A 57,671-nucleotide genomic window follows, 5' to 3' on the forward strand; every position below is an offset into this window, starting at 1 on the left:
TATCTGCAGAAAAAAGGCTATGAAGTAACGGTTTTGGATAAGGGCGATATAACCGATAACTGTTCTTTCGGTAATGCAGGGATGATTGTGCCGAGCCATTTTGTGCCTTTGGCCGCGCCCGGTATGATTAAGCAGGGTATCCGCTGGATGTTTAACAGCAAGAGCCCGTTTTATGTACGTCCTTCGTTAAACGCAAATCTTATTGGCTGGGGCTTGAAGTTTATGAAAAATGCCACCGCAAAACATGTAAGCCAATCGGCCGAACCTTTGCGCGATCTGTCTTTGCTGAGCAAAAAACTGTACGAAGATTTAGCTACCGCACCGGGCTTTGATTTCGAGCTGGCCAACAAAGGGATTTTGGCTTTTTACAAAACAGAGAAAGCAGGCGAAGAAGAAGCGCACCTGGCCGAAAGGGCAACCGAACTTGGTTTGGATATGGCTGTGCTAACACCCGCCCAGTGCAAGGCCCTACAGCCTGATTTGGCTTTGGATGTTCTGGGCGCTGTACATTACCGTTGCGATGCACACCTCTATCCAACAAAGCTGATGAATGCTCTGCTAAAGTACTTAACCGATAACGGTGTGAAGATAGAGCGGGGCAAGGAGGTTGATCGAATGGAGGCCGCTGGTAACCGCATTACCAAGGTTTATACCGGAAACCAGGCCTGGGAAGCAGATCAATATGTACTGGCTACAGGATCGTGGTCGCCGGCGGTAGCTAAAATGGCCGATATCAACATCTCCTTAATGCCGGGTAAAGGTTATTCATTTATGGAGCCAGAACCACAGCACCGCCTAACTGTGCCTGCCTTATTGTGCGAGGCAAGGGTGGCCATTACGCCAATGAACGGCAGTATCAGGTACGGTGGCACCATGGAGCTTGATAAAATCAATACCAGGATCAATATGCAAAGGGTAAAGGGGATTGTAGAATCTGTGCCCGCTTATTTTCCCGATTTAAAACCAGCACTGCCAGCAGAGAAAGATATTTGGTATGGCTTCAGGCCTTCATCTCCTGATGGTTTGCCTTACATTGGTAGGAGTAAAAAAAGAGAAAATTTAGTTATTGCTACCGGCCATGGTATGATGGGACTAAGTTTAGGTCCTGCAACGGGTTTGTTGGTTAGCCAGATTATTGCCGGCGAAACCAGCGATTTAAAACTGGCCCCTTATTCGGTAGAACGGTAGCCAGCAGTAAACTTCAATTAACGATATTTCATCCCAAATTACTTTAAAGCCAAGTTTTACACTTGGCTTTTTGCGTGTTTAAGCACTTGCAAAATCTGCTCTTGTAACTGTACTTGCTCAAAATACAATATCATTTAGTGGTTAAATGTTCGATCACAGTAAGTTAACTAAGTTTTCAGTAGTTGGCAGAGTCCTGTTTTAAGGCTAAATTCCGTCATATTTTATCAAATTGTAGCAAGATTTTAACCTTATTTAGCTTTTATTGGTTTTTAAAAGTTAATATCCTTACATTCATTTCATAATCAACAAACCTAAACCAACCAACCAACTACATGAAAGTACTACCATTTACCATGCTTGTGCCCGACGACAAGAGTGTAATATCGGAGCATATTGAATCGCCACATTTTTATCAGTATCTGCACCGACATGATGAATGGCAGATCACCTATGTAGAAAAAGGCGAGGGGACATTGATAGCAGGAAACGATATGCACGCGTTCAGATCGGGCGATATTTTCGTAATCGGTGCAAAGCTTCCCCACCTGTTTAAAAGCAACCCGGAATATTTTTCTCCCGATTCGTCCAGGAAAATAAAAGCCTGCTCTATCTATTTCAACCCGAATGGTATATTAGCTGCGCTGTTCAGCCTTCCTGAAATGAAAATGGCCAGCTCTTTTTTGGCCAAGAACAAACATGGCTTCAAAGTTCCGGCCAGGTATGCTAAAGATATCGTATCTAAACTATTTGATGTTCACCATGCTTCCGGTGTAGATGTGCTGTTCAAATTTTTAAAGCTGATTAATGGTTTACAGGATTTAAATGATGATGTAGAAGCATTGTGTTCAGATATGTACTCTTCTAACGTAACAGAAAACGAAGGGATGCGCCTGAGTAAAATTATCAACTTCATTACCGAAAACTACAACAACCAAATCTCATTGGAAGATGTGGCCAATGCGGCATTTATGACCCCGCAGGCTTTCTGTAGGTATTTCAAAAAACATACCGGCCATACTTTCGTATCCTTTTTAAACGAAGTAAGGATTAACGATGCCTGTAAAAGCCTTATCTCTGGCGAAAAAGCCGATTGCATTTCGGGTGTAGCCTATAAAGCCGGTTTTAACAGCATAACCAATTTTAACCGGGTATTTAAAAGCATAATCGGCCAATCGCCACGCGCTTATATCGATACGTATAACAATGTAAGTAGGGTGAGTTACGTGGGCGCTTAAACAGCCGACATCCAATTTATTGATCAAAAAAGCTAGCCATTTTTTCAAATGGAGGCATAACCTATTACCCAATTTTAAATCATATCAAATGCAGAACAAGCGCCATTTTTTTGCCCTATTATTAGTTTTAAGCCTGTTTCTCCGTACAATCGCCTCTGCCCAAACACCAAATGAAAGCTTATACGAGCAAACCAGCGAAATGGGAACGCTGATTACGGGATACCAAAAGGATATTGATGCCATTAACGATTTTTATTACCCTTACTCCACAGGTGGTTATTACAATTATCCGCTCGCAACTTTTAAAAGTCCCGATCAGCGGAAACGCCTGCAGGATATTAATAACGATTATTTGAATAAACTTAAACAGGCCAAGTTTGAAGGCTTTAGTATTTACGGAAAGGTAGATTATATCCTGCTTAAAAAACAGATTGAAGCGTCGGTTTGGCTGCTTAACAAAGAGGAAAAGGACTATAACGCCATAGCCAAATACTTTCCTTTCGCCGAGCCTATTTATGCATTGGAAAGATTAAGGCGCAGAGGCACCTACGAGGAAGGATCTTCACTGGCTGCCAAAATGAACCAAACCGCTAAACTGATTGATACTTTAACCGCAAATTTTAAAAGCGCAGAAAATCTGAATGCCGATCAGTCAAAAATGGCTGCTGCGGTAACCAATAGCCTAAAACAACGTTTAAAAGGCTTTTATCAGTTCTACATGAACTATGACCCGGGCTTTACCTGGTGGGCACCAAAACCTTACGAAAAACTCGATCTGGCGCTAAGCAATTATGCGAAAGTTTTTAACAATAACCGTGATGCACAGCCAAAAAAAGCGGTAGATAAATCGGGCATTAAGGGCAACCCGATCGGACGTGAAGAGTTGATCAGGCAGTTAAATGCCGAACTGATCCCTTACACTCCAGAACAGCTGATCCAGCTCGCCGAAAAAGAATTTAAGTATTGCGATGAAGAGCTTTTAAAAGCTTCGGCAGCCATGGGGTTTGGAACGGACTGGAAAAAAGCACAGGAAAAAATTAAAAACAGTTATGTTCCATTGGGTAAACAGGCCGAGCTGATTGTGAAATTACAGGATGATGCCTTAAGCTTTATTAAAGCCAACGATCTGATCAGCATTCCGCCTTTGGCAGAAGAAACCTGGGGCATGGTGATGATGTCAGCAGAACGCCAGCTCGTTAACCCGTTTTTTACCGGTGGCCGCGAAATCAGCATTTCTTATCCAACCAATACCATGGAAGAAGACGATAAGTTAATGAGCATGCGTGGCAACAATCCTTATTTTTCGAGGGGAACTGTTCAGCACGAGCTTTTACCTGGTCACCATTACCAATATTTTATCAACAACCGCTATAAAAGTTACCGAGAGCCTTTTAAAACACCATTCAGTGTAGAAGGCTGGCCATTGTACTGGGAACTTTTGCTTTACGATAAAGGCTTTGCCAAAACCCCAGAAGAAAAAATGGGGATGCTTTTCTGGCGCATGCACCGCTGTGCACGTATTCTGTTCTCGTTAAACTACCATTTGGGTAAATGGACTCCACAGCAGTGTATCGATTTTCTGGTAGATAGGGTTGGCCATGAACGTGCCAATGCCGAAGGCGAAGTACGCAGGTCTTTCCAGGGCGATTACAGTCCGCTTTACCAAGTGGCTTACCTCACCGGAGGGCTTCAGCTTTTTGCCCTGAAAAAAGAACTGGTTGATAGTGGCAAAATGAGCTTCAAAGCTTTTCACGATGCTGTGATCAAAGAAAACCTCATTCCGGTAGAAATGATCCGCGCAACCTTGACCAACCAGACACTTACACGCGATTTTACTACTACCTGGCATTTTTACGATCAACTTAAGTAACAACCTTTCCGAACCACCAACCAAGCAGATAAATTATGAAAGAAGAAACCACACAATTTAAACCTTCACTTAAATTGATGGATGCCACTATGCTCGTAGCCGGAAGTATGATCGGCTCGGGTATTTTTATTGTTAGTGCCGATATTACACGCAACGTAGGCAGTTCGGGCTGGCTGTTGGCCGTTTGGCTGATAACCGGTTTTATGACCCTCACAGCTGCATTGAGCTATGGCGAACTGAGTGCCATGTTTCCAAAAGCAGGAGGGCAGTACATTTACCTAAAAGAAGCATATAACCCTTTAATCAGCTTTTTATATGGCTGGAGTTTTTTTACAGTAATCCAAACCGCTACCATTGCTGCCGTAGGTGTGGCCTTTGCCAAATTTACGGCTTATTTAATACCATCACTCAGCGAAAGCCTCGTAGCCATCGATCTGGGTTTCTTAACCATATCTCCAGCACAACTATTGGCCATTGGCGTTATTATATTGCTCACCTATATCAACAACCGGGGTGTAAATGGTGGTAAAGTTATCCAAACTACCTTTACCGTGGCCAAGCTGCTCAGTTTATTCGGCTTAATTATGTTCGGGCTGTTTTTTATGGATAAAGGCATATGGAAAACCAATTGGGAAAACATGTGGCAGCTCGGCCCTTTATCTATTGATGGGAGCGTAGCCTCTTACACCACACTGGCTGCTTTTGGTGCCATAGCTGCCGCCATGGTAGGTTCTATTTTCAGCAGCGATTCGTGGCATAACGTAACATTTATCGCCGGTGAGATTAAAAATCCATCGCGCAATATTGGCTTAAGTTTGGCACTGGGTACCATTATCGTAACCGTATTGTATATCCTTACCAATATTATGTATACTGGTGTATTATCCCTGCACGATATTGCCTATGCCGATAAAGACCGTGTGGCCGTATCAGCCGCCAACCATATTTTTGGTACGGCAGGTACTGTTATTATTGCTTTAATGATCATGGTATCAACCTTTGGCTGCAACAACGGTTTAATTATGGCCGGCGCCAGGGTATACTATTCGATGGCTAAAGATGGACTTTTCTTTAAAAAAGTAGGTACCTTAAATAAAAACGCTGTTCCAGGTTTTGGCCTGTGGATTCAGTGCGTTTTTGCATGCCTGTGGTGCATCAGTGGAAAATATGGCGATCTGTTGGATATGATTTCCTTTGTAGTGGTGATGTTTTATATGCTCACCATTTTCGGGATTTTTATCCTCCGTAAAAAAAGGCCAGATGCCCCACGTCCTTACAAAGCCTTTGGTTATCCGGTATTGCCTATCATTTACATTGTTATGGGGCTTGCCTTCTGTGTATTGCTGATTATTTTCAAACCCAAATTTACCTGGCCAGGTTTCATTATTACCCTAATCGGTATACCGGTTTACTACCTCATAAAAGGAAATATTGCCAAACAGGATAGTAAGCTTAAAGAAGCGGTGGATGCTTGAGGTTAAAATATTCATGTTATCCATCAATATCTAAAACAAATCTGCTAAAGCGTACCAGTATATTTACAATAAAAAAATCGGTGATGATGATTTATTCTGTGGCTAAAAAATCAATAGCCTTTGCCTTATTAAGCTTTACTTTTATTCGGGCCTCAGCCCAGCAGCCCGCACTGCATCCTTATGAACCAAGTGCGGCCGATATGGTAAATGCCTACCAATTATCCAATAAACTGGATACTGCCTTGCGTAACATTCCGACCAATAACGATATTGTGCCTTTTTGGAAAAAAGATGGAAGCGCATTCTGGTACAAAAAGAACCTTCCCAACCGCACCTGGGAATATTATTATGTTGATGCTGCCACAGGAAAAAAGAAAACCGCTTTTGATCAGGAGAAACTTGCCCAAAATATAGAAAAGCTTACCGGCAAAAAAACAAACCCCTCAAAATTGCAATTTGCCGAGCTTTATTTTGCCGATCAGGGCAATACCGCTACACTTAAAATGCAGGATAAATGGTACCAGTTAAACCTGGGCGATTATAGCCTAACCGATACAAAAGACACAGCAATTTATCGTTACAATGCCAAGAGGCCATTGCAGCAGCGGAGATCGCGCTGGCAACGGAACCGCGAATCCAGAAAATCGCCTGATGGAAAAACCGAAATCCTGATCCGCGGGGGTAACCTGTTCATTGTTGATGTGGCTACCAAAGCCGAAAGCCAGTTAAGCACTGATGGCAGCGCCGATAAGCCCTATGGCGATTTCGCATGGTCGCCAGATAGCAAGAGTATTGTTGCTTACAAAACCGACCCGAAAGAAATTAAAAAAGTGCATTATGTGTTAAGCTCGGTGCCAGGTACAACACGCGGCGAGTTAAGATCGAGGGAATACGCACAGCCTGGTGATGATTTTACGGCTTATCAACCTTATGTTTTTAATGTGGCCGCTAAAACCGCAACCAAGGTAGATGCAGATCCTATCGACTTTTTTGGTCCGCCAGAACTGCATTGGCGCAACGGCAATAACCGTTATTATACCTACGAGAAAGTAGATCGCGGCCATCAGCGTTTCAGGGTAATTGAAGTAGATGTGCTAACCGGGAAAACCAAAAACATTATCGACGAAAAGACCAAAACTTTTATCTACGAAAGCCGCATTTATACCCGTTACCTGCCAAAAACAAATGAAATGTTATGGACCAGCGAACAGGATGGATGGCAGCACCTTTATCTGGTAAATACGCTGACCGGAAAACAATCATTAATAACCAAAGGCAACTGGGTACTGCGGGATGTTGACAGTGTTGATGTGGTAAAACGCCAGGTTTGGTTTAAAGCAAGTGGAATGAATGTCGGCGAAGACCCTTACTTTATCCATTATTACCGGATTGGTTTCGATGGTAAAGGACTGGTAAACCTTACACCCGAAAAAGGTAACCATAACCTCAGCTTTTCTCCCGACCGCAAGTATTATATCGATACCTATTCGCTGGTTAATGTACCACCCGTTACCGAATTAAGGTTAACTGCAAATGCACACAAGGTAAATGAGCTCGAACGCGGTAAGGTTGATGCCTACTTGGCCACTGGTGTTAAACTGCCCGAGGTTTTTGTGGCGAAAGGCAGGGATGGTGTAACCGATATTTGGGGAATAGTATGTTTCCCGTCTAATATGGATGCAAACAAAACCTATCCAATTATAGAGAATATTTACGCAGGTCCGCAGGATAGTTTTGTGCCTAAAAACTTTCTTCCGGCCAGTGAGATGCAGAGTATGGCCGAGCTTGGTTTTATTGTGGTACAGATAGATGGCATGGGAACTGCAAACCGATCAAAAGCCTTTCATGATGTTTGTTGGCAAAATTTGGCAGATGCAGGTTTGCCAGATCGTATCCTGTGGTTAAAGGCAATGGCAGCCAAATATCCAAATGCCGATATTAGCCGTGTGGGTATTTATGGAACATCGGCCGGCGGACAAAACTCTACAGGAGCTCTATTGTTTCATCCTGAATTTTATAAAGCCGCCGTTTCGGCTTGCGGTTGCCACGATAACCGGATTGATAAACAATGGTGGAATGAACAATGGATGGGTTATCCCGTTGGAAAACATTATGATGAACAATCAAATATCACCAATGCCGCCAAATTACAGGGCAATTTATTTTTAATTGTTGGTGAAGCCGATGAAAATGTACCACCAGAATCTACCTATCGCCTTGCAGACGCATTAATTAAAGCCAATAAAGATTTTGATATTTTGAGCATCCCCGGAATGGGCCATAGCGATGGCGGTATTTACGGACGCAGGCGCAAACGCGATTTCTTCGTAAAACACCTACTAAACGCCGAACCACCAAACCCAAATGTTTCGAAGTAGCGGTGGTTTTAAGTTCATTGGTTATTAGTTATTAGTAGGTTAATTGATTAACTGTTTAATCGGTAGCAAAACGCCAAGCAGGATTATTGCTTTATTAGTGCAGTATATCTTAATGTTCTTAATTCCTTAATGGTGTTTGGTTCATTAGTCATTAGTGCAGTACGACTTAATGTTCTTAATTCCTTAATGGTGTTTGGTTCATTAGTCATTAGTGCAATATGTCTTAATGTTCTTAATCTTTTAATGGTGTTTGGTTCATTGATCATTAGTCATTAGTGCAGTACGACTTAATGTTCTTAATCTCTTAATGGTGTTTGGTTCATTAGTCATTAGTGCAATATGTCTTAATGTTCTTAATCTTTTAATGGTGTTTGGTTCATTAGTCATTAGTACAGTATGTCTTAATGTTCTTAATTCCTTAATGGTGATTAGTTTCATTTTATAACCTCCAACTTATAACACATTTAGAAATGGTTAATTTAATTATGCTTCGTTTGTTGATTAGGAAAAGGATTCATTCTTTCATTCAAAACTCAATCCTTCAATCCGTAAGCGCTTTAGTTTTATGCTTATTAGCCAATATTCCTAATCTTTCTGCACAAACCCATCAGCAAGCGGGTAATGGCAATCCGATTATTCCCGGTTATTTTGCCGATCCAACGGTAAAGAAATTTGGCGATACCTATTACATTTATGCCACAACCGATGGCAACGGTGGAGGTTTCGGACCCTCGCAGGTTTGGGTATCTAAAGATTTTGTAAACTGGAGCCTGCAAGATATGAACTGGCCCACCACCCACCATTACTGGGCGCCAGATGTAACACAGGGTGCCGATGGAAAATATTACCTCTATTATTGCCAGCCCGTAGAAATTTTTGGAGCTTCTGCCCATACACCTGTTGGTCCGTGGACATCGCTTCTGCCTAAAGGTAAGCCCATTGTACCTAATTTTTTAGTGCCCAATGTAATTACGCTCGATGGACAGACTTTTAAAGATGATGATGGCAAATATTACATGTATTGGGGTACCTGGGGCATTTATCCCAATCACGGTTGTGGTGTTGGACTGCTCAATCCAGATATGAAATCTTTTGCGCAGCTTGCCCAGATTCCCAATACCGTGGCTAAAGATTTTTTCGAAGCCCCCTTTATGTTTAAGCGCAAAGGAATTTATTATTTAACCTATTCATCAGGCTATTGCGAAGATGGTTCATACCGCGTACAATATGCCACCAGTAAAACCGGACCAATGGGGCCTTTTGTATTTGGAAAAAACAACCCCATTCTGGCTACCAATAACGATGGAACCGTACACGGACCGGGGCACGAATCTGTTTTACAGCAGGGCGATGATTTTTATATGATTTATCACCGCCACAATAATCCACATTCAGGAGGAGGCTATCACCGCCAGATTGCTGCCGATAAAATAACCTTTGATGAAGAAGGAAATATTGAAAAAATAACACCTTCGCACAATGGCGTAGGTTTTTTGGGTAAAAACGTTAATCCCCATGCAAATTTAGCCCTTGGTACTAAGGTAAAAGCATCTTCTTTTTACAGCAGTGATTTTAAGCCTGATTTTGCTGTCGACGATAATAACGGAACACTTTGGAAAGCCAAAAACAATATTGGTCCGGCCACTTTAGAAATAGATTTAGGCAGTGTAAAAGCGGTTAAAAGCATACACACCCAGTTCGAATACGCAACCTGGTACTACCAATATCTTATCGATTACTCGGCAGATGGTAAAATATGGAAAACATATGCCGATAGAAGCAAAAACACACAGCATGGTAGTCCAATGGTCGATTTTGCTTTCGTAAATGCACGGTATCTGCGCTTAAAAATTTTAGAAACCGAGTATCCCGGATTAAATAAAGGCGTGTGGAACATCAAGGTTTTTGATAATGCCGAATATAGGCCTATCACTGCTACTACGATCAAGAAAGCAGAAAATCTGCAGCGCTACCATCCTCAGGGCCTATTAGTTAACCTCGATGCGTCCAAATTTAAAACAGGAGAAACCGTTCGCCAGTGGCAAAATTTAGGTAAACTAAAAGGTAGTTTTACCGCCTTTGGGCATAATGCTGTAGCAAGTATTCTCGCAGGTAAAAAAGCCTTGGTGTTTGATGGCGAAAACGGGATGAAATCTGATTTTATGGCACCACTATCCTTAAAAGGCAATAGCAGTTTTACTGTGGCCATGTGGGTGTACAACCCCGATATTGCTCCAGAAGAACCGGTTATCGCTTGGACGGCCAGAGGAGGGGTAGACCTCACCAATGCAGCTATTGGTTATGGTTCACATCCCAAATGGGGAGCTGCCTCTCATTGGGGCTGGCCAGATATGGCTTATAAAAAACTGCCCGAAGCAGCTAAGTGGCACCACATTGCCATTACTTTCGATGGTACAATGGAAAAGTTATTTGTTGATGGTAAATTAGACCGCGAAGACCGGAAAATGCTTTTTATCAATAATTTGAGTAATTTTTTCCTTGGTAGTAATACCGACAAAAGTGCCGGTTTCTCTGGCGCCATCAGTAGTTTAAAGTTATACGACATCCCCTTAACCGAAGCCGGAATTATCCGTGAAACCCATTCAGATACTAAAATAAATGAGCTGGTTTACTTAAATGCAGCAGCCTTAACAGAAGGAAAGTTAAGCGATTGGAAAAATGAAGGAACAGCATTGGGAAGTTTAATTACAACAGCTGTAAAGCCAGTTGTGGGCATTGTATCCAATCACATGGGCGTAACATTGCAAAAAGATAACCGGCTACATTTTAATCAGAAGGCAAAATCAAATATTGATTTTAATAAGCCTTTTTCAATGGCCTTACAAGCCTATGCCGATCAAAACGCATCATTCATGATTAATATGGGTGGCAAATTGGGTGCATTAAACATCAATGGAAAGGGTAGATGGTGCAATGTGCTGGCCGTTTTTAACGGAAAGCAATTAAGTTTATACCTCGATGGCCTGCTTCAACACCAAACCGATAGAATAAAAACTGCTGGAGGTGAATTTTACCTCGAAAGTAAAAACTCAGACTTAACCATAGCCGGTTTTTACCTGTATAACTATGCTTTTAATGCAACAGGGGCCGAGAAACAGTACAAAAATTGGAAGCTAACTTTACCACCATTCGAACCAAAGGCAGCTTTCGATGAAAAGCCCCTGGCGCTTTCGCCAAATATGATAAGCATGCAGGCCTTCCCCGTTAAACTGCCAGGTAGCAACATGGAGTATCAGTTTACCGAAATCGCCACCGGCCAAAACAGCGGTTGGATAAAGTCGGACAGATATACCGATTTCACTGTAGCTGCAAACAACAGTTACGGATATACGGTACGTGTACGCGATCATTTTGGGAATGTGAGTTTGGCATCTGCTCCCGAAAAGGTAAATACAGCCGTAAATCTATTTGTTATTAAAAACGATACCTCAGGTTTAACTTTCGATAAAGAGAAGCAAAGTATAGTAAGTAGTTTTTGGGATGGATTGATGGGGAAGGCAGATCAGGTGGCTAAAAAAGACGGAACACTAACATTGGTCTCTACCAAAAGCGCTTGGGACGGTTCGGAAAATATGGGTCCGTTTCTGTACAAAACAATAACAGGTAATTTTATAGCCGAAGTGATGGTGGACGACCTTAGCGGTTTAAAAGAAAAAAAGGCAAACGGCGCAAACGATGTTGGGCTGATGGTTAAAGGATTGAGCAACCAAACCGGTTTAGTTCAAAACAGTGTAATGCTTGGCTGGAATATTGGCAACATCACCACCAATTTGGATAGCCGTGGACGGAAGCAATTGAACAACGCATCGGGCTGGAACTTTTATAAATATCTGCAGATACAGCGGAAAGGAAATGTATTTTACCTGCGCGGCAGTAAGGATGCGAAGTATTGGCAGGAGTTGCCCGGTAGCCCCATGTTAAGATCAGATTGGGAGAACAAACCCGTGCAGGTTGGTCCATATCAGGCAACTTATGGCGAAAATAGCGGCTATGGATCTTTCAACGGTTTTAAAATTATACAGGTTAAGTAAGGCTGTTTCATTTAACCTTTACGTACTATCAAAAAACCGATTCAAATTGCTATTTTGTTGCGCTGAAACAATTTTGTTTTTGCTCATTTTTTATCATGCATAAAATCAAGGCTTCACTTATCCTTTCTTTTGTTTTATTGTGCGCTTTCTCTGCCAAGGCTGCCAAACAGGATTTTTATCAGATCAAGGTTTATCATTTAAAAAATACCACACAGGAAAAAATTGTAGATAATTATTTGCAGCAGGCTTACCTACCGGCCCTGCACCGCTGCGGAATTGCTTCGGTTGGGGTATTTAAACCAATTGTTACCGATCAAACCAGTACTGCCGATAACCTTATTTATGTGTTCATTCCGTTTAAATCGTTAAGCGGGGTTTTAGAACTGGATAAAAAACTGGCTAAAGATGCACAGTATCAAAATGATGGTAAAGCATATCTCGATGCACTTTATATCGATGCACCTTACGAGCGGTTAGAAAGCATTATATTAAAAGCTTTTGAAAATGCCCCTAATTTTTCGCTGCCCAAATTGAAATCGCCCATGGCCAAACGGGTTTACGAACTGAGAAGTTACGAAGCGCCCACCGAAAAGTATTTTCAGAATAAAGTACAGATGTTCAACAAAGGAGATGAAATAGGACTGTTTAAAAGGTTAAACTTTAATGCCGTATTTTATGGTGAAGTAATTGCAGGCAGCCGTATGCCCAACCTCATGTATTTAACCACTTTTGAGGATAGGGCCGACAGAGATGCACACTGGAAAGCTTTTTCGGCTGATGATTATTGGAAAAAACTTTCAGCAATGCCCGAGTATCAGCATAATGTTTCTAAAAACGATACCAGGTTCGTTTATCCAACCGATTATTCGGACATTTAACCGTTTATAACACACTATTTTCTTTTTCTGCTTAAGCAATAAATAACCATTTGATATTGGTACCTATTTGCATATAAGCCATTTTGTGCCTGCCTAAAATATTTATGGCGTAACAATTAAAACACACAAACGATTGCGCTGTTTTTGTGTGGCAAAACCTTCCGTTTCTTTTGCCCTGTTTGTTTAACTTTATGCAATAGCAAAGCTTATCAGCCTGCTTATTTGTAAACACATAACCAAATCAAACCTTTAATGGCCCCGCATTCCTTTTTCAAAAACTTTAACACTACACCAAAAAACAAACCTAAAAATGGTGCTTTTGCACTTGCCTTTTTGGCACTTGCCTTCCCCTCGTTTATTTCTGCTTTGCCAGCAAAGGCAGATCAAAAAACTTATGCCGTAAAACAGCTAAAAAAGGAAGGCATAAAGGTTATCAGTGCAAAAAAAATCAATACCACCACAATAGAACTACTGCTTTCTGATGGAGATCGCTTAACCTTCGATTTTTATGGTGAAAATATTTTCCGCCTCTTTCAGGATCCTACAGGTGGGTTTATCCGCGATCCGGAAGCAAAACCAGAAGCTAAAATCCTGGTCGAAAACCCACGCAGACCAGTATCAAAACTCAACCTGAAAGACGAAAACAACCAGTTATTCATTTCTACAGATAAGATTACCGTTCTTATTGATAAAAATACCACCTTAATTAAAATTATCAACCTGGCTAAGCAAACGGTTGCCGTAGAAGAAATGGCTCCAATCCAGTTCGAAAAGGGAAAAATAACCTTAACCCTGAAAGAGAACCCACAAGAATATTTTTATGGTGGCGGTGTACAGAACGGACGCTTTTCGCATAAAGGAAAGGCCATTTCCATCGAAAATCAAAACAGCTGGACAGATGGGGGAGTAGCTTCTCCTACACCTTATTATTGGTCTACAGGTGGTTATGCCATGCTGTGGCATACCTTTAGCAAAGGCAGTTACAATTTTGGTGCAAAAGAAAAAGGCTTGGTAAAACTGTCACACGAAACCGATTATTTAGATGCCTTTTTTATGGTAAATGACGGTGCCGTAGCATTGTTGAACGATTTTTATCAGCTTACCGGAAATCCTGTGCTGCTGCCTAAATTTGGTTTTTACCAAGGACATTTAAATGCCTATAACCGCGATTTTTGGAAAGAAGACGAAAAAGGAACGCGCTTTGAAGATGGCAAATTTTATAAAGAAAGCCAGAAAGATAATGGCGGCATAAAAGAATCGCTTAATGGCGAAAAAAACAATTACCAATTTTCGGCACGTGCAGTAATAGACCGTTATAAACAGCACGATATGCCTTTGGGCTGGGTATTGCCCAATGATGGTTACGGCGCAGGTTATGGCCAAACGGAAACTTTAGACGGAAATATCCAGAATTTAAAAAGCTTTGGCGATTATGCCCGCAAAAACGGCGTAGAAATTGGTTTGTGGACCCAATCCGATCTTCACCCCAAGCCTGGTGTAAGTGCTTTATTACAGCGCGATATTATTAAAGAAGCCAGAGATGCCGGGGTTCGGGTGTTAAAAACCGATGTGGCCTGGGTAGGCGCAGGTTATTCTTTTGGTTTAAACGGCGTTGCCGATGTGGCCCAGATTATGCCTTACTACGGAAATAATAGCAGACCATTTATTATTTCATTAGATGGTTGGGCAGGTACACAGCGTTATGCCGGCATTTGGTCGGGCGACCAGACCGGCGGCGTTTGGGAGTACATCCGTTTCCATATCCCAACTTACATCGGTTCAGGCTTATCCGGTCAGCCTAATATTACCTCGGATATGGACGGTATTTTTGGCGGTAAAAACTTAGCAGTTAACGCCAGAGACTTTCAATGGAAAACGTTTACCCCAATGGAATTGAACATGGATGGCTGGGGAGCAAACGAAAAGTATCCACATGCATTGGGCGAACCGGTTGCCTCTATTAACCGCAACTATTTAAAACTTAAATCGCAGTTAATACCATACACCTATAGCATTGCGAAAGAGGCTTTAACAGGCTTACCGATGATCAGGGCCATGTTCCTGGCCGATCCAAATGCCTATACGCTGGGCAGCTCTACCCAATATCAGTTTCTTTACGGTCCTTCGTTTTTGGTAGCCCCAATTTACCAGGAAACCAAAGCCGATGCCAAAGGAAACGATATCCGCAATGGCATATATCTGCCAGAAGGCACATGGATTGATTACTTTACAGGAGAAAAATATGCGGGCAACAGCATTTTGAACAGCTTTGATGCACCATTATGGAAATTGCCTGTATTTGTCAAAAACGGGTCAATAATCCCGATGACGAACCCAAACAACAACGTTTCTGAAATAAATAAAGCAAACAGAACTTACGAACTTTATCCTTTCGGTAAAACATCATTTACAGAGTATGATGATGATGGTGCAACAGAAGCCTACAAACTGGGTAAAGGCGCATCAACTTTAATTGAGTCGGAACTCGATCAAAAAGGCCTTGCAACAGTAAATATACAAACCGCTAAAGGCGATTTTGAAGGTTTTGTAAAAGAGAAGACAACCTCGTTCGTCATAAATTTGACCGAAAAGCCAAAACGCTTAACGGCCAAAATAGCAGATAAGAAAATCCGCTTAACAGAAGTTGCTTCCATGGAAGAGTTTTTAAAGCAAGAGAATGTATATTTCTACAATGCTGTGCCAAACCTGAACCAATTTGCTACAAAAGGCAGCGAATTTGAGAAAATAGTTATAGCCAAAAATCCTCAAATGCTGGTTAAACTTGGCACAACAGATATTACAGCAAATACGGTAAGCCTGACCGTTGAAGGGTTTAAATTTCAACCTGCCGATAAAATGCGCGTTACCAGAGGTAAGCTAACCGCGCCGGTTAATGCCATGGTTACCGATAAAAATGCAGAAGCTTATACCCTTAAACCAACCTGGACTAAAGTAAACAATGCCGATTTCTACGAAATAGATTTCAATGGCATGCATTATACCACCATAAAAGATACGGCTTTGGTTTTTGATGGATTATTGGCTGAAACAGCTTATAATTTTAAATTACGCGCAGCAAATAAAGATGGTTATTCAGATTGGACCGAAATTAAAGCGCTTACTAAAACTAACCCATTAGAGTTTGCCATTCAGGGTATATCGGCCGAAACAACTGCCGAGAATCAGGGTGGATCGGGTATTGCCAATCTGTTCGATTTTGATGAAGGCAATATGTGGCATACCAAATGGGGTGCCAAGGCAATTCCTTTCGATATGTTAATTGATTTAAAAACCATCAACCAGCTCGATAAATTCCATTACCTCCCGCGCAATGGAAGAGGAAACGGTAACTTACTCAAAGGAACCATATTTTACAGCAACAACAAAGAAAACTGGACCACCGCAGGAACCTTCGATTGGGCTAATAATGGCGATGTTAAAATATTCAACTTCAATGGCCATCCAAGTGCCCGTTACATTAAAATTTCGGTTGCTGATGGTGTTGGCGGTTTTGGCTCGGGAAGAGAATTGTATGTGTTTAAAGTTCCGGGTACCGAGAGCTACCTGCCCGGCGATATCAACAATGATCGTTTAATTGATAAAAACGATTTGACTTCTTACATCAATTATACCGGACTGAAAAAAGGCGATGCCGATTTTGAAGGTTACATCAGCAATGGCGATATCAATAAAAACAACCTGATTGATGCTTACGATATCTCGGTTGTGGCCACGCAGCTTGATGGTGGCGTAAAAAACGCCAAAATAGAAAAGCTTGCCGGAAAACTAGAAATCAGTACGTCAAAACAGGCTTATAATAAAGATGAAATGATAGAAGTTAAAGTAAAAGGCATCAACCTTAAATCGGTAAATGCATTAAGCTTTGCCTTACCATACAATGCGCAGGATTTCGATTTTATAAGTTTACAGAGCTTAAATGTACAACAAATGGATAACCTGACGAACGACCGCTTACACACCAATGGCGAAAAGGTTTTATACCCAACATTTGTAAACTTAGGGAGCAAAGAAGCTTTAACCGGCTCTGCTGATTTGTTTATCATCAAACTAAAAGCCAAGCGTAAAGTACAGTTTAACCTTAAAATAAGAGATGGGTTTTTGGTAGATCAGCAACTTAATACCCTTAAATTTTAACAGATTTTAATCAATTTTTGATAATCATCCTAAATGCTCCATGTATTAAACTGCATGGGGCGTTTATTTTTTATAGAATCTGTATTTTTGGTTATAAACTTAAATACATGAAGATAAACCATAACCTAAAATACATACTGATTGCTTTTCTGTTACTTTCTTTCAGTGGAATTACTTTTGCACAGCCCACTGTAGTAAAAATAGAAATAGATCCGGGAGTAAAATTTCAAACTATTGAGGGTTTTGGTGCCTCCGATGCATGGAGCTGTCAATTTGCTGGCCTATGGCCCGATGCCAAAAAAGACCAGATGGCCGATTGGCTTTTCAGCACTAAAACCACTACAAGAGGCCAGCCTCTAGGTATCGGGTTAAATATGTGGCGTTTTAGTATTGGTGCAGGAAGTGCTGCCCAAGGCAAATTGAGCGATATTGGCGACGAATGGCGCCGTCAGCTATCTTTTCTGCAAGCGGATGGCAGTTACGATTGGACGGCTATGCCGGGCCAAACCTGGTTTTTAAAAGCGGCTAAGCAGCGTGGGGTAAATCAGTTTATTGGTTTTGTAAATAGTCCACATGTTTTATTTACCAAAAATGGCAAAGCTTACTCAACCGATGGGAACAGTAATTTAAACTTCGATAAATTATCCGGTTTTTCGGCAGATATGGTAGCAACCATTAAAGGTTTAAAGAAAAATACAGGTATTGAACTGGATTATTTAAGCCCGGCAAACGAGCCCCAATGGAAATGGAATGAGCACAACCAGGAAGGCTGCCCATATACCAATACCGAACTGGCCAAACTGTACAAGGGCATTAACGAAGCATTTTTGAAGAATCAGATTAAAACTAAAATACAGATCGGTGAGGCAGGACAATTGGATTATTTATACAACAATAACGAGCTAAAAGGCAATCAGGTTGATCAATTTTTTGATGCTGCCTCGCCCAATTATGTTGGCAATTTATCACATGTAGATAAATCTATCTCAGGTCATAGTTATTTTACCACCAGCCCGGTAACTAAATTTATCGATACGCGAAAAAAAACGGCTGAAGCAGTGGCTGCAGTACCCGGCTTAAGGTACTGGATGTCTGAATACTGTGTACTGGGCGATGCCGTATTAAAAGGTGAAAAACGCGATCTGGGCATGGTTACTGCTTTGTTTATTGCAAGGTTAATCCACCACGATCTGGTGATCTCAAATGCTACGTCATGGCAATGGTGGTTAGCCATATCATCGGGCGATTACAAAGACGGACTGGTGTATATCGACAAGAGTAAAACAGATGGGGCAGTTTATGATAGCAAAATGTTATGGGCTTTGGGCAATTACAGCCGTTTTCTCAAACCCGGTAGCCAACGGGTACAGGTAAGTACCGTTTCTGCCACCAATACCGAAATTTATGTCTCGGCGTATCAGCAAAATCAAAAACTGGTAACCGTAGCAGTTAACCCGAACAAACAGGATATTATGCTGGATTTGGACATAAAAGGGAAGGGAGATAGTAAAGCACAAACCTATGTTACCTCGGCTAACTATAACTTATCGCCTTTTAAACAATATAACAGCACCAAACAGATTTTGCTGCCAGCCGAATCAGTTACAACGATATTGAGCAAATAATTAAGCTCTGTTCAGCGCTTTAATGATCTGTGGTAATAAGCCGATAAATATCTATTTACTATCTTTAATTACCAATTCATCGTAAAACCATTAAAAACTGCTCAACTCAATAAATAAGCAAATGCCACCATTGTCACAAATTACGCTTGCCCCACCTGCAGGGATAGATTATCTTCAAAATATTCCGGCGCTGTGCAATGGCTTGCAGCTCAATTTAAAAAGCAATGTCACCTTTTTTGTTGGCGAAAACGGTTCAGGCAAATCGACCCTGCTCGAAGGCATTGCAGAAAGATGTGGCTTTAGCTTGCGGGGAGGCAATCGGAATCACAATGCCAATATTGGCCACCGTTTTAGTGGGTACGAATCGGCACTGGCAAATCATTTAAATTTAACTTGGACACCGAGAAGAATTAATGATGGTTTTTTTATGCGGGCAGAAAGCTTTTTCAATTTTGCTTCTTACATTGATGAGCTGGCGCTCGAAGATGGGCGAATCCTGGAAGGTTATGGTGGGCGTTCGCTACACGCGCAATCTCATGGCGAATCATTTCTAGCATTGTTTAACAATCAGTTCGAATCAGGTATCTACATTTTGGATGAGCCTGAAGCAGCCTTGTCGCCCGCAAGGATACTTGCTTTTATGGCGGTAATAAATGAACTGGAGCAGAGTGGAAGGTCTCAGTTTCTAATTGCTACACATTCGCCAATCCTCATCTGCTACCCAGACGCAACCATATTTCAATTTGATGAAGACGGAGTGAGTGAAACCAATTACGTGGATACGGAACATTTTTCGCTTACCAAATCGTTTTTAGATAATCCCAAAGCCTATCTAAGGCATTTAATCGGTAATTAATTTGGTATTTAGTCGAATAAAAATTTGTCCTCACATTTTCTATTAAAATCATTTCTCAGGTACGCAGTTTTCAAATTAAAATATCCTTAGAATCCTTCAAATAGGATGAGCAAACAGGATTTCAACCAAACTATGGTATAAAATCTCAAAAAAAAGCCAAAACTAGATCAAGTTATTTCTAGAGAATTTATATCGGAATATTATTTTAAAACCGTAATTTAACTGCTCTAACCAATGTAATGACATATAACAGAAGAAACTTTATCGTACAAAGTGCTACTGCAGCTACTGCTTTGTTTTTAACCCCTCCAAATCTTTTCGGCGCTGTTAAGCCGGGTACAGAAAAATCATCAAAAGGCTTCACTTTAGAAATTATGGCACCGTATTGGGGCTTTAATGGAAGCCTAACGGAGTTCTGTAAAAAAGCAAAAGCAGATGGATATGATGGCGTCGAACTCTTGTGGCCATCAGCAGTTGCCGAGCAAAAAGAACTGTTCGAAGCCTTAAAAAAGTACCAGCTAAGTGTTGGCTATCTTTGCCGTGGTGACGAGAAAAATGCAGCTGCACAGCTCGAAACATTTAAAAAAGTACTTTCAGATGCAGTAAACAACCTGGGGCAAAAGCCATCGTACATTAACGTTCATTCAGGAAGAGACTTTTTCAGTTATGCCGACAATAAAAAGTTTATCGATTTTACCATCGCCTATTCGGCAAAAACAGGGGTGCCAATTTACCATGAAACACACCGCTCTCGGATGCTTTATGCTGCGCCAGCCTCCGTACCTTATTTGGAAAACAATCCAGGCCTTAGGCTTACCTTAGATATTTCCCATTGGTGTAACGTAAGCGAAAGTTTGCTCGAAGATCAGCCAGAAACAGTTAACCTGGCCATTTCGCGTACCGATCATATACATTCGAGGGTAGGGCATGCCGAAGGTCCTCAAATTGGCGATCCAAGGGCACCTGAATGGAAAAGTGCTGTAGATGCGCATTTCGCCTGGTGGGATAGGGTGGTGGCCATTAAAAAAGAGCAGGGCAAGAAACTGAGCATGTTAACAGAGTTTGGTCCGCCAAGTTATATGCCAACCATTCCTTTTACCAATCAGCCAGTGGCCAATCAGTGGGAAATAAATGTATACATGATGCAGCTTTGGCGAACAAGATATCAATAAAAAACTTCTATCATTTAACAACAAAACAATAGTAAACCAATGGATATATTACAAGCGATATACAACGAATTTACAGGTTTTTTCGGCGTTGGAGGGATTATCAAAATCGTACAAACAGGTAATTACGGATCGTTGGCTACACTGGAAGGGATACAAACGCTTTTGGGGCCAGCCATACCCTTATTATTGGTAATCGAGATATTAAGGGCTGTTTTTTACAAACGCTTTAAAATTGAAGAATACCGCATACCTTTTTTGGTATTTGTATTAAACCGTTTTATTTCAGGCTTTATTTCTATAGCCGTAATCGGGTTCTGTATAGGCTTGTTTCAACCTATAGCCATTTTTAAAACCGAGTTTAAGTGGTACTGGTTGCCTTACGGTTACATTATCTGGGAACTCTCGCATTTTGTTTATCATGCTGCGGCACATAAAGTACGTCTTCTGTGGTGTCTGCATTCCACACATCACGCGCCACAGCACATGAACATGTCGGTTAATTTTGCCCACTTCTTTTTAGAAGCGCCCTACGCCGATATCATCAGAACATCAATCTGTATACTGCTCGGTGTTAATCCAGCCATTTTATTCTTGATAATGTTTATCGATGGTTTGTGGGGATCTTTTATCCACATTGGCGAAAATGTAATTAAAGACGGTAGATTAGGCTTTTTGAATAAGATTTTACTTACACCTTCGCACCACCGCGTACATCATGCAAAAAATCCTTTGTATATGGATACCAATTTCTGCAACCTGCTTAATATCTGGGACCGTATATTTAAAACCTACCAGGATGAGCGCATGGATATTAAAATAGAATATGGTATAACCCGCGAAATGAATCCCAACAGTATCTGGGATGTGTATTTTGGCGAATTTGTTTGCTTAGGTAAGGATATTATTGCTGCCCCTGGACTTAAAAACAAGCTGCTTTACATTTTTATGCCTCCGGGCTGGAGCCATACCGGCGAGCATAAAACAGCAAAAATCACCAGGCAATCATTTATTGATGCAGAACAGCACATTGATCCGGTTAAAATGGATACTGCTACAGAAATTGGTTTACAGAATAAGTTACAGGCTTAGCATCAGGCTTAATGTATCCTTATTGTTCAGCACCGCCTTTATAATGATATTGTTCTGGCTACTTAATTTAGAGGGATGCTGTAACTGCTTCCGTGTTTGCCTGGCAGTTGTTGCGCCATCACAATATTGAAGTAGAAAGTAAAAGTGTTAAGCAAGCACAGCTGATTTTTTTGAAAGGTAAAAACCTCATTATTTTTTTGGGATTATGGATTGTGCTCCAAATTCGGAAAAAAAACGGATGAATTTTAAAATATTTTTATGGCGTTTAACTAAATGAATATTATTGGTTTACCCTCTCTGATTGCTAAATTTAACAAAATAAAAGCAAATAGATTTAATTTATATTTTGCAAGAACGGATTTAATTTCTAACTTCGCAGCCCCGAAAGGGACATAAAGATTCCGTAGCTCAGCTGGTAGAGCATTACACTTTTAATGTAGTGGTCCTGGGTTCGAATCCCAGCGGGATCACAAAAAGCCTCACAGACATGTGGGGCTTTTTTGTTTTTATCCCGTTGGGATTCGAACAGAAGCGGAGGCCTGGGTTCGAACTTTCTCTTGAGCAGGGCAAGGATGGGCTGTGCGTGCGAAAAATCCCAGCGGGATCACCAAAAATCCTCTAACGAAAGTTGGGGGATTTTTTGTTTTTATCCCCGGTTATATTTTTTGTTAAATACCGCAAGCTGTATTATCTATAGCGATAAATCTCTTTTTTATAAAATAACTATCGATTGTCAAGGCGCTACCATCAGATTATTCGCTATTGCTACAGAGTGCATTTAGGAATTACGCGTATCTTTACGCCATCGGCTTATTCGAAATATAAGCCAGCTTTAATACTTAGATAAATGGATTCTACCCAGTTTTACGAGCGCTTAAGCAACCAGTTAACCCCATTGTCGCAAAACCGTCGGATTGCCTTTGGACTCGATATTTGCGAAAGGATTTTGGTTGATTATGTTGATTTTTACAATGAATACCAATGGGGCAATCCAGCAATATTAAAAGAAGCCATTACTTATTGTAGCAGTAGCATTTCGGCTGGGGCTGATGAAGAGCGTGTAAAACAGTTACTAACCGCTATAGAAGATGTTTTGCCGGATACAGAAGAATTTACAGAACCATCAGGCACTTATGCATTAAATGCCGGATGTGCAGTATTTGAGCTTTTAGAATATTTAAACGATCCTGAAGTAGACCATTTATTAAACATCAGTAGTGCCCTAACCGATACCATCAATTTTAAACTGGGCGAAGCAGAACCGGATTTAACCGATGAAGAATTGCTCCAACAACCAGTAATGGTTAACGAATGGAATTATCAGCTCGAAATAAGTAAGTAGCTTTTAAAGCTGTAAAAGGTTTTCTAAATTGCCAATGGCCTTTTGCTGGCTTTTAATGGTTTCTTCGTAAAGGCCAATCAGTTTATTTTTCTCTTTAATAATTTCTTTCAGTGCCTTTAGTTCTCCATCTGTCTGCACAGCAGTGTTGCCACTTTCGAATTTGGCCAGATCTTCATCTTTACGGTACTGCTCGAAAAAATTAATGCCCAGTGCAATGGAAAAACGGGTGAGTATTGCGGTATCAATCGAGTCTGATTTGAGCAAAGTGCCTACCCGGTGCTTGCTAATGCCCACCGCTTGCGCCAGTTGTTCTCTGCTGATGGATTTAGCCTTCATCTCTTTCCAGATCACCAATCCGATATTTATTGCCATGTGTTAATTTAGTTTAAGCTTTTTAATGGTTTATTTCGGATTGGATTTGAACCGTACAAACCGTTTTGGTACAGATAAGAAGCCATTTGGTAGTTGGAAATGGCTTCATTGATCAATTTTTGGTCGGCCGGCAACTTTGTTGCATTGCCCGTAGTAAAATCGGGTTTATAAGTTGCGGCTTTTTTATTTGGATCGAGGATAACCAGCTTATTGTTTTTAAGGTAGCCCAAACTTTGGTAAGTGCTGATAAATGCCCGCTCGTCGGTATCCTTCATTTTAAATACATCCTGACCGAAAAATTTACTGTTATAACTGAAATTTAAATAGCCTAAAATGGTTGGGCCGATATCAATTTGGGCGGTTAGTTTTTCGAATTTACCCGGTGCAATATGTCCCGGACTATAAAAAATCATGGGAATATGGTATTTATCAACCGGAAGCTGAACCTTGCCTGCACTTGAGGCGCAATGATCTGCCACAATAACAAACAAAGTATTCGAAAACCAAGGTTTTTGTTTGGCTTCACGTATAAATTTGCCAATAGCATAGTCCGTATACTTTACTGCGCCTTCTCTTCCTGTATGCGACGGAATATCGATCCTTCCTTCGGGATAAGTATAGGGGCGGTGGTTAGAAACCGTCATAATCTGCGCAAAAAATGGCTTATTATTTTTATAATCTTTATCCAGTTCGCGTAGCGATAGCGTAAACAGATCCTCATCGGCAACGCCCCAGATGTTCGAATAATGGATTTCCGAATCCTGTAAGGCACTTCTATCCGTTACCTGATAGCCATTGTTCGAGAAAAATTCGTTCATATTATCAAAATAGCCATAACCACCATAAATAAAGCGGCTGTTATAACCTTTAGAGCGGAATACACTACCCAATGTAAACAGGTTTTTGTTATCTGGCCGTTTAACAATCGATTGGCCGGGAGTAGGAGGAATGCAAAGCGAAAGTGCCTCTAAGCCCCTAACTGTGCGAGTACCTGAAGCATATAGGTTATTAAACAGCAAACCTGCATTGGCCAGCGAATCGAGTTGTGGTGTTAGGTGCTGTGTATTGCCGAAGGTACCCAAAAACTCTGCGCTTAAACTTTCTACGCTGATGAGCACCACATTCATTTTATTTTCGGTGCCGGTATTAACAATATTTCTTGCGGTATTTTTAAATGGTGTATTTTTCGCAACAGTATCTTGTTGTAATAAATGGCCGAGAATGGATTCGGCTGTTTTAATCGGCAGAGTTTTGTAAAAGGTATCGTAATCGAGCTGATTGTGCCAAAACGCAAAGCCAAAATCGTACATGCCATTGCCCGATAACTCATTTACATATTGGTTGCTGCTGTTGTTTTTCCATTTGTGGCTCACACAGAAATAGGTAAAAACGGGCAGGCACAATAAAATCAGGGCAATTTTGGTTCTTTGCCCGAAAGCGGTTTGCTGGTGCGTGGATACTGTAATAATGCGCCTTAACAGGTAAACAATAACTGCCGTTAAAATAACCAATACGGTTAAAATGGTATTAATGGGATACGATTGGCGGATGTTTCCGATTACCTCGGTGGTGTAAACCAGGTAATCGACCGCAATAAAGTTATAGCGTACCGAAAATTCTTCCCAAAAGAACCACTCGGAAATGGCATTGAAAATGAGGCTTAAAATAACAACGAAAAAATAAATATACAACAATACCCTGCTGGTTTTGCCTGTATAGCCTTTTGATGGAAAAAGCCACAGATAAATAACCAGCGGTGTAATGGCAAAAGAGGCTGCGGCCAGATCGTAAAACAAACCGATTATAAAAACTTTTAAGAGGTTTAAAACAGACCAATCAAAAGATGGGGCGCTGTAAATTAACAGGCTAATGCGGGTTAATAACGAAATGCTACATAACAATAGGGTAGCTAAAAGAACAGGACCAAACCTGGTTTCTAATAATTTACTTGTTTTCTCTTTAATGCTCATAATTTGGGACCATCCAAAATCTTACACGCTTAGCTAGACTTTGTTGTTGCAAAGGCCGAAGGTAAGTGTCAATTCTGAAGAAATTCTGAATGTTTGGTTAGCGGTCCTAAATTAGTATTAATGAATTGATTTAACAATCCATTAATACTTAGTTAACACCAGTGTTTGTTACTGCTTCGAAAAATTAACACTCAGTGTTGAGGTAAAACGTGCAGTTAATTTTTCGTATAAGGCTCTGTTTATGGTGCTTGATATTATGATCATGTTGTTGGTGCCTGTGCGTGTGGTTTGTCCAAAATCGCTTGCCGTTAGCCCGGCTACCAATGCATTAAGTTGTACGGTAACCCTGGCCAAGTATGTTCCGGAAGTAACTTCTACTCTTTGGGCTTCGAGTTTAATCAACTGCGACTGGTTCATTTCGAATCGTACCGGAATTTTTGTTCCCGAAGCTTCTATGTAAGTTCCGGTAAGCAATAATGGTGGATTGGTTACTGAACTGGTTAAGGTTAAATTAAATTCATTGTGCTCGTAAACGCCAGATGCGATGGCCACCGTGCCTGATAATGAATCGGGCCTTAAGGCATTTACCAGGTACAGGTTTTTGGTTTCGAGGTTTACGGCTCCGCTGCCCGATTTAGTGGCGCTGAATTCGATTTTAGCTACATTGATGCTTGCTGTTGTCCAGTTTATACTGCCATTGGTGCCGGCGGCAACCACAGCACCACTGGCGCTTGCAGTACTACTTAATGATGCATTTAAATTGCTTGCGCTAAAACTGTAGCTCAATTTAGTATCTGCCGCTACCTCTTTTTTGGTGCAGCCCATAAAAAGCACTACTACCAGCAGTGCGCTTGTAATGTGGTAAAGTTTTGTCATCATCATTGATTTTAAGGATATCAGATTTGGTTAGTTACTGATTTTAAATGTAAGTTTCAATTCTGTAGCAATTCTGAAGTTGAGATGAGCAGGCCCTTTTTTTATCCCTTAAACCCATTATTTAGAACTTGTAACTGTAACCTATCCTAAAAACCTGCGTTTCATAAAAATCTGTGCTGCTAAACCTAAAGCCATTTCCGCTGATGTTTTTCTCGATTTTTAAAGTGTTGAAAATATCGTTTCCGTTTAAAAAGATTTCGCCTTTTCCATTTTGAATCTGTTTTTTAATCCCCAGATCAGTTGAAAAACGGCTGCCTATTTTTCCCTGCGGAATAATATCCGGAGCCAAATAAGCCATTGATAGCTGAATATCTGTTTTACCGGGTAATTTAAACTGTCCGTTAAATTTAGCATTGCCAGAAACGATAGACTGCTCAGGCATACTATATATGGTTGGTACAGGATACTGATTGGCTACTGTAAAGGCATTAATTTTGTTTTGATATACTGTGGTGCTGAGGTTAAATGAAAACCATGGTGCAAGTTCTTGCTGTAGAAGCAATTCGCCACCCGAATTAAAGCTTTTACCGGCATTTTGAAAAATGTTGTAAATAATGGCATTGCCCGGAACAATGGTTGCAATGCGGGTTATGGTTCCGTTAACAATTTTATGAAAGGCGGCGGTATAAAAATAGCCTTTATCCCAACTGTTCTTATAACCTAACTCTATGGCATGTGTAAATTGTGGCCGAAGGGTAGGGTTTCCTACTTTCAGCAGTTCAGGCTCATCGTATTTGGGGAATATCCTAATGTCTACCTCATTTGGGCGGTCTACCCGTTGATTATAAAAAGCACTTAATTTGTTTGTCGCGTTTATTTTGTAGGCAAAGCGGAGGTTGGGAAATGGCCTAAAATATTCGTAGCCATCGCTTTTATAAGTGTTGTGGTTAGGGTTTACCTTATAATTTACGTTTACATACTCCATTCGCAAACCAGCCTCCAGTTCAATTTTTTGGCTTTCGTAAACATAGTTGCCGTATACTGCCGGTATGTTCTCGCTATAATCGGCCCAGCCGCCTGCATTTACATCGATTGGAGAATTTAAGCCAGGGAAAAATTGCATATCCGTTGGGATAAAGCGGTTACGGTATTTAACTCCGGCTTCAATCCGTCCATGTTTTAGTGGGCGGACATAATCGAGGTTAAAATCGGCAACATGCTCGTCAGAAAGCAGTTTAAAAGCATCTAAACCAGTAAAAGTGGGCATAATATTGGTGAAAAAATATTTTTCATCTTCCCTATGCCAGGTATAGTTAAAGCCTGCATTTAACGTATGGCCGGGCTGTGCAAATTTATGCTGATACAATGCCGAGCCAGTAGCGGTATACTTCACTTCATCTTCTACAAATTGCCAAAGCCGGTTTCTAATGGTGAAATCACTGTTGAAATAAGGAATATCGCCCAAGTCACCAATTTTTTCGCGGTTAAAAAAGCCTGATAAGGTAAAGCTGTTGTGTTCATTAGGATTGTAATCGAACCCACTTTTTACGGTGGTAAACGTTGTGGTACGGTTGCGCTTAACCTGTTGGTTAATTATTGTTCCATCATCATATATCCGCTGCGAAAATTCGTTCTTGTTTAAGGTTTGGGTATACAGATAATCGGCCTGTAAAAAGGTGTTGAGTTTATTTTTACGGTAATTTAAAGATAAGGAAGGGTTAAACTTCGGCGTAGCCTGATATTGTGCACTGATTCCCGGAAGGTTTTCTTTGCGCAGCCATAAGGCTCCAAAACCCGTGCTCATACCCAATTTACCATTAAAACCTTCCTGTTTGTTTTTCTTGTAAATAATATTGATGATGCCTGCATTGCCGTTAGCATCATATTTGGAAGAAGGATTGTTGATGATTTCGATGCGCTCAATGGCCGAAGCTGGAATATTATCCAAACCGGTTTGACTGCCAAAACCTGTAATTGCATTTTGTTTGCCATCAATCAGTACCGCAATTTTATCGTTTCCACGCAGTTGCACTTTTCCATCCTGAATGGTAATGCCCGGAAGGTTTTGCATGGCCTGCAGCACCGAGCCGCCCAGCTGACTGGTATTTTTGGCAAGATCGTAAGTTTTTTTGTCGAGCTTATTACCCAAACCTTCATTTGTGGTGCCTTGTATGTTAACGGTTTGAAGGTTCTGTGCATCTTCTCTCAGCTCAAAAATACCGAGATCCAGAAATGGGCTGAGCGTACCAATATTAATTTCTTTTTTAATGGTTTGGTAACCCATCATGCTCACTGAAAGTTGGTAATTGCCCGATGGGATATCCTTTATTGCAAATCTCCCTTCATTATCGCTAATGGTGCCCAAAAGAAATTTTTCATCATTTGGCTTTTTTAAAATGATGTTGGCATAGGGAAGTGTGTTTTTATCTTTTGCCGCTTTAACCTGTCCTGATACAGTTATGGGTTTTTCCTGTGCACAAATATCATCTGCCAGTAAGCATATAGAAAAGCAGAATAGCTTTAATATCCGTTTGTAGTTTTTCATAATCGATAAGTTTTCCGCTGGCAAATTAGAATGAAATTCTGTAGAGAATCTGAACCATAGATTTTTTGTACATCTTCAAATTTCCGACAGATTTAAAGTGTATCTATGCAGTAAAGTTGATAAAATGATTAAAATTTATAAAGGTTGATCAATGGAAAAGGAGCGGGGCGCATTGCTCAAAAGTGTTGAGGCTTTTGTTAAAGTTCTTTTAGCAGAAAAGCTACCGGCCAACATGTACTTTCATAATTTTGAACATACTTTGCTGGTGGTAGAAGGTGTTAAAATGATCGGTAAGCAAAGCAATGTAAGCGAAAATGATTTACAGCTGCTTACCTTGGCCGCTTTTTTACATGATGTAGGCTATACCTGCCAATACCTGGGCCATGAGCAGGCCAGTGTAGAAATAGCGCAAAAATTTTTACTCGAAAACGGCTGTAGTGAGAAGGATATAGAAATAGTAAGCAAGCTTATTATCGCTACCAGATACCCCCAGCTCCCTCAAAATAGCCTGGAGAAGATTATCTGTGATGCTGATTTTTATCATTTCTCCCTGCCTGATTACATTAGCTTTGCAGCAAGGTTGAAAAGAGAATGGGAAGAAATCCTGCAGCTGATGCACAATGATCGGGAGTGGGATGCAATTAATTTGGATATGCTAGCCGAACATACCTATTTTACCGATTTTGGCAAAAAGATATTGCAGAAGAAAAAGATGCTGAACATTGAAAAATTAATTCAGCGTTTTACCTAACCATACTAAAACTGTATATTCAAATTCAGGTTTTGAATTAAACTTACCCGAACCATATTTATTATCATGAAAATTTTAGTCATTGAGGATGAGCAGGCATTGCTAGAGAGTATTTTGACCTATTTTACAGGTGAGGGGAATATTTGTGAGCAGGCCACTGATTTTGCTGCTGCCAATGAAAAAATATCACTTTACAATTACGACTGTATACTTTTGGATTTAGGCTTGCCGGGAGGCGAGGGACTAGAGCTATTAACCAGACTTAAACAATTGAAAAAAAGAGATGGTGTGCTGATTATTTCGGCCAGGCACTCTTTGGATGACAAACTTGCTGGGCTCGATCTTGGTGCTGATGATTACCTGGTTAAGCCTTTTCACCTGTCAGAACTTAAAGCAAGGGTAAGTGCCATTATCCGTAGGAAGAATTTTGATGGTAACAATGTTATCATCTTTAATGAGATAACGGTCGATGTATCGGCAATGAAAATAACGGTTAATGGAAGCCCTGTAACATTAACCAAAAAGGAGTTCGATCTTTTGGTTTATTTTTTATCCAACCGCAATAAAGTAGTTACCAAAAACGCCATGGCCGAGCATCTTTGGGGCGATGAAATGGATCTTTCGGATGATTTCGACTTTATTTATACACATGTTAAAAATCTCCGTAAAAAACTGCTCGAGGCCGGAGCTGCCGATTATCTGCGTTCTGTTTATGGGATAGGCTATAAATTTGGCGATATATGAAACTGGCCAACCGTTACAACAGGGTAAATATTTTAACCTCCATTGTGGTGTTAATCATCACCGGCATTATTTATTATGTGGTAATCCACTTTATCTTAACCGAAAAACTGGACCGGGATTTAGCCGTAGAAGAAAGTGAAATTACCCAATATGTAAATACCTTCCATAAACTTCCTTTGCCTGCCAGTTATCTCGATCAACAGATTTCTTATCAATCCCTTAATGGACCTGTTCCGGAACGTGAATTTTTGTATACCACCTATTATAACCCTAAAGAACAGGAAAACGAACCCGGAAGGAGTTTAATTACAGTTGTTCACCTGGATGGAAAAGCCATAGCGGTTACAATAACCAAATCGAGGGTCGAATCGGAAGATCTGGTAAGGATTATCTTGCTTATCACCGTGGGTATTACGGTTGTTTTATTGCTTTCGCTGCTGCTAATCAACAGGTTGGTACTTAACAGGCTTTGGCGGCCCTTTTATGTTATTTTGAATGGTATGAAATCGTTTGAAGTTGCCCGCATGGATACCATCGAGCACGAACCGACCAAAATTGATGAGTTTAATGAACTTAATCAATCGGTAAATGCCATGGCCGAAAGGGTACGGCAGGATTATAAGGAACTTAAAAGTTTTACCGACAATGCTTCGCACGAAATGATGACCCCGCTGGCTGTGATTAATTCTAAGTTGGATTCTTTACTGCAAACCGAATCATTTACGGCGCAGCAGGGTGCATTGTTGGAAGACATTTACCATGCTACAGGCAGGCTATCAAGGCTGCACCAATCTTTATTGCTGCTGGCTAAAATTGAAAATAACCTCATCCCCGATTATCAAAATATCGATTTCAAAGAAATGGTTGAGTCGAAGGGCCGGCAGTTTCAAGAGTTATTGGATAAGGATGGGCTGGTACTTGCTGAAACGCTGAAGCCGGTAGAAATCAAAATGAGCCGCTATTTGGCCGATATTCTGTTGAACAATCTTTATAGCAATGCCGTAAGGCACAATGTTAGTGGTGGATACATCAATGTTCAGTTGGACCAGCAGGCTTTAACCATTTCCAACTCAGGTAGAACACAGCAACTGCAGAACAAAATCTTCGATCGTTTTTCAAAATCTGTTGACTCGGAAGGCATGGGATTAGGTTTGGCCATCACCAAACAGATATGCAACCTTTACGGCTTTCGGATCGATTACCGGGAAGGAAATGGGGAACATGTATTTGTGGTTTATTTTGCTTAATGCACCTTATGCAAAAATCTTTTCTGCGTAAATTTGTGTTGTCACCGGGAGATTTGAACTGCAATATTTGCCCGCAGATTAAGAAGATTACCGCAAATTTTTTATTGTCCTCGTTTGTATAGAGGATAATTGTGAACCGCGATTGTATCGCGTAAGTTTAAAAGTATTTTATTTAGGAGTTGAGATAGCTTATCATGCATTACAAAGGCATATCTCAGCCATCACCGTTACAAACGAGGACGATGGTGTCTTCTATGCCATAAAAAAATCCATTTTGCGTAAATCTGTCTGATCAACGGGAAATTTAAACCGAAATATCTGCCTGCAGACCATAAAGATATCCCGGAATTTCGTAGGGCTAGCCCAAAACGCTTTTAATTTTCTACAAGCAGTTAACTACAGATTTTCTACATAATTGAATTATAGTTTTGATTAAAATTTAAAGCTATGAAAACATTTTTTGGAATTTTATTGCTCGCAACCGGAACGGTTAGCTTGGCTCAGGCTCAAAAACTAAATGCAACTAAAGTACCTGCCGAAGTTAAAGCCGCATTTGCAAAACTCCATGCCGGAACGAAAGTTTCATGGGAGAGGGAAAAGCACGATTACGAAGCCGGTTTTACCTTGAACGGTAAAGAAACTTCGGAAGTTTATTCGGCTAAGGGCTTGCTGTTAGAAACAGAAGTGGAAATTAAATCTACCGAATTGCCAGCTGCAGTTCTGGCTAAATTAAAAGGAGCAAAAATTACCGAGGCTGCTAAAATTACCAAAGCAGATAGAACCATATATTATGAAGCCGAAGTAAAAGGAAAAGATCTTTTATTTGATCCCAACGGAAATCCTGTAAAATAGTCATCATGCGTAATTTCTTCCATTGTACAATACTTTTCCTTTCCGTTACTTTTTCGTGTGCAGGTCAAAGTATCGATTCCATTAATAATAATGCTACCGACTCATTAGGAAGGTGGTATACAGGCAATGCTGTGCCAAAAAGAAGATTTAAGACAGCTGCATTTATTGTGCCTGTAGTATTGGCGGGCTATGGTTTTGCTGCGGTTTACGATCATGGCGCTTTAAAACAGCTCGACTTGAGTACCAAAGCAGAATTACAGGAAGACCATCCTCTATTTGCGGCCCATGTTGATGATTATTTACAATTTGCACCCGCCGCCGCGGTGTATGCACTTAATCTTTCGGGCGTAAAAGGTAAACACAACCTGTTCGATGCCTCTATGCTGTATGTTACTTCGGCGGCTATTATGGGCGTTTCTACCCATTTTGTAAAACAGGGTGTGGGCAGGGAACGGCCTAATGGAAACGGCGAAAACTCTTTCCCATCCGGACATACGGCATCGGCATTTATGGCCGCAGAGTTTTTGCACCAAGAGTATAAAGACGTTAACCCGTGGATTGGTTACGCTGGTTATTTTGTGGCCACGGCTACCGGAACGTTACGCATGTACAACAATAAACACTGGTTTAGCGATGTGGTGGCAGGCGCAGGATTCGGCATTGCTTCTACAAAAATATCTTATCTGGTGTATCCGTACATTAAAAGCCTTTTTACAGCAAAGAAAGACACGAACTTTACTTTAATGCCTTTTCACCAACAGGGAAGTACAGGTTTGATGCTTTCGGGCAGGTTTTAAGGTGGTAATGGATGTGCGATTAATTTTTAGCTGCTCAAAAATCAGCTACAGACTTTCTTCATAATTGATTGGTAATTTAGGCCTGCTTAGCTGTTGTAAAGTATTAAAAAAGAAATATTTGAGGTGAATTAATGTATAAAATGAAGCTAAAATTAACCTGCTTGGTTCTTTGTGTGTTTGCCTCTACTGCAAGTAAGGTGGCTCAGGCACCTTCAAAAAATCTTGCTTATTATTTAAAAGAGGCCGAATCAAATAGTCCCTTACTTAAAGATTTTAAAAACCAGCAACGTGCTAACGGGGTAGATAGTTTAATTGTTCGTGCTTCCGGAGGTCCACAGGTTACGGGAAGCGCTGCAGGGATGTATGCACCCATAATACGGGGTTATGGTTACGATGAAGTACTTACCAATGGACAAGCCTTAGAAGCTCTGCTCAATGTTAACTACGATCTCCTAAATAAAAAGCGGATCAATAATCAATTGGAGGGGATTAAGATCCAGAGCGATTCTATAAAATATGCTGGTCAGCAATCGCTATTTGATTTGCAGCGATCCATTGCCGATCAATACATTGTGGCCTATGCCAGTCAGCAGCAGGTAGGTTTTAACCTTGAGGTGATTTCGTTACTGGAGCAGGAAGAAACATTATTAAAGAAATTAACCAGAAGCAATATTTACAAACAATCAGAGTATTTAACTTTTCTGGTTACGTTACAACAACAGCAATTGGCGCTAAAACAGGCAGAGTTGCAGTTTAAAAATGATTACGCCACATTAAATTACCTGGCAGGCATAACCGATACTGCACAGGTTGTACTGGCCGATCCACAATTACAAACAGGTGTAGCCACTATTGCGCAAAGCTTTTTTGGTAAACGCTTTGAGATTGACAGTTTAAAAAACAGCAATCAGAAAAACGCAATTGATCTCAGCTATAAGCCCAAACTCGGTGTGTACGCCAATGGAGGGTATAATTCTTCGTTTGTTTTACAGCCTTATAAAAATTTTGGGGCAAGTGTGGGTTTTACTTTTTCGGTGCCTATTTACGATGGCCATCAAAAAAAGATGCAATACCAAAAGCTTAATCTTTCGGCTAAAACAATAGCCGATTACCGCAATTTTTTTACCCGTCAGCAACAACAACAGTTAAACCTGATCAGGCAACAGCTTGATCAAACAGATGCGCTTTTTCCGAAAATAAACGAACAGATCCGTTTTAGCAAAGGTTTAATTGATGTAGACCGTAAACTGATGCGTACCGGCGATTTAAAGGTTGCCGATTTTGTAATTGCCATTAACAATTACCTGGCAGCGCAGAATCTGTTGCGCCAAACCAATATTAACCGTTTAAAACTGATCAATCAATTTAACTACTGGAACCGTTAACGATGAAATGCGATTTAAATTTTTTATGCAGCTGCATTGCCGCCCTGCTTATCATTTCGGGATGTAATCATTCAGAATCGGCAGATACGGTTGATGAACCTTCGCCCGTTACACCTGTTCAGGTTACAACTGTGCAGGATAGTTCACTTGCCGAATCGGTAGAGCTTTCGGCGGTTTCTGCCTACTTGGAAAAGAGTTTTGTAAAGGCCAATATCAATGGTTATATACAAAGTACACAAGCCGTAATGGGCAAGCAGGTTGGCAGTCATCAATTGCTGTTTAGTTTAATTACCAAAGAAGCAAAATCCATCGGCAATAGTGTAAACAAGCTTGATGCAGGATTTAAATTTTCGGGTATTTCCAATATCAGGGCCGATCAGGCGGGCACTATTGTTCAGGTAAATCATCAGAAAGGAGATTATGTGCAGGATGGAGAAGCCTTGGCAACCATCAGTAACCGCAATAGCCTTGTTTTTTTGCTCGATTTGCCTTACGAGTATAACCGGCTGATTAACCAGAACAAAACAGTGGATATTCTGCTGCCCGATGGCACAAAAATGAACGGAACCGTTTCGGGCACGATGCCTTCGGTCGATTCCGTTGCACAAACCCAGCGTTATATCCTTAAAGTTAGCGCAGGAAAAAATATACCCGAGGGTTTGATTGCAAAGGTGAGATTAACCAAGGTAAATCATGCGCAGGCACAGGTATTGCCAAAATCGGCAGTATTGGCGAATGTAACAGAAGATGAGTTTTGGGTAATGAAACTCATCAACGATTCTACCGCAGTAAAGGTAAAAGTGAAAAAGGGAATTGAAAGTCAGCAAACCATTGAAGTGCTCGAACCCAGATTTTCGAAAAACGACCGGATCATTACTTCGGGGAATTATGGTATAGCCGATACGGCCAAAGTTAAAATCCAGTACTAACGATGAACAAGTTTTTCGTTTCCCATAAAAACCCAATTCTGGCCGTACTGCTGATCATTATAGTAGGTGGTGTTTATTCTTTTAGTCAGCTGAAAACCGGTCTTTTCCCTGAAATTACCTTTCCAAAGATTAAGATTATTGCCGACGCAGAACTGCAGCCTGTTGATAAGATGGTGGTTACCGTAACGCGCCCTTTAGAAAATGCAGTAAAACAAGTTCCCGATCTTCAATTGGTTAGAAGTACCACCAGTCGTGGGAGTTGCGAGCTTTCGGCCTTTATGAACCCTGGCGCCGATATCGATCTGAGCCAGCAGCGCATAGAATCGCAGATTGCCAAAATAAGTGCTTCATTGCCGGCCGGCGTTAATATTTCAGTCGAAAAAATGAACCCTTCTATCCTCCCGGTAAGTGGATATAGCCTGGAAAGTCACAACTATTCGCCCGCCGAGCTGAAAAAAATTGCAACTTATACCGTAAAGCCATTCCTTTCGCAGGTGGATGGGGTTTCCGAGATCCGTGTAATTGGCGGTAAAAGCAAAGAATATTGGCTGGAACTTGATGTACAGAAAATGCAGGCGCTGGGCATCACGCCCGATCAGATCAGCAGCACACTCAGTCAAACCAATTTTATCAAATCTAACGGCTACCTGGCCGATCATAATTATTTATATCTGTCCGTAACCGATGCTACCGTAAAAAACAAAAGCGATTTAGAAAACCTGGTGCTGAGCCGAAAAGGCAACCGTATAATCAGGGTGATGGATGTTGCAAAGGTAAATATTCAGCAGAGTGTAGAATATACCCGCATCAATGCGAATGGAAAAGATGGAATCCTGATTGCGGTAATTAAACAGCCCAACGCCAACCTGGTCGATCTCTCTAACGAGATGTATGGCAAGGTTGCACAATTGAAGCATATTTTGCCAGCAGGAGTAACCATTAAGCCTTATTATGTGCAGGCCGATTTTGTAAACGAATCGGTAAAAAGTGTACGCGATAGCTTGTTAATTGGTTTAGTGCTGGCTATAGTAGTGGCGATTGTTTTTTTAAGGTCGTTCAAGGCAAGTGCAACAATATTGATTACCATTCCGGTTACCCTCTGTTTAACCGTAATTGTGCTTTATTTTATCGGTTATTCGCTCAATATTATGACATTAGGTGCGATTGCTGCAGCTATAGGTTTAATTATAGATGATGCCATTGTGGTGGTAGAACAAATTCACCGCACGCACGAAGAACATCCGCAAGAGCTTACCATGCGCCTGCTGAGCAAAGCCGTTGGTTATCTTTTTCCGGCGATGCTGGGTTCTTCTATTAGTACCATTGTAATTTTTGTGCCCTTTGTGTTGATGACCGGTGTTGCAGGTTCTTATTTTCAGGTAATGACCAATACCATGATTATTACCCTGGTTTGTTCATTCTTTGTTACCTGGATTGGTTTGCCGGTAATTTATCTTTTACTTACCCGCAAAGGGGGTAGTCATGCCGTTTCAGATAAAAAAGTGGAGGTACACGAGGTGAAACCGCAAAACTGGGTGCGTTATTTTATACAACGGCCCTATGTCTCTATCATATTTCTGCTGGTATTAGTGAGTTCAATCGTGTTGGTTTTTCCGCGCCTAGCAACCGGATTTCTGCCTGAAATGGATGAAGGGAGTATTGTTTTGGACTATGCTTCGCCTCCGGGCACTTCGCTCGAAGAAACCGACAGGATGCTTAAAGAAGTAGAAAAAGAAATCGTTAAAATACCCGAGGTACAGGCTTACTCTCGTAGAACAGGAACGCAGATGGGTTTCTTTATCACCGAACCCAATACAGGCGATTATCTCATCCAGCTTAAACCAAACAGGACGAAAAGTACCGAAGAGGTGATTTCAGAAATACGTACGCACATCGAAAATACCCAACCTGCACTGGTTATCGATTTTGGGCAGGTAATTGGCGATATGCTGGGCGATTTAATGAGTTCTACCCAGCCCATTGAAGTGAAAATTTTTGGTAACGATCAGGAAAAACTGCAGGGCTTATCTAAAAAGGTTGCAGGTATTGTTTCGCATATAAGTGGCACAGCCGATGTTTTTGATGGTATTGTACGTTCGGGACCAACGGTAAATATCGAACCGAACTTTGCTATGCTGGCGCAGTATGGAGTTAGTCCGGCCGCTTTTCAATCGCAGCTTCAAACGGCGATGCAAGGTACTTTAATTGGCGATTTATACGATAAACAACAGCTAGCACCCATCCGTATGGTTTATCCCGGCAGCCGTGCATTTAGTGTGGCCGATATCAATAAACTTAAAATTTTCCTGGCAGATGGAACAGCCGTTCCGATAGGGCAAATGGCCAAGGTTACGCTGCAATCGGGCAATGCTGAAGTGGAAAGGGAGAATTTGCAGAGTATTGGGGTAGTTACTGCAAGACTGGATGACCGCGATCTTGGCAGCGTAATGAAAGATCTGCAAGGAGCTGTAAATAAAAATATAAACCTGCCATCAGGTTATCACATCGAATATGGCGGTGCCTATAAAGAGCAACAACAATCTTTCTCCGAACTGCTAACCATTCTGATTGCATCAAGTTTGCTGGTATTTAGTGTAATCCTATTCCTATTTAAAGATTTCAAAATTGCCTTTTTCATTTTGCTGATTTCGGTTTTGGGGATTTCTGGCAGTTATTTAGCCCTGTTTTTAACCAATACACCATTAAATGTGGGCAGTTATACAGGCTTGATCATGATTGTGGGCATTATTGGCGAAAATGCCATATTTACTTTTTTACAGTTTAAAGAATCGCTGCACAATCAAAGTGTTGATGATGCCATTACTTTTGCTATTTCTACCCGTTTGCGGCCAAAATTAATGACTGCCTTAGGTGCAATTATCGCCTTAATGCCTTTGGCTTTAGGTATTGGGGCAGGGGCACAGCTTCATCAGCCATTGGCCATAGCTGTAATCGGTGGTTTTATAGTCGCATTACCATTGTTGCTCATTGTTTTGCCCAGCCTAATTAGAAAAGGCTATCAATCGCCCCAACTTTCAGAAGATTCTGTTAAAGCATAACCATTTTTAAAGCCAAGCCATAAATCAACCTTAAATTAAAAAAAAAATGAAAAAGAAATTCTTATCCGTTTTGGTTCTTATTGCCGTTTCACTTACATCAATTGCACAGCAAAAAAGCGGTTTGCGTATACTGGCCGTTCATAAAATTCAGAGCGATGGAGGTTGGGATTATCTAAGCATCGATCAGCAGCATAACAACCTTTTTGTTTCTCACGGCAATCAGGTAAATGTATTGAACAAGAATAACGGCGATTCGGTTGGCGTAATTTCCAATACGTTAGGTGTACATGGAATTACAATAGCCAATGCTTTCGGTAAGGGCTACACCACTAATGGCAAGGCTGGTTCTTGTACGGTTTTCGACCTAAATAACTTTAAGGTTTTAGGCCAGGTTAAGGTAGGGCAGAACCCTGATGCCACTTTTTTTGATGATTACAGCAAGAAAGTGATTGTATTTAATGGCAAAAGTAATGATGCCAGTATTATCGATCCGCAAGTAGATAAAGTTATTGCGACCATTGCTTTAGGTGGTAAACCGGAAGCGGGCGTATCAGACCGGAAAGGAAAAATATACGTGAATATTGAAGATACGGGAGAAATTGTTTGTTTTGACAGCAACAGTTATAAAGTTTTGTCAAGATATAAACTAAGTGGAGGAGAAGAACCATCAGGCCTTGCTATCGACCGTTCGACATCCAGGCTGTTTACTGTTTGTGCCAACAAGTTAATGTTTATTCTGGATGCCAAAACAGGTAAACAGATCGCTTCTTTACCTATTGGCGATAATTGCGATGGTGTAGTTTTCGATCCGGCTACCAAATTGGTTTACTGTGCAAATGGAGTGGGCAATATTACTGTGGTGAAAGAAATCTCTGCAAATAAATTTATGGTGCACGAAACGGTAAGCACAGCAGCAGGTGCCAGAACTATTGCTATTGATTTGACCAGTCACCATCTATTCTTACCTACAGCCAGTTTCGAAAAAAGTACCAATGCAAGCGAGCGGCCACACCGTGTTGCTGGCAGTTTTAAAATTCTGGAAGTAGGAAAATAAAACCATTACCGCAAAAATATAAGGGTGCCGGGAAGCAGATAGTGTTTCTCCCGGCACTTTTTTTATTTAATCTTTGAGGTTTTTTTACAATGCACTTTAACAGTTTCGTAATCTTGATGAGATTACTTAATTCTATAAAATCTATAGGATTTTTAATGTAGATCTGCGTTATTTATCCATTTATTTCTGTGGGGAGCGTTGCAATGCTGTTTTCCCGCAGATTTTTGCAGAAAAGGGCCACAGATTTTAATTGAGTGCTTAAAAATTTGCCACGGAAGCATAGACAATTTAGTTCGTTTTTGACCTTATATCCGTAAAATGCCCTCATAACTGCACTTCCGTAGTTATGGAAGCCGGCTGGTCCTTAAAAAGTGTATACCACTTTCATGCTAATGCCATTCCGCGCTTTCGTTTAATCCATACAATCAGGTAACATGAAAATTAGTCAATCGTTTGCGCTGTTATTTATGTTGTTTTGCTCGTTTGCTTGTTCTAATTTTAAAAAATACAAATCGACAAAACCGAACAAAAACATTACGCATGCGCATCCATTTGCTAAAAAAAATATTTCCTGTAGCACTGTTAATTGGCTTATCAATTAATAGCTGGGCCCAAAAAGAGGCTTCCTTTGCTATAGGCAACGAATTTTTTGAGCTGAACGGAAAGCCATATGTAATACGCTGCGGCGAAATGCATTTTGCCCGCATACCCAAAGCCGAATGGAAACAGCGTTTGCAAATGGCCAAGGCAATGGGATTAAATACGGTTTGTGCCTACTTGTTCTGGAATATGCACGAAAAACAGCCCGATCAGTTTACCTGGACAGGCCAAAGTGATGCAGCAGAATTTTGCCGCTTGGCAAAAGAAGTAGGCTTGTATGTTATTTTACGTCCGGGGCCATATTCTTGTGCCGAATGGGAGTTTGGCGGCTTCCCTTGGTGGCTACTTAAAGATAAGAGCATCCGTTTGCGCACACAGCATCCTTATTTCCTCGCCCGATCGAAAAAATACCTCCTCGAAGTAGGTAAACAACTGGCACCCTTGCAGATTAGCCGTGGTGGTAATATCATTATGGTGCAGGTAGAAAACGAATACGGCAGCTATGGCAACGATAAAGATTACATGAATATCATCAAAGCCAATTTGAAAGAAGCAGGCTTTACCGTTCCATTATTTCACTGCGACGGGCCATCGCAGTTAAAAAACGACCATCCCGATGGTTTATTTGCCGTGGTAAATTTTGGCAGCGGTCCGGAGGCTAATTTTAAAGCTTTAAGGGCCATACAGCCTACTGGACCATTAATGTGCGGCGAATATTATCCCGGCTGGTTTGATAGTTGGGGCAGGCCGCACCACAAAGGCGATACCCAGCGCATAGTGGCCGAACTGAAATACATGCTCGATCAAAAAGCTTCTTTTAGTATTTACATGGCCCATGGCGGTACCAGTTTCGGTACTTACAGCGGGGCAAATGCGCCGCCATACCTGCCACAAACCACTAGCTACGATTACGATGCACCTATTGATGAGGCCGGCAAAGCCACCGAGAAATTTTATGCCATCCGTAAACTGTTTGGCAATTACCTGCAAGAAGGAGAGGTGCTGCCCGAAGTGCCTGCTGCAAATAAGATCCAGAAACTGCAACCGGTTACCTTTTCGGCTGTAGCGGTGCTGGACAAAAACCTGCCAAAACCTGTACTGGCCGATACGGCTATATTGATGGAAGATTTAGATCAGGATTTTGGCTGTGTGGTATACGAAACCAATTTAAACGCAGGTAAAAAAGCAACATTGATTTTTAAGGATGTGCACGATTATGCATTGGTATATGTAAATAGTACTAAAATAGGAGAGCTGGATAGGCGCAAAGGCAAATTCAGCATCGAAATTCCGGCACGCAACAGTAAAAGTGTGTTAAAGATTTTGGTAGAAGCCACCGGAAGGGTTAATTACGGATACCAGATGCACGATAGAAAAGGCATACATGGCGAAGTATACCTTTCTGAAAACGGAAAACAGACTGCAGTAAAAGGCTGGAAAAACTATCCGGTAAGGCTTGGTGAAGTTAACATACCGCTCCGGTACGAGAAGCTTAACCACCAGCCCGCTTCGGCTGCATTTTACAAAGGTAGTTTTACCGCCCAAAAACTGGAAAATACTTACCTCGATATGGGGAAATGGAATAAAGGATTAGTTTGGTTAAATGGGATGTGCTTGGGCAGGTACTGGAATATCGGCCCAACGCAAACCATGTTGGTACCGGGCAGCTGGCTTAAAAAAGGCCAGAATGAAGTTGTTGTTTTTGATCTCTTCGGCACGGAAAAACCGAGTTTGGGCTTTTTAGATCAACCTGTTCTGGATGTGGTAAATGAAAAACAGCCGCAATTGCACCGAAAAGAAGACCAAAATTGGGTGCAGGGCACTCAGCAAGCTTATGCCGAAGGCAGTTTTGCAAACGACAATAAATGGCAAACAGTTGCTTTTAAGCTGGTTACCGCCAGGTATTTCTGCTTGGAAGCCTTAACAGAACAAAAAGGGCAGCCCTACACCTCAGTGGCAGAAATTGTACTGGTAGATGATAAAGGAAATGAAATTCCACGGAGTGATTGGAAAATAGTTTTTGCCGATAGTGAGGAGCTGGGCGGCGATGATGGCAATGCAGCCAATGTTTTCGACCTGCAGTTTACCAGTATATGGCATACCCAATGGGAAAGTAAATCGCCAAAACCACCACATCAGCTGGTTATAGATTTAGGAAAAAATTACACTATAAAAGAATTAAAACTCTTGCCAAGGCAGGATAACGCAAACGGAAGGATTAAAGATTACAGGTTATATTTCGATCAGAAACTTTTTAAAAACCTGTAAAACCTAATATGAATAAGGCTTTGAAAATTAATGGCTTTAAAAAAAGAAATGTGCTGAAATGCCTCAAGTAAAACGTTTGTTCAAATAAATTTAATCAACAAAAACTAAATAACAAATATTAAGAAACACAAATGGAACGTAGAGAATTTATCAGAAATGGTGCAGTTACAGCGGCCGGTATAACCATCCTGCCAACTGGAAGTTTATTTGCATCATCAGACAGTGGAAAAGTTAGGCTAGGATATATCGGTGTTGGTGCACGTGGTATGAGCCATATCTCTGAAGGTGTATTGAGAGATGATGTAGAAATTGTGGCAATTTGCGATACCCAGGAAAGCTCACTTAAAGTTTGCCGTAATTATATTGCTAAAAAAGGAAGACCTGCAGCAACAGAATATACTGGCGGTGTAGATGCCTACAAAAAGTTGATTGACCGTAAAGATATAGATGCAGTAATTATTGCTACGCCATGGCAGTTTCACCGCGATCAGGCTGTTGATGCCATGAAAGCGGGTAAATATGTTGGTTGTGAGGTTATTGCGGGCTTAACCGTGCAGGATCACTGGGATATTGTAAACACTTCTGAAAAAACCGGAATGCCTTACATGACTTTGGAGAACGTTTGTTACCGTAGAGATGTAATGGCTGCCTTAAACATGGTACGCCAGGGTTTATTTGGTGAATTGGTTCACTTAGAAGGTGGTTATCAGCACAATTTAAGAAACGTATTATTTAACAACGGTAAAGATTATTATGGCGGTGGGGTAGAGTTCGGCCCGAAAGCTTTGAGCGAAGCACAATGGCGTACCCAGTTCAACATCGATCAGGATGGCGATCTGTATCCTACGCACGGCGTAGGCCCATTAATGCAATATGCCAATATCAACAGGGGTAACAGTTTCACTAGTCTGGTATCTTTCAGCTCAAAAGCAAGAGGATTGGCGGCATACGTAGAAGAGCTTTCTCCTGGTCACCCTAACGCTAAAATCAACTATAAAAACGGTGATGTTACCACTACACTGATCAACTGTGCAAACGGCGAAACAGTTTTGTTAAGCCACGATACCCACTTGCCACGCCCGTATTCTATCGGTTTCAGGGTACAGGGAACAAAAGGGCTTTGGATGGATGTAAACAAATCGGTATACATCGATCATAAATCTAAAAAAGATGATGTATGGGATCCTGCGAAAGAATGGTTCGATAAATACGATCACCCGCTTTGGAAAAAATACGAAGCAGAAGCTGTAGGCGCAGGCCATGGAGGTATGGACTGGTTCGTATTCAACGGTTTTATCCAAGCAGTTAAACAGAAAAAACAAACGCCTATTGATGTTTACGATTCAGTAACCATGAGTGTAATTACACCACTTTCTACCAAATCATTAAAAGAAGGGAATATGCCACAGAAATTCCCTGATTTTACCAAAGGAAAATGGAAAGACCGTAAAAATACATTCGCTTTAGACGATAGCGGCTTTTAGTCTCGGTTGCGGGCAGCGCTGAAAGGCATGCCCGCATATTATTAACACAACTTTATTCAGGCTAGTTATTTTAGGGCTTACCTGAAACAATTTTCATTCAAATACATTACCATCTTATGTTTCAAGAAGTTCTAGGTGCTTATGGACTTAACGTAGAAAAGTTTAAAATTGAACCCTTTGGTTCGGGGTTGATTAACCATACCTGGAAAGTTTACAGCAGCGAAAAAGCCTATATTTTGCAGGAAGTTAATACCGAGGTTTTTCGCCAGCCGCAAAACATAGCCCAAAATATTGAGACAATAAAAAAATATCTGGATCAAACCGCTCCCAAGTATTTATTTGTTGCACCCATTACCGCCAAAACCGGCGATGATTACGTAGTGATCGATGATCACTTTTACCGCATTTTCCCTTTTGTTGAAAATTCTTGCTCAATTGATTTTGTGCACAAGCCAGAGCAGGCTTACCACGCTGCCAAGCAGTTTGGTAAATTTACCAGGATGCTGTGTGCCTTCAATGTGAAGAAACTTAAACCAACCATCGAGGATTTTCATAACCTTCCACTGCGCATCGAGCAGTTTAAAATGGCTTTAGAAAATGCAACCGAAGAGCGGATTATCGAGGCCAAGTTTCCGATTCAGGAAATTATTAGGCTTTACGATATAGAAGAACAATATGTACACATGGTTGATAGCGGCGCGCTTAATTTACGTGTGGTGCATCACGATACCAAAATTAGCAATGTACTTTTACAGGTAGATACGGGTGTGGGCTTGTGCGTAATCGATTTGGATACCGTAATGCCTGGTTACTTTATCAGTGATGTGGGCGATATGATGCGTACCTATCTTTCGGAAGCGAATGAAGAAGAACGCGATTTCAGTAAAATAGCCATCAGGGAAGACGTTTTTGCCTCCATACATAAAGGCTATATGGAAGAGATGGACCAGGTGCTAGGCTTTGCCGAAAAACAGTTCTTTATTTATGCGGGTAAATTTATGATTTACATGCAGGCCGTAAGGTTTATTACCGATTTTTTAAACGGTGATATTTATTATAAAACCACTTATCCAGAGCATAACTTAATCCGCGGTTTAAACCAGATCGATTTATTGACCAAATACATGGCCAAAGAATCAAGGTTTCAGGAGATTATCCAAAAGATTAACGAAGACCGCATCGGCGAAGGAACAAAAATATTAAATTAATAAGGTAAAGGTAAGGTGCCCGGTTTTTTAGGCTTCATCGTTTGAGCTGGGCGTCCTTTTTACCTTTTATTTCATCTGGGTGAGATCTTATGTGGCAAAGAATCATCAAAGTATAAATTACTGAATTTAATATGAATGACTGCTACTCCAGATCGTCATTTCGAGCGGAGTACAACGTAGCCGAGAAATCTGTCTCAATATATTCCTCAGTTCCGCCGCCAGTGAAAAGTTGGCTGGCTCGATCTGATAGCTATTGGATCGAAATATCAATTCTTCTATTCGGTCTGTCAAAGGTGACATAACGAAGCATCTAAATTGACCAATCGCTATGTAAATGGCCACGGAAGCACGGAAAACACGGAGCGGCTGATAGTTTAGCCAAAGATTAGCAGATGTAAAACGCATTTACTATTAATTTTAACAAGGCCGAAGAGCCTTTTGACCGTTTAAATCAGCGCTTTTTATCCATTTAAATCTGTGGTGAAAATTTGCAATTACCTTTTAACACCTAAACCCGCTGTTTATTACCTATAGGTTCAAAATAATCTTCCTCGTCGTAATCAAAATCAGCCGATTTGTTAAGCCTAAATACCCAATATTTCATCAGTGGATAGTTAAAACCATAAGAAACAATGCTATCTATCAAGAGTCTGCCAATTTTATAATCCAAATTTAAACTGCTGTGCAGTAAATAAGTGCCGGCCGATTTTAGCGTGATGCTGCCTAAAACTACGGTAAAAAAACGGATAAGCTGTCCGCTTGTGGAGCTGTGGTAGCCGCTATCGGTTTTAAACGCCCAATACCTGTTGATGCAAAAGTTTACAATACCGCCAACAGTACCCGAGATTAAGATCGAAATGGTGAAATGGATATTTAGCCACTCCGTTAAGAGTATCATTAAGCCATAATCCGTAACGCCGCCAGAAAAAGCAGATACCTGAGCCTTTAAAAAAAGCTTAATTGAATTCCAGCTTACCATCTTCTTTCCTCCCTGTCTCTCGCATCTCCGGCTTTTAATAATTTAAGGGTATCAATTATATTGATGACCAATAGCAAAATGGTAATGGCTGAGGCAAAATAGATAATGGCACCAGGGATCAATATTTCGGCGATCAGGATTACTGAAATAATTACACGGAGTTCTGTTGGTCCCAATAACCCCGAATCTATTTGGTACTGGCCGGTAATTTTATAGCGGAGCTGCGAAATAATCATCGACCAGCCATATAATACCACGAACAGAAAAGCCAACACCTGCGAAGGGCCATCTGCATAAAAATAATAACCCAGTCCAATCAGGATAATGCTTAGCCAGTCCATAATAATATCGAGGGCGAAGCCATACCATTTGCGTGGGGTTTGCCTGTAGTAGGCCAACCTGCCATCTAAAGAATCGCCAAACCAGTTTATGGCCAAACCTAAAACCCCAATGGATAAGTAGGTCCGTACATAGAAACTGCCCATTAAAAAAGCAACAAAAACAATAATTGAACCCAATAAACCAATGCCTGTTAAGATATTCGGCGTTACCCAGTCCGGAATTTTTTTAAGTAAAAAGAGGATCAGGCGCTGCTCTCCCTTATGTAAAATATTGGTCCGTTCGCGGTCTGAAAAAACCTTTTTACCAACGGTTTGCGCCTCTTGCTGCGTGATGTTATCGCTCAATTTAAACTCCTGCTACAATAAAACCGAAAAATATGACCGTTTCTGGCCTATAGAATTTTAAGCTGATTCTCTTTGGGATGCCCTTTGAGAAATCGCCAAGCCGTTTTAGCTTCCCTGATCTAACCAGGTAACTAACTAGTAAAACAATCAGCATGAATTATTTAACGATGCCTGCAAAGCGCTGGTAAAATACTGTCGGACTGTTCTCATTTTTCGGTGCATATTTCCCGGCAATAATTGGGATATAAATTACCCTTCTTCTGCTTTCTTCGCCACGCACCGCCGATTCTGCAACCCTGTGCCACAGCCTGCCATCGTGTATGGTCAAATCTCCGGCTTCGGGCAGTATCGAAACTTCCTGTGCATCGGGTTTGTTATCCAAGAAATATTTCTTACGGAAAAGCATTTGATAAATACTCTGTTTATGTGTGCCAGGAATAATTTTTAAGCCACCATTTTCGGGTTGTAAAGTACTTAAATGGATACCCACATTTAACATCGGGTTTAGTTTGGCACCATAAAAAATATCCCTTAAACCATCTGTATGCCAGCCCATTTTGGTAAACTTACTCTCAGGTCCGTTAATGTAGTGGTTAAATACCATGCCGTCCTTTTCTTCCGTACCTAAACGTGCACCATCGCCTGCCAGTTGCAGCAGTGCATTAAAACGCGGATCTAACAGTAAACCGCTTAAAGTTTGGTGCTGCTGATTGATAAAGGCAAAACGCTGTACAATGGGAGCGCCATCCAGGTCTTTTCCGTATTTAATGGGCACGCCATTTATTTTCTTGGTATCTTGCGCTATCCATTTTTGCTCTACCTGCTTAGAAGCATCAATAATAGAAGAAACGGTTTCGGGTTTAATGAAATTTTTGAAATGGATAAATCCATGGGTATGGAAAAAATCGAGCTGTTGCTGGGTTAGTTGTTCAGATAAGGTAAAGGTTGGATACGATGTGGCCATGGTGAAAAAAGTTAAAAGTTTAAGAAATGGGTATAGGAGTAATAGTTATGCGCAGCAACAGCACATTCGCATTGGCGAGTGGTTCGGTACTGAAGGAAAATAAAACAGATTTGTTTTATCCGACATAATCTATAGATTTAGTAGTATTTAATACAAACGTAACATATTTTTAATATTCCAAAGAATTTTATTTTATTTTTTTATTTTTTTTTGTGCTGATTCAGAATTTTATACGGTAAGCTTAGATAGAATTACTTTGCAGCTGATAGCAGGGGAGTGGTATTACTGTGGTTGATTACCTTTCTGCTATGCGGGTTAGGAAGGTGTATAGATTGCTTTATCTACCGTTTGTCATCCTGAGCGTGGTGGAAGGATCTTTTTGAAAGGGATCAATCGAGAATCGCTTCAGACAATTCCGTCAATCCCAGCAAAGTAGGAAATCTTAAGACGTTCGTTATGTTTTGTCAACACCTTACACCACTTATAGTTATGTTTCTGACTTGTAGCAACCGCTGTTAATAAACCCGATTGGAATGAAAAGCCCGTAAACGAAGTATGAGTGCGGACTTGAAATGTAAAGCGGGGCTGGAGCTGCCATAAGCACTGAACTGTTCATTTCCTAACCGATTAAACATTGTTGAATTATTTTTAGCTATCCAAGGAAATTAAGCTACTAAAACCATAAACCTTAACCTAATCTAAGTTTTATAAATGCCTGCAGCCATTTTCTCAATAAAGCCTTTTGGCAATATCCTGTTGGCATATACACTGATAATATTAGTAAAACCCGGAATAATCTCAGATTTTTTGGCGAAAAGACCCTTAACCGCAATTTCAGCTACATCATCTGGCTTCATATTAAACCTTTCGGCCATTTTGTTAAAAGCATCCAAGCCGGCACGGTGTGCAAAACCGGTATCAACAGGTCCGGGACTAAGGCAGCTTACCGAAACGGGGCTATTTTTAAGCTCGAACCTCAATGCCCTGCTAAATGATAGAACATAGGCTTTGGTTGCCGAGTAAATGGCCAATGTAGGCACAGCCTGGTAGGCCGCAGTACTAGATACGTTAAGAATATACGCCTCACGTTCTTTAGCCAAATTAGGAAGCAGCAAGTGGCATAAAGCGGTTAGGGTGGCCATATTTAACTGGCACATGGCTAACTGATCGGCTAGGGGCAATTCGCTAAATTTACCCCAAAGGCCATAGCCTGCATTGTTAATCAAGATGTTGAGCCGATAGTTATTTTCACTTACCCAGTTAAACACTTCATGAGGTGCCTCCGCAGTGCTTAAGTCGATGGATAAGATATCAACTTTAACACCGTAGCTGCTTTTAAGTTCGGTTTGCAATTCCTGCAGTTCGGCTGTAGAACGTGCAACAAGCAGCAGGTTAATTTTCCTTTTGGCCAAAGCAAAAGCCATTGCGCGGCCAATCCCCTTACTTGCTCCCGTTATCAGTGCGTATGTACTTGGTGTTTCCAGCATCTTTATCAATGTGATTTAACACAAATATCAAATAAATCTTCATAATCAATATCCCTAACCTATCTTTTTTGATTAATTATTTTTAACAAGTCTAAATAATGTTAGCTTTGCCCAAATTTCAATTTTCATGAAGCACTTATCTATACCATTCTTATTCGCAGCTTTTTTAACCCTCTTCTCTACAAGTCTTTTTGCCCAAACAGAAAAGGGAACACTTAATGGAAAGGTGGTCGATTCGGTAGGGAACAGTATTCCATTTGCCAATATACAGGTGAAAAAACATAATCTTAAAACCACATCTGATAAAGGAGGCTTTTTTAAGCTAAGCGCCGTTCCGGTAGGGAATCAGGTGTTAAGGATATCGATTACAGGTTTCGATCAGTTGGAGAAAAGTATAGTGGTTGCCGTTAACGATACGGCTACAGTTACTTTTGTAATGAAGGAGCAGAGCGAAGGACTTAACGATGTAATTGTTTCGGCCAGCAGGCGCCCTGAGTCGTTATCGCAAACACCTTCATCGGTAACCGTGCTTACTGCAAAAGAATTAAGTACACAATCTACCATAAGTCCGAATTTAGCCAATATACTTTCTTACAGCGTACCCGGATTAGGTTTTTCTACCAACCAAACGGGCAACTCGGGTCAAACCTTGCGTGGCCGTAACGTACTGGTTTTAATCGATGGTATTCCACAATCTACGCCGCTTAGGGCAGGTGGAAGGGATATCCGCAGTATCGATCCTTCGGTTATTGAACGGGTTGAAGTGATTAAAGGTGCAACGGCTATTTATGGCAATGGCGCTGAGGGCGGTTTAATTAATTACATTACCAAAAAGGCCGATAAGGGTAAATCGTTCGGTGGGTATTCGCAGGCCGGTATTACCGGAAATTTAAAAGGGGATAGTACTTTGGGCTACCGTTTTTCTCAGCAGCTTTATGGCAAGGCCGATAAGTTCGATTATCTGGTAAGTGGCATGTTCGAAAAAACAGGTGTTTACCGCGATGCCGATGGTTTGGTAATTTCGCCAGAGTATGGTTTGGGCGAAACCAAATCGTACAATGGTTTTGTTAAACTGGGCTATAACTTTACGGCAAAACAGCGCCTGCAAGTGATGTATAACTATTTCAGTTCTAGGCAGCATTCTAAGTACACTACCAAAGATGGTGTTTATGGTCAATCGCCTGCTATTGGTATTTATGGTGCCAGGCTGGGAGTAGATGAGGGTACCAGGTTTAACCACAATGCCAACCTGCAATATACCAACCAACAGATTTTTGGTAAAACCGATTTAACGGCCAACCTGTATTACCAGGATTTTTATACCATTTACTCTAATTCGGCTTCGTTTTTTGGTGGTGGTCAATCGGCCATTACTTCTACCAAAAAAGGTGCAAGGGTAAACCTGAATACGCCATTTAACCTAAGCGCTTCGGTACCGGTGCAATTAAACTACGGTTTAGATTTAATGAACGATAAAACTGCCCAGAGCTTAACCGATGGGCGTTTATGGGTCCCAGACATGAATATGGTTAATTTTGCACCCTATTTACAGGCTTCTACCACGGTATTTAACGATTTAACTATAAAAGGAGGCTTAAGGGTAGAAAATATCAATATTGATGTGGACGATTTTAATACACTGGCTACAGGTGCCAACGGGGCGGGAAGCATTGCAGTACAGGGCGGAAAATTAAACTATAATGCTTTGGTATTTAATGCCGGCGCCCGTTATTCTAAATTTAAATTCTTTAATCCTTTTATCAGCTACGCACAGTCGTTTTCAGTATTCGAGCTGGGCAGGGTACTTAGGGCTGCCAAAAGCAATACGTTATCGCAGTTAGAAACCAAGCCCATCATTGTAAACAATTACGAAGCAGGCTTTAGCAGTGCCATAGGCAAATTAAACTTCAGTGCGGCTTACTATTACAGCACCTCTAAATTGGGCGCTAACCTATTGGAAGTTAACGGTACCTATATTTCGCAGCGCATTCCTGAACGTGTTTATGGCTTTGAACTGCAGGCCGATTATCAGGTACTGCGCGATTTAAGTATTGGCGGTAATTATGCCCAGGTTGAGGGGAAAGGCGATGTAGATGATGATGGCAATTTTAACGGTGATAAAGATGTTTACCTGAACACTACACGTATCCCACCATCAAAAACAACCGTTTATTTGAAATATACAGGTATTAAAAACCTAAGTTTAGATGTAAACTGGATGCGGGTAGGTAACCGCGACCGTTTTAAAACGAATGCTGCGGGCAAATACCTCATCGGAGAAGGCCCTGTAAAAGCATTCAACCTCTTTAACTTAGCGGCAGCATACCAGATTACCCAGCCTTTAAGATTATCGCTAGGTGTAGAAAACCTGTTAAATAAAGTGTATTACCCGGCAATATCGCAGTTTTACGGTAGCAACGTAAATTATGTTCGTGGAAACGGCCGCAGGTTTAACCTTGCGCTGGGCTACGCTTTTTAACGTATGAAAAATAAGAAGTTTAAAAATACCATTAGGAACATCCATCTCTGGCTAGGCCTTGCAACGGGCCTGGTGGTATTTATCATTAGTATTACCGGTGCACTTTACATCTTTGAAGAGGAGATAAGGGAAGTTACACAAAAAGATTTCCGCTATGTAACTCTCCAACAGAAGCCTTTTGTAGGTTTAGATAAAATTATTGTCAACTTCGGGAAAATTTCACCCAAAGATCAGTTAAAATTGATCAGGATTGAAGATGGATTTCCAAATGCCACGGTAGAAATTACCTCCAAAAAAAGTGCTGTTTACTATTTTAACCCGTATGATGCATCGCTGGTGAAAAAGGGTAGCGAAGATTGGCTCGGGGTTGTTGAGCATATTCATACTTCGCTATTGCTGGGCAAAACCGGTGAGCTTATCATGCAATGGTCGGTGGTTATTTTTGTACTGATGCTCATCACCGGGTTGGTGCTGTGGTTTCCGGGGCAAATGCGTTTGCTAAAGCAATCGTTAACCATTAAAAGAAAAGCTTCTTTTAAACGGCTTAATTACGATCTACACAACGTAATGGGCTTTTACGCATCGATTATATTATTGGTTACTGCTTTAAGCGGACTTTATTTTGCCTTTAAAGGTGTAAAAACTGCGGCGAGCTTTTTTACGGGCAGTAAATTGGGTCAGGGTAAAGCAGTTGTTTCGGTTAAGTCTGTTCAAATCGATCCGTTGCCGATACGCTACAATAAAATTTATACTGAAGCCAAAACGAAGTATCCCGGTGCTATTTCAAGCAGTTTTTCGTTGAGGGGGAAGGGTGAGTTAAGGCTCAGGCTGATTTATCCATACCGCTGGGCCAGAAAACAGAATACCTTTTTTTACGAGGAAGCTACCGGAACCATGATCAGGGCCAAACTGTACAAAGATTTTAACGGTGCAGATTTGATCGAAGCAACCAATTACGACCTGCACACGGGAAGGCTTTTGGGCCTGCCCAATAAAATCCTTTCGTTTTTTGCCGCATTAATTGCTGCAAGCTTGCCCATTACAGGTTTTATCATCTGGTGGAAGAAGAGAAAGAAACCCAAAAAGAAAGCGCTATAGCTGTTCAGCGTAATCTTTAAGCTGGTTCAATCCCGATTGACAGAATTCTTGCTGCATGGCTAAATTGAGGTGGGCAACAGGTTCGAAGGTTTCACTAAGTGTAACTGGCTGGCTACCGGTAAAAACAATGAGTGTTTTTCTGCCGTCATGAAGGGTATAGGCTATGCTTTCGTGTGGGGTAATTTGAGTGTAAACTCCCTTAAAGTTGAACCTCTCACTACCATCTTTCTTTACCATAACGTATAAAAAACTACCACCAACAATTAGGTTGTTTTCGATCTTTTCGTTAATCCAGTCATCAAATGGGGCATTCCATTTTATAATATGTACAGGATCATTCCAAAGCTCCCAAACCAGCTCAATTGGTTGGTTTATGGTTACGCTGGCTATTATAATATTTTCATTATCCATCTTTCTTGAAATTGTTGGCTAAAATTAACTGTTGATGAGCAGTTTATTAAGGGCGATTTAAGACATTTTAAGGGTGGCGAAAAGACTAATCTCAAATTTTTCCATACAATTTTCCTGTCTTTTTAAGATTCAAAGTGTATAATGATATAGACAAAGCAAACAAAACTGCTTAATCAATGTATTACTAATTCCTCTAACACGGGAGTAATTTGGAAAGGGGTAGATATGGATGTGTCTACCCTTTCCTAATTTTACAACATTGGGTTTTAAAAGTTGTTTGGTTCATTTTGTTCAGTATTAATTTGGTTTCACCCTTTCAGGTTGTACGCTAATTTCAACTATTTGTTTAAAGCTGTGTTGTTTTAGCATGGATGATAGGGCAAATTTAATTCTCGGCATTATTTTTTTGTTGGCAGGTATAGTGGTATTTTACATTATTTTTAAGCCCGACAGGGAAAAGAAGAGATAAATGGAAATGTGAAAATGCTGACCCTTTTTCTTCAAATCAGATCATTTCATTCCAGCTTATACGCGAGTATTTTTGCTTATTTCCGTTTTAATTATTTTAAGCGGATAAAACCTAAAAACGGTTGTCAAAAAAAATAATGGATATGTTAAAATAAAAAAGCTGTAATTTTCTTTTCGTAAATATTTGGGTTAAAAATTATTAACTGAAATCTACCATAAGAAAAATACAATGATATCTAAATCAGGCTTTACAAAATTTAATATTTCTGAAATTGAAGAGTGGATTGCGAACTTAAGAGTGGCCAAAACAATCCTGTATATCCAACAGCACCATACCTGGAATCCCAGTTACATTTCTTTTCACAACAACAACCATTTTGAACTACAATTGGCCATGAAAAATTACCATGTAAGCCATAATGGGTGGATGGATATTGGTCAGCATTTTACCACTTTTCCAGATGGTAGTATTTTAACCGGCAGAAGTTTAGAACAGAGCCCAGCTTGTATTTATGGTTTTAATGCCAATGCCATCTGCATCGAAAACCTGGGTAATTTCGATCTTGGGAAAGATACCATGACAGCTGCACAGCAAGAAACTGTTGTTAGGCTTACAGCTGCTTTATGCAAGAAGTTTAATTTTACCATTAATAGCGATAGGATTGTGTATCATCACTGGTTCAATTTACTAACCGGAGAGCGGAATAATGGCGCCAAGAATAATAAGAGCTGCCCCGGCACCAATTTTTTTGGTGGCAATAAAGTGGCCGAATGTGAGGAAAATTTCCTGCCATTGATTGCCGATGCGTTAAATGCGGTTGTTCCACTTACGGTTATACCAGTATTAAAATATGTTTGTGTTATTGTAAGCATACTAAACATTAGAGCTGACGCCAGTGCCAAAAGTAAAAAAGTAAAAGGAAGAGAGGCAGCAGTATCAGGTGCTATTTTAAGGGTTTATGAAATTAAAAATGGTTGGTACAGGATATCGTCTTCCGCTAATGATTGGGTAAATGCTTCTTATACCAAAGATGTAAAACGCTATAGCGTAAATGCAGATGTTTTGAATGTACGTAGCGGTCCGGGTACTGCTTACCCCAAAGTTGCCTCCCTATCCAAAAACCAGGAAGTATTCGTACCGAAGAAAAAAATAACTGATATAAAATTTCGATGGATAATAAATGGATCAAAAAAGAGTTTTTATCTCTAGTGGTGTAATTTTAAAATTTAAAAATTAGACTCAATATCAAAATTAGTAATTGTATAGATATAATACCTAAATGTATGGTTAATTGTATTTTGTAGCTATTAATAATTAAGTGATATTTTTTATCTACAAAGTTAAAAACCCTAATCTTTAAGGTTTTAAAATATTAGTCGTCAGCATATTAAACGGTAATACTGTTCTGTTTTATGACCTATCAGGCACATGATATTGTTTGTGCACTATTTTGAAACGTCGCAAACACTAAACTAAATGGAAATGGTGTTAATATTGCAGCTGGTAATGGAAACGGAATAGGCTTTTGGGAAAGTGGTTCTGCTGGAGCTTATTCAATTTGGATGGGAGATACCAATACTTATGGTGGTAACCTTTCTGGCGATGGGTCCAATGATTATAATATGTATTTTAGAATGACAAGTGTGAATCGAGGCTTTGTATTCAGAACAGGAAGTGGTCAGGATACCCTGCACATTACAAATAATAAATTAACAGTTAATGGATTTATAAATGCATCTGGTGGTTTTTATGATACTTCAGATAAAAGATTAAAAACAGAAACAAATGAAGTATTTGATGCCCGAAATATAAAGGCATATTCCTATTTCAAAAATGACCAGTTAGAAACCGGTTACTATGCACAAGATGTAGAGCCCCTAATGCCACATGCCATTAAACATAATAACAACGGGTTTCTTTCACTAAGTTACACACAGGTTCTGGTGGCCAAAGTAGCCAATTTAGAAGAAGATGTTAAGCGGTTAGAGGAAGAAATTAACGTTTTAAGGCAGGGGATATGAGTTGGAATAGTTTAGCTGGCAATCAAACTGTTTCGGGAAATAATTTGCTGGATGCCATCGGTGCAAATGTGTTTGTTTTAAAACCAAACCAGAGTATACCAAATAGTAATAAAAGCCTCACAAGAGAACAGGTCTCATTATTGATTGAAATATATGATATTCCTACTGATCAAAAACTGGTTTTAAAAAATGAACTTATAGCCAAACCTGTATATACTAATATAAGCGTGCCCGATAGCAGTGCCTTTATGATCTGTAATAATGAGCAGTACATATTTATATCCGAAAAAGATAAACATCGTGTGATTAGGTATCCCATCGCTGGCGGGAAAGGCGTTGTAATTGCCGGTAATGGAAATGCAGGAGCAGGAGATTATCAGCTGAATAGTCCTCTTGGATTGGATATTGTAAATAACTATTTAATGATAGCTGATTCTGGTAATAAAAGAGTTGTTTATTGTAGTGCAGTTGGTACTCCTGGAAATAATTTTTTAACAACCATAATTAACTGCGCAACTACTGAAAATACAACAGGCTTCGATGAGCCGGTACATGTGTCAGGTCAAGTATTTTCAGCTGCTTCCGGTTTACAGTCTTTAGTTTCTTGTAGGTTAATTTCTTCTGGAAGTAATAAACCTGTAACCATTGGAACTGCTAATTTAAACAATGGTGGCTTAACCTTTACCAATAATTTCCCCAATGGTAATTATGATTTTTCGGGCTATGACGATATGTTTATACAGTATACCGACATAGGAACTCTAAGAGCTAACTATGTAACAGCTCAAAGTGGTAATTTTAACTTTTATTATAGATCTTATCGATTTGATAGTGGTCAAACAGATACCTTTAGGATTCAAAATGCAGGATCTGAACCTTATTCGCCATTTGCTTTTTTGTGGGTGCCGTTTAATGTTGGTACAGGCTTTAAAAAATTAATATCTGTTTTTGGAGGGTATTTAAGGGTTCATGTAAATAATGGGACTGGGAATGTAGAAAAAACTTTAAGTATACCATCATGGATGTCTGATATCAAAGGTATGTCTGCTCAAAAATATCCTTCGTTAGATGGTAATGGTTATCCCCGCAAACCTGTATTTATCCTTGCTGGTAACAGAGTTTGCAAATGGATGGATGATGTTTTTACAGAAATCCCTATAGGTATCGAACCAAATTATTATCTTCTGGATTCAAATGCTTATGCAAATTATTCTTCGCCAGTAGATGCCTGCACAATAGAGCCAAACGGAGATGAATATTTTGCCCTATTTACTACAAATGCCTTTGGATATGTTAATATTGGTGATACACTTTACGTGCAATATTCGGGTGCATACCATATCATCAATATAGATTATTCATATATCAGTTATTCTGAATTTGGACAAAAAATATGGATTCGGATTAATCCATATGGAGTAATTACAGAAAAAGGATCATGTTCTTTCTCTAAAAACTTTAGCATTTACCAAACAGGTAGAAGGCTGCTATTAACTGCAGATGATGGTGCGATTGCTAATGACCTGGGTGTAGTGGTAGAATTTACTGTACGAAATAATTCTAATTTTGAATCTCCCACAGATAGTTGTTTCATGCAATTAAGTGCCGGCACTACCTACGT

General features: G+C 40.6%; 39 protein-coding genes and 1 tRNA gene (2 of these 40 only partly in view). 31 read left to right on the forward strand and 9 right to left on the reverse strand.

Features of this window, described 5'->3' with window-relative positions; translation table 11 throughout:
- The 14 genes from ACS5PU_RS18030 to ACS5PU_RS18095 form a co-directional block, all read left to right on the forward strand.
- Positions 1 to 1,188, forward strand: the 3' portion of a protein-coding gene (locus ACS5PU_RS18030; RefSeq protein WP_439460555.1) for an NAD(P)/FAD-dependent oxidoreductase. 54 nt of this gene lie to the left of the window's left edge; only the last 1,188 of its 1,242 coding nucleotides appear in the window; the start codon falls outside the window, past its left edge; it ends in the stop codon at positions 1,186 to 1,188.
- Between the two features lie 332 nt (positions 1,189 to 1,520).
- On the forward strand, positions 1,521 to 2,423 hold the full coding sequence (locus ACS5PU_RS18035) for an AraC family transcriptional regulator (protein ID WP_439460556.1): 903 nt from the start codon (positions 1,521 to 1,523) through the stop codon (positions 2,421 to 2,423).
- An 88-nt stretch (positions 2,424 to 2,511) separates the two neighbouring features.
- Positions 2,512 to 4,293 (forward strand): DUF885 family protein, encoded by a 1,782-nt coding sequence (locus tag ACS5PU_RS18040; protein ID WP_439460557.1) that lies wholly within the window; start codon positions 2,512 to 2,514, stop codon positions 4,291 to 4,293.
- Between the two features lie 35 nt (positions 4,294 to 4,328).
- Positions 4,329 to 5,768, forward strand: coding sequence for an APC family permease (locus ACS5PU_RS18045; protein WP_439460558.1), 1,440 nt, complete (start codon positions 4,329 to 4,331; stop codon positions 5,766 to 5,768).
- An 83-nt stretch (positions 5,769 to 5,851) separates the two neighbouring features.
- Complete coding sequence (locus ACS5PU_RS18050) at positions 5,852 to 8,146, forward strand: prolyl oligopeptidase family serine peptidase (RefSeq protein WP_439460559.1); 2,295 nt, start codon at positions 5,852 to 5,854, stop codon at positions 8,144 to 8,146.
- Positions 8,147 to 8,616: 470 nt separating this feature from the next.
- Entirely contained in the window at positions 8,617 to 12,198 is a 3,582-nt protein-coding gene (locus tag ACS5PU_RS18055; protein WP_439460560.1) for a family 43 glycosylhydrolase, read from the forward strand.
- Positions 12,199 to 12,293: 95 nt separating this feature from the next.
- Positions 12,294 to 13,076 carry an NIPSNAP family protein gene (locus ACS5PU_RS18060; protein WP_439460561.1) on the forward strand — a complete coding sequence of 261 codons (783 nt, stop codon included), beginning with the start codon at positions 12,294 to 12,296 and terminating at the stop codon, positions 13,074 to 13,076.
- A gap of 252 nt (positions 13,077 to 13,328) precedes the next feature.
- Positions 13,329 to 17,231, forward strand: a complete 3,903-nt coding sequence (locus ACS5PU_RS18065) for a TIM-barrel domain-containing protein (RefSeq protein ID WP_439460562.1) — start codon at positions 13,329 to 13,331, stop codon at positions 17,229 to 17,231.
- Between the two features lie 107 nt (positions 17,232 to 17,338).
- Positions 17,339 to 18,856 (forward strand): glycoside hydrolase, encoded by a 1,518-nt coding sequence (locus tag ACS5PU_RS18070; RefSeq protein WP_439460563.1) that lies wholly within the window; start codon positions 17,339 to 17,341, stop codon positions 18,854 to 18,856.
- Between the two features lie 121 nt (positions 18,857 to 18,977).
- The gene (locus ACS5PU_RS18075; RefSeq protein ID WP_439460564.1) at positions 18,978 to 19,712 is read left to right on the forward strand and encodes an AAA family ATPase; all 735 of its coding nucleotides are present in this window, start codon (positions 18,978 to 18,980) and stop codon (positions 19,710 to 19,712) included.
- A 239-nt stretch (positions 19,713 to 19,951) separates the two neighbouring features.
- Positions 19,952 to 20,884 (forward strand): sugar phosphate isomerase/epimerase family protein, encoded by a 933-nt coding sequence (locus ACS5PU_RS18080; protein WP_439460565.1) that lies wholly within the window; start codon positions 19,952 to 19,954, stop codon positions 20,882 to 20,884.
- A 39-nt stretch (positions 20,885 to 20,923) separates the two neighbouring features.
- Positions 20,924 to 21,973: a sterol desaturase family protein gene (locus tag ACS5PU_RS18085; RefSeq protein WP_439460566.1), complete on the forward strand. Its 1,050-nt coding sequence runs from the start codon at positions 20,924 to 20,926 to the stop codon at positions 21,971 to 21,973.
- A gap of 397 nt (positions 21,974 to 22,370) precedes the next feature.
- Positions 22,371 to 22,443 (forward strand) — tRNA-Lys (locus tag ACS5PU_RS18090).
- Positions 22,444 to 22,820: 377 nt separating this feature from the next.
- A complete protein-coding gene (locus ACS5PU_RS18095) occupies positions 22,821 to 23,315 on the forward strand; it encodes a DUF416 family protein (RefSeq protein ID WP_439460567.1) in 495 nt (164 codons plus the stop codon).
- Positions 23,316 to 23,318: 3 nt separating this feature from the next.
- Here the strand turns inward: ACS5PU_RS18095 and ACS5PU_RS18100 are convergent, their stop codons facing one another.
- The 4 genes from ACS5PU_RS18100 to ACS5PU_RS18115 all read right to left on the reverse strand — a co-directional run bounded on the left by ACS5PU_RS18100 (position 23,319) and on the right by ACS5PU_RS18115 (position 29,078).
- A complete protein-coding gene (locus ACS5PU_RS18100; RefSeq protein WP_439460568.1) occupies positions 23,319 to 23,687 on the reverse strand; it encodes a helix-turn-helix domain-containing protein in 369 nt (122 codons plus the stop codon).
- An 8-nt stretch (positions 23,688 to 23,695) separates the two neighbouring features.
- Positions 23,696 to 25,657: an LTA synthase family protein gene (locus tag ACS5PU_RS18105; RefSeq protein WP_439460569.1), complete on the reverse strand. Its 1,962-nt coding sequence runs from the start codon at positions 25,655 to 25,657 to the stop codon at positions 23,696 to 23,698.
- A 168-nt stretch (positions 25,658 to 25,825) separates the two neighbouring features.
- The gene (locus ACS5PU_RS18110) at positions 25,826 to 26,539 is read right to left on the reverse strand and encodes a hypothetical protein (RefSeq protein ID WP_439460570.1); all 714 of its coding nucleotides are present in this window, start codon (positions 26,537 to 26,539) and stop codon (positions 25,826 to 25,828) included.
- 115 nt (positions 26,540 to 26,654) lie between these two features.
- Positions 26,655 to 29,078, reverse strand: a complete 2,424-nt coding sequence (locus ACS5PU_RS18115) for a TonB-dependent receptor domain-containing protein (protein ID WP_439460571.1) — start codon at positions 29,076 to 29,078, stop codon at positions 26,655 to 26,657.
- Between the two features lie 151 nt (positions 29,079 to 29,229).
- Here ACS5PU_RS18115 and ACS5PU_RS18120 point away from each other — a divergent pair, with 151 nt between their 5' ends.
- The 12 genes from ACS5PU_RS18120 to ACS5PU_RS18175 all read left to right on the forward strand — a co-directional run bounded on the left by ACS5PU_RS18120 (position 29,230) and on the right by ACS5PU_RS18175 (position 45,456).
- Complete coding sequence (locus ACS5PU_RS18120) at positions 29,230 to 29,829, forward strand: HD domain-containing protein (RefSeq protein ID WP_439460572.1); 600 nt, start codon at positions 29,230 to 29,232, stop codon at positions 29,827 to 29,829.
- Positions 29,830 to 29,895: 66 nt separating this feature from the next.
- Complete coding sequence (locus ACS5PU_RS18125) at positions 29,896 to 30,573, forward strand: response regulator transcription factor (RefSeq protein WP_439460573.1); 678 nt, start codon at positions 29,896 to 29,898, stop codon at positions 30,571 to 30,573.
- Complete coding sequence (locus ACS5PU_RS18130; RefSeq protein WP_439460574.1) at positions 30,570 to 31,820, forward strand: sensor histidine kinase; 1,251 nt, start codon at positions 30,570 to 30,572, stop codon at positions 31,818 to 31,820. Before ACS5PU_RS18125 ends, ACS5PU_RS18130 begins: the two co-directional genes overlap by 4 nt.
- Before the next feature lie 447 nt (positions 31,821 to 32,267).
- Positions 32,268 to 32,672 carry a hypothetical protein gene (locus ACS5PU_RS18135; RefSeq protein WP_439460575.1) on the forward strand — a complete coding sequence of 135 codons (405 nt, stop codon included), beginning with the start codon at positions 32,268 to 32,270 and terminating at the stop codon, positions 32,670 to 32,672.
- A gap of 5 nt (positions 32,673 to 32,677) precedes the next feature.
- Complete coding sequence (locus tag ACS5PU_RS18140) at positions 32,678 to 33,469, forward strand: phosphatase PAP2 family protein (protein WP_439460576.1); 792 nt, start codon at positions 32,678 to 32,680, stop codon at positions 33,467 to 33,469.
- Positions 33,470 to 33,609: 140 nt separating this feature from the next.
- Positions 33,610 to 34,854 carry a TolC family protein gene (locus ACS5PU_RS18145; RefSeq protein WP_439460577.1) on the forward strand — a complete coding sequence of 415 codons (1,245 nt, stop codon included), beginning with the start codon at positions 33,610 to 33,612 and terminating at the stop codon, positions 34,852 to 34,854.
- Positions 34,855 to 34,856: 2 nt separating this feature from the next.
- Positions 34,857 to 35,783 (forward strand): efflux RND transporter periplasmic adaptor subunit, encoded by a 927-nt coding sequence (locus tag ACS5PU_RS18150; RefSeq protein ID WP_439460578.1) that lies wholly within the window; start codon positions 34,857 to 34,859, stop codon positions 35,781 to 35,783.
- Positions 35,784 to 35,785: 2 nt separating this feature from the next.
- Entirely contained in the window at positions 35,786 to 38,842 is a 3,057-nt protein-coding gene (locus ACS5PU_RS18155; protein ID WP_439460579.1) for an efflux RND transporter permease subunit, read from the forward strand.
- Positions 38,843 to 38,888: 46 nt separating this feature from the next.
- Positions 38,889 to 39,896 carry a YncE family protein gene (locus ACS5PU_RS18160; protein WP_439460580.1) on the forward strand — a complete coding sequence of 336 codons (1,008 nt, stop codon included), beginning with the start codon at positions 38,889 to 38,891 and terminating at the stop codon, positions 39,894 to 39,896.
- A 540-nt stretch (positions 39,897 to 40,436) separates the two neighbouring features.
- On the forward strand, positions 40,437 to 42,764 hold the full coding sequence (locus tag ACS5PU_RS18165) for a beta-galactosidase (protein WP_439460581.1): 2,328 nt from the start codon (positions 40,437 to 40,439) through the stop codon (positions 42,762 to 42,764).
- A 131-nt stretch (positions 42,765 to 42,895) separates the two neighbouring features.
- Positions 42,896 to 44,248: a Gfo/Idh/MocA family protein gene (locus ACS5PU_RS18170; protein WP_439460582.1), complete on the forward strand. Its 1,353-nt coding sequence runs from the start codon at positions 42,896 to 42,898 to the stop codon at positions 44,246 to 44,248.
- 116 nt (positions 44,249 to 44,364) lie between these two features.
- Positions 44,365 to 45,456: a phosphotransferase enzyme family protein gene (locus ACS5PU_RS18175; protein ID WP_439460583.1), complete on the forward strand. Its 1,092-nt coding sequence runs from the start codon at positions 44,365 to 44,367 to the stop codon at positions 45,454 to 45,456.
- 508 nt (positions 45,457 to 45,964) lie between these two features.
- On the opposite strand, the gene ACS5PU_RS18180 is transcribed toward ACS5PU_RS18175, so the two are convergent.
- The 4 genes from ACS5PU_RS18180 to ACS5PU_RS18195 all read right to left on the reverse strand — a co-directional run bounded on the left by ACS5PU_RS18180 (position 45,965) and on the right by ACS5PU_RS18195 (position 49,572).
- Positions 45,965 to 46,435 carry a GtrA family protein gene (locus tag ACS5PU_RS18180; protein ID WP_439460584.1) on the reverse strand — a complete coding sequence of 157 codons (471 nt, stop codon included), beginning with the start codon at positions 46,433 to 46,435 and terminating at the stop codon, positions 45,965 to 45,967.
- Positions 46,429 to 47,121: a CDP-alcohol phosphatidyltransferase family protein gene (locus ACS5PU_RS18185; RefSeq protein ID WP_439460585.1), complete on the reverse strand. Its 693-nt coding sequence runs from the start codon at positions 47,119 to 47,121 to the stop codon at positions 46,429 to 46,431. The genes ACS5PU_RS18180 and ACS5PU_RS18185 overlap by 7 nt, the downstream gene beginning before the upstream one ends.
- A 157-nt stretch (positions 47,122 to 47,278) precedes the next feature.
- Positions 47,279 to 48,085 carry a phytanoyl-CoA dioxygenase family protein gene (locus ACS5PU_RS18190; protein ID WP_439460586.1) on the reverse strand — a complete coding sequence of 269 codons (807 nt, stop codon included), beginning with the start codon at positions 48,083 to 48,085 and terminating at the stop codon, positions 47,279 to 47,281.
- Positions 48,086 to 48,783: 698 nt separating this feature from the next.
- Positions 48,784 to 49,572: an SDR family NAD(P)-dependent oxidoreductase gene (locus ACS5PU_RS18195; protein WP_439460587.1), complete on the reverse strand. Its 789-nt coding sequence runs from the start codon at positions 49,570 to 49,572 to the stop codon at positions 48,784 to 48,786.
- 127 nt (positions 49,573 to 49,699) lie between these two features.
- Here ACS5PU_RS18195 and ACS5PU_RS18200 point away from each other — a divergent pair, with 127 nt between their 5' ends.
- The gene (locus tag ACS5PU_RS18200) at positions 49,700 to 52,051 is read left to right on the forward strand and encodes a TonB-dependent receptor (RefSeq protein ID WP_439460588.1); all 2,352 of its coding nucleotides are present in this window, start codon (positions 49,700 to 49,702) and stop codon (positions 52,049 to 52,051) included.
- Between the two features lie 3 nt (positions 52,052 to 52,054).
- On the forward strand, positions 52,055 to 53,149 hold the full coding sequence (locus ACS5PU_RS18205; RefSeq protein ID WP_439460589.1) for a PepSY-associated TM helix domain-containing protein: 1,095 nt from the start codon (positions 52,055 to 52,057) through the stop codon (positions 53,147 to 53,149).
- Here the strand turns inward: ACS5PU_RS18205 and ACS5PU_RS18210 are convergent.
- Entirely contained in the window at positions 53,144 to 53,560 is a 417-nt protein-coding gene (locus ACS5PU_RS18210) for an SRPBCC domain-containing protein (protein WP_439460590.1), read from the reverse strand. The genes ACS5PU_RS18205 and ACS5PU_RS18210 overlap by 6 nt on opposite strands.
- A gap of 697 nt (positions 53,561 to 54,257) precedes the next feature.
- Here ACS5PU_RS18210 and ACS5PU_RS18215 point away from each other — a divergent pair.
- From ACS5PU_RS18215 to ACS5PU_RS18225, 3 genes are all read left to right on the forward strand, one after another.
- Positions 54,258 to 55,238 carry an N-acetylmuramoyl-L-alanine amidase gene (locus ACS5PU_RS18215; protein WP_439460591.1) on the forward strand — a complete coding sequence of 327 codons (981 nt, stop codon included), beginning with the start codon at positions 54,258 to 54,260 and terminating at the stop codon, positions 55,236 to 55,238.
- A 353-nt stretch (positions 55,239 to 55,591) separates the two neighbouring features.
- Positions 55,592 to 56,050: a hypothetical protein gene (locus ACS5PU_RS18220; RefSeq protein ID WP_439460592.1), complete on the forward strand. Its 459-nt coding sequence runs from the start codon at positions 55,592 to 55,594 to the stop codon at positions 56,048 to 56,050.
- Positions 56,047 to 57,671: the 5' portion of a hypothetical protein gene (locus tag ACS5PU_RS18225; protein WP_439460593.1), read on the forward strand. Its footprint extends 121 nt past the window's final position; 1,625 of the gene's 1,746 nt are visible here — the first part of the coding sequence; its start codon is at positions 56,047 to 56,049; its stop codon lies off the right edge, out of view. Before ACS5PU_RS18220 ends, ACS5PU_RS18225 begins: the two co-directional genes overlap by 4 nt.

Origin of the sequence: Pedobacter sp. GSP4, assembly GCF_051857575.1 — a bacterium.
Taxonomy (GTDB): Bacteria; Bacteroidota; Bacteroidia; order Sphingobacteriales; family Sphingobacteriaceae; genus Pedobacter.

Excerpts from the sequence above, each read along its gene's own strand:
- ACS5PU_RS18045 (WP_439460558.1), top strand. The coding sequence starts at position 4,329 with ATGAAAGAAGAAACCACACAATTTAAACCTTCACTTAAATTGATGGAT.
- ACS5PU_RS18055 (WP_439460560.1), top strand. The coding sequence starts at position 8,617 with ATGGTTAATTTAATTATGCTTCGTTTGTTGATTAGGAAAAGGATTCAT.
- ACS5PU_RS18190 (WP_439460586.1), bottom strand. The coding sequence starts at position 48,085 with ATGGCCACATCGTATCCAACCTTTACCTTATCTGAACAACTAACCCAG.
- ACS5PU_RS18175 (WP_439460583.1), top strand. The coding sequence starts at position 44,365 with ATGTTTCAAGAAGTTCTAGGTGCTTATGGACTTAACGTAGAAAAGTTT.
- ACS5PU_RS18140 (WP_439460576.1), top strand. The coding sequence starts at position 32,678 with ATGCGTAATTTCTTCCATTGTACAATACTTTTCCTTTCCGTTACTTTT.
- ACS5PU_RS18115 (WP_439460571.1), bottom strand. The coding sequence starts at position 29,078 with ATGAAAAACTACAAACGGATATTAAAGCTATTCTGCTTTTCTATATGC.
- ACS5PU_RS18210 (WP_439460590.1), bottom strand. The coding sequence starts at position 53,560 with ATGGATAATGAAAATATTATAATAGCCAGCGTAACCATAAACCAACCA.
- ACS5PU_RS18070 (WP_439460563.1), top strand. The coding sequence starts at position 17,339 with ATGAAGATAAACCATAACCTAAAATACATACTGATTGCTTTTCTGTTA.
- ACS5PU_RS18065 (WP_439460562.1), top strand. The coding sequence starts at position 13,329 with ATGGCCCCGCATTCCTTTTTCAAAAACTTTAACACTACACCAAAAAAC.
- ACS5PU_RS18165 (WP_439460581.1), top strand. The coding sequence starts at position 40,437 with ATGCGCATCCATTTGCTAAAAAAAATATTTCCTGTAGCACTGTTAATT.
- ACS5PU_RS18060 (WP_439460561.1), top strand. The coding sequence starts at position 12,294 with ATGCATAAAATCAAGGCTTCACTTATCCTTTCTTTTGTTTTATTGTGC.
- ACS5PU_RS18080 (WP_439460565.1), top strand. The coding sequence starts at position 19,952 with ATGACATATAACAGAAGAAACTTTATCGTACAAAGTGCTACTGCAGCT.
- ACS5PU_RS18195 (WP_439460587.1), bottom strand. The coding sequence starts at position 49,572 with ATGCTGGAAACACCAAGTACATACGCACTGATAACGGGAGCAAGTAAG.
- ACS5PU_RS18205 (WP_439460589.1), top strand. The coding sequence starts at position 52,055 with ATGAAAAATAAGAAGTTTAAAAATACCATTAGGAACATCCATCTCTGG.
- ACS5PU_RS18180 (WP_439460584.1), bottom strand. The coding sequence starts at position 46,435 with ATGGTAAGCTGGAATTCAATTAAGCTTTTTTTAAAGGCTCAGGTATCT.
- ACS5PU_RS18220 (WP_439460592.1), top strand. The coding sequence starts at position 55,592 with ATGGGAGATACCAATACTTATGGTGGTAACCTTTCTGGCGATGGGTCC.
- ACS5PU_RS18125 (WP_439460573.1), top strand. The coding sequence starts at position 29,896 with ATGAAAATTTTAGTCATTGAGGATGAGCAGGCATTGCTAGAGAGTATT.
- ACS5PU_RS18105 (WP_439460569.1), bottom strand. The coding sequence starts at position 25,657 with ATGAGCATTAAAGAGAAAACAAGTAAATTATTAGAAACCAGGTTTGGT.
- ACS5PU_RS18170 (WP_439460582.1), top strand. The coding sequence starts at position 42,896 with ATGGAACGTAGAGAATTTATCAGAAATGGTGCAGTTACAGCGGCCGGT.
- ACS5PU_RS18040 (WP_439460557.1), top strand. The coding sequence starts at position 2,512 with ATGCAGAACAAGCGCCATTTTTTTGCCCTATTATTAGTTTTAAGCCTG.
- ACS5PU_RS18035 (WP_439460556.1), top strand. The coding sequence starts at position 1,521 with ATGAAAGTACTACCATTTACCATGCTTGTGCCCGACGACAAGAGTGTA.
- ACS5PU_RS18050 (WP_439460559.1), top strand. The coding sequence starts at position 5,852 with ATGATGATTTATTCTGTGGCTAAAAAATCAATAGCCTTTGCCTTATTA.
- ACS5PU_RS18110 (WP_439460570.1), bottom strand. The coding sequence starts at position 26,539 with ATGATGATGACAAAACTTTACCACATTACAAGCGCACTGCTGGTAGTA.
- ACS5PU_RS18145 (WP_439460577.1), top strand. The coding sequence starts at position 33,610 with ATGAAGCTAAAATTAACCTGCTTGGTTCTTTGTGTGTTTGCCTCTACT.
- ACS5PU_RS18150 (WP_439460578.1), top strand. The coding sequence starts at position 34,857 with ATGAAATGCGATTTAAATTTTTTATGCAGCTGCATTGCCGCCCTGCTT.
- ACS5PU_RS18200 (WP_439460588.1), top strand. The coding sequence starts at position 49,700 with ATGAAGCACTTATCTATACCATTCTTATTCGCAGCTTTTTTAACCCTC.
- ACS5PU_RS18120 (WP_439460572.1), top strand. The coding sequence starts at position 29,230 with ATGGAAAAGGAGCGGGGCGCATTGCTCAAAAGTGTTGAGGCTTTTGTT.
- ACS5PU_RS18095 (WP_439460567.1), top strand. The coding sequence starts at position 22,821 with ATGGATTCTACCCAGTTTTACGAGCGCTTAAGCAACCAGTTAACCCCA.
- ACS5PU_RS18215 (WP_439460591.1), top strand. The coding sequence starts at position 54,258 with ATGATATCTAAATCAGGCTTTACAAAATTTAATATTTCTGAAATTGAA.
- ACS5PU_RS18155 (WP_439460579.1), top strand. The coding sequence starts at position 35,786 with ATGAACAAGTTTTTCGTTTCCCATAAAAACCCAATTCTGGCCGTACTG.
- ACS5PU_RS18075 (WP_439460564.1), top strand. The coding sequence starts at position 18,978 with ATGCCACCATTGTCACAAATTACGCTTGCCCCACCTGCAGGGATAGAT.
- ACS5PU_RS18100 (WP_439460568.1), bottom strand. The coding sequence starts at position 23,687 with ATGGCAATAAATATCGGATTGGTGATCTGGAAAGAGATGAAGGCTAAA.
- ACS5PU_RS18085 (WP_439460566.1), top strand. The coding sequence starts at position 20,924 with ATGGATATATTACAAGCGATATACAACGAATTTACAGGTTTTTTCGGC.
- ACS5PU_RS18130 (WP_439460574.1), top strand. The coding sequence starts at position 30,570 with ATGAAACTGGCCAACCGTTACAACAGGGTAAATATTTTAACCTCCATT.
- ACS5PU_RS18160 (WP_439460580.1), top strand. The coding sequence starts at position 38,889 with ATGAAAAAGAAATTCTTATCCGTTTTGGTTCTTATTGCCGTTTCACTT.
- ACS5PU_RS18135 (WP_439460575.1), top strand. The coding sequence starts at position 32,268 with ATGAAAACATTTTTTGGAATTTTATTGCTCGCAACCGGAACGGTTAGC.